Raw genomic sequence first — 54,445 nt, 5'->3', positions numbered from 1 at the left:
TGACTTTTGGCACGCTGTTGAGTTCTCAAGGAACGGACACTTCCTTCGGACCGCCTTCCAGCGGGCCCTCCGGGCGCTTCGTTCTTTCGTGTTTCAAGCTTATCAGATGTTTTCCGCTCCGTTTTCCGGAGTTTCATTCATCGGAATTCGCTTTCCGCTTGCCCCCGCTCTCTCGCGGCGACTCCGGAACTGTACGGGGACAGGCCCGCCACATGCAAATCGCCCCCGCCCGGGGTCCCGGGCAGGGGCGATCCGATGTTCAGGCACCGTCAGGCGCGGCCCATCTCCTCGACGATGGCCGCCACGAAGCCGTCGATGTCGGCCTCCGTGGTGTCGTACGAACACATCCAGCGCACCTCACCGGTGTGCTCGTTCCAGAAGTAGAAGCGGTAGTGCTTCTGCAGCCGCTCGCTCACCTCGCGCGGGAGGATCGCGAACACCGCGTTCGCCTGGACCGGGCGCACGATCTCGACGCCGTCGATCCCGCGGACGGCCGCCTCCAGCCGGCTGGCCATCGCATTGGCGTGCCCGGCATTGCGCAGATAGAGGTCGCCGGAGAGCAGCGCCTCGAACTGGACGGAGAGGAAGCGCATCTTCGAGGCGAGCTGCATCGAGGTCTTGCGCAGGAACTTGATGTTCCGCACCCGCTCGGGGTTGAGCACCACCACGACCTCGCCGAACAGCAGGCCGTTCTTGGTGCCGCCGAAGGACAGCACGTCGACGCCCACGTCCGTGGTGAAGGCGCGCAGCGGCAGGCCGAGCGCCGCGGCGGCGTTGGCCAGGCGGGAGCCGTCGACGTGGACGAGCATGCCGAGCTGGTGGGCGTGCTCGGTGATCGCGCGGATCTCGTCGGCGGTGTAGAGGGTGCCGAGCTCGGTGCTCTGGGTGATGGAGACCGCGAGCGGCTGCGCGCGGTGCTCGTCACCGAAGCCCCAGGCCTGCTTGTCGAGCAGCTCGGGGGTGAGCTTGCCGTCCGGGGTGGGGACGGTGAGCAGCTTGATGCCGCCCATCTTCTCCGGGGCGCCGCCCTCGTCCACGTTGATGTGGGCGGATTCGGCGGCGACCACGGCGCCCCAGCGCGGGAGCAGCGCCTGGAGGGCGACCACGTTGGCGCCGGTGCCGTTGAAGACGGGGTAGGCCTCGGCCTTGTCGCCGAAGTGTCGGCGGAAGACGTCCTGGAGGTGGGCCGTGTAGTCGTCCTCGCCGTAGGCGATCTGGTGGCCGCCGTTGGCGAGGGCTATCGCGGCGAGGATCTCCGGGTGCACGCCGGCGTAGTTGTCGCTGGCGAAGCCGCGGACGGCGGGGTCGTGCCGCCGAACCGCGTCCGTACGGGTGAGGTCGGTCATCGGGCTGTCAGCCACAGGTGCTGTCCGTTCAGTTCTGCTGCGGGGCGGTCCCACAGGCCCGCCAGGTGTCCGGCGAGGTCGGCGGTGTCGGTGAAGCCGGCGAACTTCGCCTCCGGCTTCTCGGCCCGCATTTCGGGGCTGACCAGCGCCTTGATGACCAGGATGGCAGCCGCCGCGGTGGGCTCGCCGTCGGGGGCGGTGGTCTCCTTCTTGAAGGAGTCGGCCATGGCGAGGGTCCAGGCCTCCGTGGCGGCCTTGGCGGCCGCGTAGGCGGCGCCGCCGGCGGTGGGCTTGTGGGCCGCGGCGGCGGAGATCATCGCGTAGCGGCCGGCGGAGCTGCGGACCAGGGCGGGCTGGAAGGCCAGCGAGGTGTGCTGGAGGGTGCGCACGACGGTGTCGTGCAGGAAGTCCCAGTCGTCCAGGCGGGTGTCGAAGAAGGTCTTGCTGCCGCGCCAGCCGCCGACCAGGTGGAACAGACCGTCGACGTGGCCGTGCTCGGCCTCCAGGTGGTCGGCCCAGTCGTGGACCTCCTGCGGGTCGAGCAGGTCGATCACCTGTCCGCTGACCTTGGCCCCGCGCACGGCGATGCGGGTGGCGTCCAGCGCGGATTCGAGGCGCTGGGCGTCGATGTCGGCACCGATCACGGTGGCGCCGTCGGCGGTGAGGCGGCGCAGCACCGCCTGGCCGGCCGGGCCGCTGGCTCCGGCGACGGCGATGACCTTGCCGGCCAGCGGGGACTTGGTGGTCGTGGTCACGCGGCGGCTCCCTGGATACCGGTGCCGGTGATACCGGCGGTGGCGGCGATGACGCCGCCGAGCTTCTTGGACAGGGCCTCGTAGAACATGCTCAGCGGGAACTCGTCCGGGAGCACCGCGTCGCACAGCGCCTTGTTGAGGGCCTTGCCGTCGGTGATGTCGAGCGGCAGCGCGTCGGAGCCCTTCGCCCAGGTGGAGGCGGGGTGCGGGGTGAGGTAGCGGGAGACCAGCTCGTAGGCGGCGATCCAGTGGGCCGGCTTGGGTCGGTCGATGCCGTCGCGGTAGAGGGTCTCGATCTCGGCGCAGAGCGCGTTGGTGACCTGCGGGGCCCGGTCCCAGTCGATGCTGAGGCGGTTGTCGCGCCAGCGCAGCGCGTCGTGCTTGTGCAGGTAGGCGAAGAGCAGCTGGCCGCCCATGCCGTCGTAGTTGCGGACGCGGTCGCCGCTGACCGGGAAGCGGAACAGGCGGTCGAAGAGGACCGCGTACTGGACGTCGCGGGCGTGCGCGTTGCCCTCGGCCTCCAGTTTCACCGCCTCCTTGAAGGTGGTGAGGTCGCAGCGGAGCTCCTCCAGGCCGTACATCCAGAACGGGCTGCGCTGCTTGATCATGAAGGGGTCGAACGGCAGGTCGCCGTGGCTGTGGGTGCGGTCGTGGACGAGGTCCCACAGGACGAAGGTCTCCTGCGCGCGGTCCTGGTCCTTGAGCAGGCCCTCGGCGTCGGCCGGGATCTCCAGGCCGAGCTGCTGGACGGCGCTGGTGGTGACGGCGCGGAAGCGGGCGGCCTCGCGGTCGCAGAAGATGCCGCCCCAGGTGAAACGTTCCGGCGCCTTGCGCACGGCGACCGTCTCGGGGAAGAGGACGGCGGAGTTGGTGTCGTAGCCGGCCGTGAAGTCGGTGAAGGTGATCGGCACGAACATCGGGTTGTCGAAGCGGGTCCGCTCCAGCTCGGCCAGCCAGTCGGGCCACACGACGCTCAGCAGGACGGCTTCCAGGTTGCGGTCCGGGTTGCCGTTCTGCGTGTACATCGGGAAGACGACGAGGTGCTCCAGGCCGTCCTGGCGCTGGTCGGCGGGGTGGAAGGCGAGCAGCGAGTCCAGGAAGTCGGGCTCCCGGTAGCCGGTGTCGGCCCACTTGGCCAGGTCCGCGTCGACGGCGGCCAGGTAGGCGGCGTCGTGCGGGAACAGCGGGGCGAGCTCCTCGACGGCGCCGCGGACGGTGGCCACCAGCGGGTCGACGGTGTGCCGCTGGACGGCGGACAGGTCGATCGAGCCGTCCTTGGACTGCAGCGGGCGCAGCGTCTCGACGGCCTCCTTCAGGCGCAGCCAGGCCGAGTGGCCGGCGAGGGTCGAGACCGGGGCCTCGGCCGCCGCAGCGAGCCTTGGCGAAAGATTCTGCATCGGGGACTCACTTCGACAGGAGTTATTTCAACGGAGACACCATAAGTACGAAAGGTTCTCCTGTTCAAGGGGGTCGCGACCGACAAAGCTCCGGCGTGGCTCCGCCGAGGCCCGGGCGGGGCCCCGGGGCGCGGGCCCGCCGGCCGGGCGTCCGCCATGTGGACAGGGATCTGGATGTTCTGGACAGATGCACCGTCGGAATGCGAACCTCCCGCCATGCTCCCGGCGGTGATCACGGTGACCGAGTGCCACATCGGCCTGTTCCGGGTGCCCTCTCGTTGTCACGCCTGCTGTCGCGTGCGCGGCCTCTGCCGCCGCTGTCGCTGATCCGGCTCGGAGGGCACCGCGGACGCGGGCCCGTACGCCGACCATGCCGTGTGTGTTCCGGCGCCGCCACCGGGGGGAAGTGACCCGCCGGGCCCGCGGCCGGCCCCGGCCCGCCCCGTCGCCTCCCCTGTCCCGCCCTGCCCTTCCTCACTGGAGCCCTGCCATGACCATCCGCAAGCCGTCCGCCGCTCTGCCCCTCGCCGCGCTGCTCGCCGCGGCCGCCGCGCTGACCGCGTGCGCGCCGCAGGACGCCAAGTCCGACGGGGCCGCCGCCTCGGGCTCCTCGGGTGCGGCCGGTAGCGCCGCGGGCTGCGCGCCGGGAGCGCTGGCGACCCGGACGGCGGGGACGCTGACCGTCGGCACCGACAAGCCCGCCTACGACCCGTGGTTCACCGAGGACGAGCCGGAGAACGGCAAGGGGTTCGAGTCCGCCGTGGCCTTCGCGGTGGCGGAGAAGCTGGGCTACCCCAAGGAGAAGGTCAGCTGGGTGGTCGCGCCGTTCGGCAAGGCCACCTCGCCGGGGGCCAAGGACTTCGACTTCGACATCAACCAGGTGTCCATCAGTGACGAGCGCAAGCAGGCCGTCGACTTCTCCTCCGGCTACTACGACGTGCGCCAGGCCGTCATCGCGTTGAAGAACTCCAAGGCGGCGGGCGCGAAGAGCATCGCCGACCTGAAGGGCGCCAAGCTGGGCGCGCAGGTCGGCACCACCAGCCTGGACACCATCACCAACACCATCAAGCCGAGCGTCCAGCCGGCCGTGTTCGACTCCAACGACCTCGCGAAGGCCGCGCTGAAGAACGGCCAGGTCGAGGCGCTCGTGGTGGACCTGCCGACGGCCTTCTACATCACCGGCGCCGAGGTGCCCGAGGCGCAGGTTGTCGGCCAGTTCGAGGGGGCGTCGAAGAGCGAGCAGTTCGGCCTGGTGCTGGACAAGGGCTCGAAGCTGACCGGCTGCGTGTCGCAGGCGGTGGACGCGCTGCGCTCCGACGGCACGCTCGCGAAGCTGGAGAAGCAGTGGCTCTCCGACGCCGTCTCGGCACCGGTGCTCAAGTGAGCGGCGACGCGGTGGCGGCCGGTCCGGCGTCGGTCGCCACGGGCCGGGACAGGAAGATCCGCGCCGGGAAGGGCCTCGACGGGGATGACCTCGACGGGAAGGGTCGCGACGGCGGCGGGGGCAAGGGGGACGACGACGGCTACCGCCCGTCCGAACGACGGCTGGCACACGAGGCGTACCGGCGCGGCCGGGCCCGCCGGTCGGCGCTGACTGCCGCAGGGTCGACCCTGGCGATGGCGGTCGCGCTCTACCTGCTGGTCGTCAACTCCCCCGGCTGGGAGGTGACTCGGAAGACCTTCTTCAACGCCGACTACGCCCGCCAGGCGCTGCCCGAGGTGCTGACGGGGCTGCGGCTCAACCTGGAGCTGATGCTCGGCTGCGGCGCGCTGATCCTGGTGTTCGGCCTGCTGCTCGCGGTGCTGCGGACGCTGCGCGGGCCGGTGTTCCTCCCGGTGCGGCTGCTGGCCACCGCGTACGTGGACTTCTTCCTCGGGCTGCCGATGATCATCTGCCTGCTGGTGATGATCACCGGGGTGCCGGCGCTGCGGCTCAGCGGGGTGACCACCGATCCACTGGTGCTGGGCGGGGCGGCGCTGGTGCTGACGTACTCCGCCTACGTGTCGGAGGTCTTCCGCTCCGGCATCGAGTCGGTGCACCCCAGCCAGCGGGCCGCGGCCCGGTCGCTCGGGCTCACCAACGCGCAGGCGATGCGGTACGTGGTGCTCCCGCAGGCCGTGCGGCGGGTGGTGCCGCCGCTGCTGAACAACCTGGTCAGCCTGCAGAAGGACACCGGACTGGTCTCGATCGGCGGGGCGATCGACGCGGTGTACGCGGCCAAGATCATCGCGGCCCGGTCGTTCAACTTCACGCCGTACCTGGTGGCGGGGCTGGTGTTCATCGTGCTGACCATTCCGCTGACGCGGTTCGCCGACTGGCTGACCGCCCGGACGAACCGTCGGCAGTTCCAGGGAGGTGCGGTGTGAGCGGGGACGTGCTCCGGCTGGAGTCCGTGCGCAAGACCTTCAACGGCCAGGTGGTGCTGCGCGACGTGGGGTTCGCCGTGCCCGAACACTCGGTGACGGCGCTGATCGGGGCGTCCGGCTCCGGCAAGTCCACGCTGATGCGGTGCGTCAACCTGCTGGAGGGGATCGACGACGGGGCGGTCTTCCTGGACGGGGAGGAGATCACCGACCCGCGCGCGGACCAGGACGCCGTCCGCCGCCGGATCGGCGTGGTGTTCCAGTCCTACAACCTGTTCCCGCACCTGACCGTGCTGGAGAACATCACGCTCGCCCCGCGCCGGGTGCACGGACGGGGGCGGGCCGAGGCGGAGGCGGAGGCGCTGGGGCTGCTCGACCGGCTCGGGCTGGCGGCCAAGGCGAAGGAGTACCCGGACCGGCTCTCCGGCGGACAGCAGCAGCGCGTCGCCATCGTGCGGGCGCTGGCCACCGGGCCCCGGCTGCTGCTGCTCGACGAGATCACCGCGGCGCTCGACCCGGTCCTGGTCGGGGAGGTGCTCTCGGTGGTGCGCGACCTCAAGGAGCAGGGGATGACGATGGTCCTGTCCACCCACGAGATGGGGTTCGCGCGCGAGGTGGCCGACCAGGTCTGCTTCCTGGACGACGGGGTGGTGCTCGAACAGGGGCCGCCGGAGCAGGTGTTCGGCGATCCGCGGGAGGAGCGGACGCGACGGTTCCTCAGCCGGGTCGTCGCCTCGGGGCGGCTCGCGGGCTGAGCGCCGGCCGGGGCGGCGGAGCGTGTGCCCGGTGGCCGCACACCGGGGAGCACCACTGTGCGCCCCGGTGAGCGCCCTGCCCGCGCCCCGGCAACAGCGGTGATCGTGGACAGGACGACCGTCCAGACCGCGGTCGGCGGGCGATGGTGTGGCGGGCCGCGGGCGAGGAGCAGGGGCGGGAGACAGATTCCGGCGAACAGATAACAGATGACGTTATCTGTTATCCGTTATCTGTTCGCTGACATCTGTCATCTGTCATCTGTTCGCCGCCCCCGCCACACCGCCGCCGGCCGCCCGCCCCCGCCGCCCCGGGAGGCCGCCGTTGCACGGACCCTCGCTGATCAGCTGGCTGCTCGCGCTCCTCACCGCCACCGCCGGGGCCTACTGCCTCACCCGGCTGCGCCACTCCCCCTGCGCCGCCGGCACCACTCACCACTTCGGCGCCCGGCGCCTGCTCGCCCGGGAGTCCGACGCCGCCGAGGCCCTGATGGGGCTCGGCATGGCCGCCATGGCCGTGACCGGCGGCGCCGTCCCGGCCACCGTCTGGGCCTGGGTGTTCGGCCTCCCCGCCGCCGCCTTCCTGCTCGCCGCCGTACGCGCCCCGGCCCGCCGGGCACACCGGCTGCACCACGCGATCGGCGCGATCGCCATGACGTACATGGCGCTCGCGATGACCGCCACCCCCGGCCATCACCACCACGCCGCCGACGCGGGCACGCCGCTGCTGACCGGCTCCCTCCTGCTCTACTTCGGCGCCTACTCCCTGTGGGCCGGCACCCGGCTCCTGCACACCCCCTCCGGGACCCTGGCACTCGGCACCGCCGGGCTGCCCCGGGCCTGCCGGCTCACCATGGGCATCGGCATGTTCGCCATGCTCCTGACCATGTGAGCCCCGATCGATCCAAGACCCCACCCCTGACGTGGCGTTGGTCACTGGCCGGTCGAAAGCCGTTCCTCCGGAGGTCATCAGCGCATAGGTTGGCAGGGAGCGCGTTGTCGCGTTCCGTGCGTACTCGGGGAGCCCATGCGATGACTGCCCTGATCGGCCTGCTGCTGCTCGGACTGCTGCTCTCGACCGTCGCGCCCCGGCTGCTGGCCCGGGCCCGCTGGGCGGAGCGCGAACCGGTGCTGGCGCTGCTGGCATGGCAGTGCCTGGTGGTGGCCGTGCTGCTGTGCTGCGTCCTGGGCCTGCTGCTGGCCGCCTCCGCCGCGCTGCCCGAACTGCGCGCCCTGGTGTTCTCGGGCGCCCCGCACGGCGTCGAGGCCGCGTACGGCCTTCAGGACGCCGAGGGCTGGGGCCGGCTGTGCGCCGCGGTGCTGGCGGCGGGCGGCCTGCAGACGGTGCTGGCGCTCACCCGCGAGGTCCGTTCCGCGAAGGCACTCCGCGACCACCGGCATGCTCAACTGACGGTCCGGGCCCCGGAGTTGCCGGAGGCCATCGCGGCCGCCCGCAGCCGCCGGGAGCGGCTGGTGGTGTTGGAGAACATCCGCCCGGAGGCGTGGTCGCTGCCCGGCCCGGACTCCCGCCTGGTGGTCACCACCGGCGCCCTCCAGCAGCTGACCGACCGGGAGTTGGCCGCCGTCCTGAGCCACGAGCGCGGGCACGTCCGGGCCCGGCACCACTGGCTCCAGCAGTGCGCCCAGGCGCTCGCCTCCGGCTTCCCCGGGGTCGGCGTGTTCAGCGCCTTCCGGGCCCAGGTGGAGGAGCTGGTGGAGCTGGCGGCCGACGACCGGGCCGCGCGCCGGCACGGCCGGCACACCACTGCCCTCGCACTGGCCGAACTCAACCTGGACCGCGGGGTGTTCGGCTCCTGCCCGCCCGGTCTGGCGCAGTCCCCGCGGCGAGTGGACCGGCTGCTCGCGGGCCGCCCGCGACTGTCCGTCCCGCACCGGCTGCGGCTCACCGTCGTCGCCCTCGCCGCACCCGCCGCAGCCGTCCTGCTGGCCGTCGCGCCGGGGCTGACCTCGCTGCTCTGAAAAGGGCCTCACCCCTCCGGAAAGGTGCAATCCGGCTGCAGGCCCACCAAATTGACGCCGAGTCAGGTTGCCGAAGGGGCAGTTTGCCGGCGGGACGGCTTGCCGGCAGGTCAGCTTGTCGGCGACTCGCCCAACGGCCCGAGCGGGGCACCGAGGGTCAGTTCGAGCACCTCACGATGGAGCGGCCTGGCCTGCTCGTACCGCTCCCGACCGGTCCCGGTCAGGGTGATCACGATGGCCCGCCGGTCGCTCTCGCACATCGCCCGGGTGACCAGCCCGCCCTTCTCCAGGCGGGCGATCACCCGGGACAGCGCACTCTGGCTGAGGTGGACGGTGTGGGCCAGCTCCTGCGCCCGCAGCGCATGGCCGCCGCCCTGGCACCCCTCCACCAGGCGCTCCAGCACCTCGAACTCGCTCACGCCCAGCCCGCACTTGTCACCCAGCTCGCGATCGAGCATGCAGGCCGTGGCGGCATGCCGGGCCAGCAGGTCGCGCCATTGCGCAACGAGACCGGCCTCCGCCGGGGAGTCGAGATCAGCCACGGTGCCACCCTAGCATGTGCGCCGTAAAATTATGTGTTCACATCTTATTCATTTGCATTGAATGCACACGCATGTACTGTCCTCCCCATGACCACCGCGACCGCCACGTCACCCGACGCCCCGTCAACCAGCGGGCTGAGCTGGACACCCCGCCTCTGGGGCACCCTGATCGTGCTCTGCGCCGCCATGTTCCTGGACGCCCTGGACGTCTCCATGGTCGGCGTCGCCCTCCCGTCCATCGGCTCCGAGCTGCACCTCTCCACCTCCGCCCTGCAATGGGTGGTCTCCGGCTACGTGCTCGGCTACGGCGGCCTGCTGCTGCTCGGCGGCCGCGCCGCCGACCTGCTCGGCCGCCGCCGGGTCTTCCTGGTCGCCCTGGGCGTCTTCGCCGCCGCCTCGCTGCTCGGCGGCCTGGTCGACGACGGCGGGCTGCTGATCGCCGCCCGCTTCCTCAAGGGCGTCAGCGCCGCCTTCACCGCCCCGGCCGGCCTGTCGATCATCACCACGACCTTCGCCGAGGGCCCCGCCCGCAACCGGGCGCTGTCGATCTACACCACCTGCGGCGCCAGCGGCTTCTCGCTCGGCCTGGTGCTCAGCGGGCTACTCACCTCGGTCGGCTGGCGCTGGACGTTCCTGATGCCCGTCCCGGTCGCGCTGCTCGCCCTGTTCTTCGCGGTCCGGCTGCTCCCCCGCCCCGCCGAGGAGCGCGCCAAGGGCGGCTACGACGTGCTGGGCGCGATCACCGGCACCGCGACCGTGCTGCTGCTGGTGTTCACCGCCACCGAGGCGCAGGGCGCCGGCTGGCTGAGCCTGCGCACCGTCGGCTCGCTGGTCGTGGTCGCCGCACTGGCCGCCGCCTTCCTGCTGGTGGAGAGCCGCACCGCCCACCCACTGGTCCGGCTCGGCATCTTCCGCAACGGCTCGGTCGCCCGGGCCAACGTGATCGCCTTCGCCATGGCCGGCGCGTACGGCGGGTTCCAGTTCGTCGTCACCCTCTACCTGCAGCACCTGCTGGGCTGGTCGGCGCTGCAGATGGCCCTCGGGCTGCTGCCGGCCGGCGCCTTCATCGCGCTCTCGGCACCGTTCATGGGCCCGATCGTGGACCGCTTCGGCACCGGCCGGCTGCTGCCGATCGGCCTGCTGGCCCTGGTCGGCGCGTTCGCGCTGTTCCTGCGGCTGGACGAGCACAGCTCGTACGTGGGTCTGGTCCTGCCCTCGATGCTGCTGCTCGGCGTGGGCTTCGCGCTGGCCTTCCCCTCGGTGAACATCGCCGCCACCGACGGCGTGGGCGACGACGAGCAGGGCCTGGCCTCCGGCCTGGTCAACACCGCGATCCAGGTCGGCACCGCGGTGGTCCTGGCCGGCGCGACCGCGATGATCACCGCCGGCAGTGCCGGCGGCGACAGCCCGCAGGCGCAGTTGGACGGCTACCGGCCGGCCCTGGTGTTCGTCGCGGCGGTCGCGCTGTTCGGCCTGCTGATCGCCGCGGTGGGCGCCCTGGTCGACCGGCGGCGGAAGTCGGCTCCCGCGCCGGTGCCGGACTACGATTACCCCTCGGTCGGGTCGAGCGCGGCGCGGACCGAAGTCCTGACCAACCGCTGACCGTCGACCGCCGCCCGGGCCGGCCCCGGCCCCCGCCGTCGGACAATGGCGCCGGCTCCACCAAACCCCCGTTTTGGTGGAGCCGGCCGTCTTCGTACCGGGCGCCCGAGCGGCGCCCACCGGCGCGCGGTTTCACGGTGCGACTACCGGCTCCGCCAGTATATTGGCCCGGAGCCAACGAACGTTCGGAGCAGACACGATGGCACCTCGCGGGGATTCGGTCAATGAGGAGATGCGGCAACGCTCCCGTCGGCGCATCATGCGAGCCACCGTCGAACTGGTCGACCGGCACGGATACGCGGGCACCACGCTGACCGACATCGCCGAGCGGGCCGGGCTCGCGCGCGGCCTGCTCTCGTACTACTTCGACGGGAAACGGCTGCTGATGCAGTCCGCGACGCACCGGATGATGCACCAGTCGCTCTCCGGCGCGCTCGCCGAGCTGACCCCGGACGCCACACCGGCGGCCCGGCTGGCCCGCGCGATCGACGCGGTCCTCACCCTCGCCCTGGAGCACCCGCGGGTGATGCGCTCGCACCTCGCGCTGATCCTGGACCCGGACTCCGGCGCCTTCGTCCAGGACCCGGAGCAGCAGCAGCTCGGCGCCATCCTCCAGGGTCTGCTGCTCGACTGGGGCGCGCCGGACCCGGCCGCCGAGCACGCGGTGCTGCGCAGCGCGCTGATGGGCGGCTGCATCGGGGTGCTGCTGCCGGGCGCCGAACTCCCGCTGGCACTGATCCGAGCCGACCTGTTCCGCCGCTACGACCTGCCCTGGGAGTTGGGCACCCCGCCGCAGGCACTGCCGCCGGAACGCGAACGGCCGCCGGCCCGCGGCTGACGGCGGGTGGACGGCGGCTCGGTGCCCGGGCGACCGATCGCGGGCCGCCGGACCCGTACGCTCTGCTGAGAGCTCCCCTCAGCACTCCTCTCAGCGCTCTTTTCAGCGCTCCTTGAGGATCGAGGCCAGCAGGTCCACGGTCCGCTCGGGCGTGAGGCTGTCCACGCAGAGCCGCTCCATGACCTGGATGTACGCGTCGACGTCGTCCCGCTTGTCGAGGTACAGCGCGCTGGTGAGCTGCTCCAGGTAGACGACGTCCGCGAGGTCCTGTTCAGGGAAGCGCAGGATCGTGAACGCCCCGGACTCCCCCGCGTGCGCGCCGAATCGGAACGGCATCACCTGGATCACGACGTTGGCCTGCTCGGCGACGTCGATCAGGTACTGCACCTGGCCGCGCATCACCTTGGGCCCGCCGACGGGGCGGCGCAGCGCGGCCTCGTCGATCACGGCCCACAGCCGCGGGCTGGCGCCCTCGGTCAGCAGCTTCTGGCGACGCAGGCGGAGGCTGACCCGCCGTTCGATCTCCTCCTCGCTGACGACCGGCCGACTCTGTCCGAAAACCGCCCGTGCGTACTCCTCGGACTGCAGCAGTCCGGGGATGAACTGCACCTCGTAGGTGCGGATCAGCTGGGCGGCCTCCTCCAGGCCGACGTAGGTCTGGAACCAGCCCGGCAGCACGTCGTTGAAGCTGTGCCACCAGCCGGACTTGTTGGCCTCGCGGACCAGCCCGAGCAGTGCCTCCCGCTCCAGGCCGTCGTCCACGCCGTAGAGGCTGAGCAGGTCGGCGACGTCGCGTTCCTTGAAGCTGACGCGGCCGAGTTCCATGCGGCTGATCTTGGACTCGGAGGCCCTGATCGCGTAGCCGGCGTCCTCGCGCGTGATGCCGCGCGTCTCACGCAGGCGACGCAGCTGAGACCCGAGGAGGATCCGGCGGACCATCGAGCCGCCGCCCGGCTGAACTGTGGTCATGCGGTCGAAACCTCCACCTAGGGCAAACAGCGCACAGTCTGCCATCAGTTGAGCGCTCACGGTGCCGATACTGACGGATGTTCCTATCAGTTCCACACTCCACACACCAGGATGCACGTGCATCCGGCGCTTGCATATGCCAATAGTGCGACTGCACGTGAATCGACTCTTGCATCTGCAGTGAGCGCACACCACCATGGTGCACGTGCACCTGCACATCCCTGGCAATCCCGCGGGCTCCGCGTCGACCCCACGCGCGACTCCGTGCACCGACCCGGCAGCGTTCCCCCGCGCCACCGGGGGATCGTGTGCGCGCGCGCTGGTCGAGGGGGCGGCCGAGCGGCCGAGCGAGTCGGAGGTGACCGGCATGACCCCGGCGGGTCCAGCCGTGTCCGCCCCCTTATGGGAGGAGCTCTTCATGAGCACCGGTACGGCTTTGGCGGTTGACCCCCATGTGGTCACCTGTACGCTCGCTCCTCGCTTCGAAGCCGTCAGAACCGCGCGCGACTTCGCCAGAACCTCTCTTCAGCGCTGGGGCCTGATGGAGCTGTTCGACGACGTCGCGCTGGTGGCCTCGGAGCTGGTGACCAACGCACTGCGGCATGCGATCGGCGCACGACCCGACCCTGCGGGTGGCGCCCAGGGCGAGTACGACTTTCCCATACAGCCGACCCCCGAGGGCCGACTGCCGATCCGAATAAGCCTGGTCCACCGCTCTCCCCAGGTGGTCTGCGCGGTGAGCGACCCGAGCTGCATCGGCCCGGTCGCCCGGGAGGCGGACTTCGTCGCCGAGTCCGGCCGCGGACTGCACCTGGTGGAGTCCTTCAGCCGCTCCTGGGGTTGGCACCCGCTGGGCAGCGGCAAGGTGGTCTGGGCCCTGTTCGAGGCGGAGCCGGCCACCGGTTCCGAACTCGGTGGACGGCACCGGCGCTCGGCCTAGCGCCAGGCGGCGCGCGGCCGGCCGAGGGAGGCCCCGGGAGGACCGCACCCCGGGCTCCGCGGGGCGGCTCGACGGGCCTGGCGCAGGTGCGCCACGGGCTCCGGCTCAGTCCTCAGGACGATTCCCACGACGATTGCCGGGCCGGCCCCCCGGACGAGCCGGCCGGACTGACGGCCGGACACCCCGGCGGCCCGACCCCCGTCCGGGCCCCCAACCGTGCGCGGGACCACCCGCCGCGCCTGCGCGCGGTCGGCCGCGAGAGCGCCCGTCGGGAGAACGCCCGTCGCGTGGCCCCGGACCGGCCCCGGACAAGACAAAGGCCGTCGCGGTGTCAGCACCCACGACGGCCCCCCGATGGCAGGACGGCGGCCGGTCAGACCGCCAGGTGGTCGAACTCCCCGTCCTTGGCCCCCAGCAGCAGGGCGGCGATCTCGGCCCGGGTGTAGATGAGCGCCGGCCCTTCCGGGAAGCGCGAGTTGCGCATCGCCACATCGCCCCCCGGCAGGGCCGCGAACTCGACGCAGTTCCCCTGGGAGTTGCTGTGCAGGCTCTTCTGCCAGAGAACCCCCTTGAGGTCGGCGGCCGCCATCCCGTTGTAGGTGTCGTACGAGCCGTGCGTGTCCTGCGAGTCGTGCATAGAAATCTCCCGAAGAGCTCCGGAGTGGTCGTCCAGCGCGGCGCTCCCGGCACCCGCCGAACGAACGGACCGGCCCCGTACCGGCCCGGCACAACGCCTCACTTGACGCGATGATAGCTGCTGTGCACGTGCATCAGCACGGGACATTGCAGGTGCACGAGGCCTTTCACCGGCAGTTCCGAACTCTTCACGGGCCCTTCTCCTGACGGTACGTAAACGGACATAGCCGAGTGAATCGCCAGATTCTCGATAACCGGCCGTGAGCGGTTCCCCGCTGAATGTTGATCTTCAGACGCCCGGAGTCGCGCTGCCGTGACGCTCCGTCAGGCGACCTCCTGGCTGTGAGACATCTCACGCGCCACACAGGCAACTCGACGCCCCGTCGGACACGTCAGGGCTACGAGCGGTGATCGCTCGAAGGCTGGGTGAGATATGTCCGGATTGCGGGCAAACCGCCCGGACGGACACGGCGGGAACGCGGCACACCCGCCATGACCACGTGAAACTCGAACGGCAGCCGAATGCAGGCCTGACGGGCCGATGTCCTACGATCTCCGGCATGAGCACCGCAGCCATCCCGGGCGCGCCACTGCCCGTCCGCACTCCAGGCTCCCGTGCGCGGGGGCGCCACCGCCGCCCCGAGCGCCCCGAGATCCCGGCCGGCTCCCCGGCCCTGGTGCTCGCCGTGCCCGCGACCGCCGGGCCCGAGTCCCGCTCGGTCGTCGAGGAGCTGCTGTCGATCGTCCGCAGCGAGCAGAGCGGCATCCAGACCGCCGTCGGCTACCTCCCGGGCGAAGCCGCCCAGGGGGTCGACAGTGACGACCGCACCGTCGCCGAACTGCTGGCCATGGCCGCCGAGGCCGGCCTGCCCGCGCCGGTCCTGGTGCCGCTGGTACCCGGCCCGCACGGATTCCTGACCGAACTTCACGCCCTCGCCGCGGAGTACGGAGCCCCCGTCACCGACGTGCTCGGCCCGCACCCGCTGCTCGCCGAGGCCGTGCACGTGCGCCTGTCCGAGGCCGGCCTGGCACGCGCCGACCGGGCCCGGCTGTTCGCCATCGCGACCGCCGCGGACGGCGTCGTGCTGACCACCGTCGGCGGCGAGGAGGCCGCTGCCGCGGCCGGCATCACCGGTGTCCTGCTGGCGGCCCGGCTGGCCGTCCCGGTCGTGCCCGCCGCGCTCGACGTGCCGGGCTCGGTCGCCGCGGCCGTCAACCACCTCAAGGAGACCGGCTCCCAGCGCCCGGCGCTGGCACCGCTGGTGATCGGGCCGGAGGCCGACTCCGAACTGCTCGCCACGGCCGCCGAGGAGACCGGCTGCCCGTCCGCGGCGCCGCTGGGCGCCTACCCGACGGTCGGCCAGCTGATCGCCGCCACCTACCTGGCCGCGCTGCCGGCACCCTCCCCCGAGGCCCTGGCGCAGGCCGAGGCCGAGGCGGCGGAGGCCGCCGAGGGCGCGCACGCCGACCACTCCGGCCGGGGCGGTCACGCCGCCCACGCCGCTCGCACCGCCACCGAGGAGTCGGTCGGCCAGTAGCGGTCACCGCACGCGTGAAGGGCCCGGAACGGCTACGTTCCGGGCCCTTCCTGCTTGCCCCGTAAGGGAGTTAAGGGGCGAATAGGTGTGATGTCCGTTCTATCCGCATTTGTTCGCCGCCGCTCGATCCATCCCCCGACGGCCACAGTGTGGACGCACCTCCTTCTCGGCGGGCGGGCCCCGGGGGACCCGACCCGCCGCCACCCGCCTCCTGAAGCACAGACAGTTGCGCACGCCCTTCGCGGCATTGCCGGAAATCGGCCATTTTCGATCATGGCGAGCGAGGGGAACGACCGTTCTCGCCAAACCGTGATGCGCGTCACAGGTGTTTGCAGTTTGAACTTAAGTCTGCTTAACGTGCTCCCCGTTCGTGGCCACACGAACCCAGTTCATCCGCGACGCCGAGTCCTGCCGTCGGATGTCCTGGCAGCGCGAAAACGCACCACGGCAGGAGCGGGGGACCCACAGGTAAGTCGCCCCGGACCGTTCCCCGGAACGATCCAGGGCTAGGGGTGAAGCCGCGCCCACAGCGCGGCCGGGCAACTCCAGCCCGAATCCGACAGCTCACCTCGCAGGCGTGGGAGAGGACTGCGTCTTCATGCTGCCCACCAACGGCACCCGTCTGTCCAGTCGTACCCGACGCGTGATCGCCGCCATCGGCGTCGCGGGCGTCGGCCTCACCATCCCCTGCCTCACCTCCGGCACCGCCTCCGCCGCCTCCGTCGCCACCTGGGACAAGGTCGCCCAGTGCGAGAGCACCGGCAACTGGAGCATCAACACCGGCAACGGCTTCTACGGCGGCCTGCAGTTCACCTCCAGCACCTGGGCCGCCTTCGGCGGCACCGCGTACGCCCCCCAGGCCAACCAGGCCACCAAGGACCAGCAGATCGCCGTCGCCGAGAAGGTCCTCGCCTCGCAGGGCCCCGGCGCCTGGCCGGTGTGCTCGGTCCAGGCCGGCCTGACCAAGGGCGGCACCCCGGCCACCGTCGACACCTCGGCCGGCTCGACCACCGGCTCGGCTGCCAGCTCGACCGCCACCAAGCCCGCCGCGAAGCCGGCCACCCCGGCCACCCCGGCCGCCAAGCCCGCACAGAGCCAGGCCCCGGCCACCCCGGCCGCGAAGCCCGCACAGAGCCAGGCCCCGGCCACCCCGGCCACCCCGGCCGCGAAGCCCGCCAAGCCGGCCGCACCGGCCCAGGACCAGGCACAGGCCCCCGCCGACTCCGCCAACGGCACCTCGGCGCAGAAGGGCCAGAACCAGGCCCAGAACAGCGCCCAGCCCCAGGGCGACGACTACACCGTCACCTCCGGCGACTGGCTGTCCTCGATCGCCGACAAGCACAACCTCCAGGGCGGCTGGCAGCGGCTGTACGAGCTCAACCGCGGCACCCTGACCGAGGGTCCGGACACCATCTACCCGGGCCAGCGCCTCTCGTTCAAGGACGGCGGCCAGGCCCAGCAGTCGGCTCAGACCGACCAGTCCGGCTCGGACTTCACCTGGTTCGACCGCTCGCAGAAGTCCGGCCAGACCTCCAACGGCGCCGCCGTGAACGCCAAGCCGACCGCCCAGCCGCAGGCCCCGGCCCCGGCCCCGGCCCCGGCCCCGGCCCCGGCCGCCAAGCCGGCTTCCAAGCCGGCCGCCCAGGCGCAGACCCCCGCTCAGACCCCGGCCGCCACCGGCAGCATGGCCGCCGCGGTCTCCTTCGCCCAGTCGAAGGTCGGCCAGGCGTACGTCTACGGCGGTACCGGCAACGGCGGTTGGGACTGCTCCGGCCTGACCCAGGCCGCGCTGCGCGCCGCGGGCGTCTCCGTCCCGCGCGTCGCCGCCGACCAGGCCGCCGCCAGCACCCGCGTCTCGCTGGACAGCCTGCAGGCGGGCGACCTGCTGTTCTGGTCCAACAACGGCCAGAACTCCGGCGTCTACCACGTCGCGATCTACATCGGCGGCGGCCAGTACGTCGAGGCCGCCAACCCGAGCTCGGGCGTGCGCCTGCAGACCGTCGCCAACTGGGCGCCGGACTTCGCCGGCCGGGTCTGAGCACGACCCGCGGGTGACAGCTGACAACTGACGGCTGACAGATAACAGATTTCAGATAACAGATTTCATCATCTGTTATCTGTCAGTCGCCGCCCGCCCCGGCGGTCGCCCGGCGCCGTAGGAAGGCCGCCGGCAGACCGCCGGGCAGGACCGCCCGAGGCCATGGTCAAAGCCCGCCCCCAGCGGGCATGCTGCTGCTCCGGCACCCGAGGAGGAGTCACCATGGCCCAGGTCACCGTCACACTCGACGCCAACCTCGCGATCGACGCGATGATGCTCTCCGGCACCAAGAACCCGCAGGACGCCGTCGAACTCGTCCTGCGCGACTACCTGGCCCGCGGCCGCCGCACCGAGACCCGCACCGGCGACGCCACCGACGGCCAACGGCTCACCGAGAGCCGCCCCACGGACCACGAGGGCTGACCCGGCACCCGGGCGGCACGCAACGGGCCCCGGAGAGCAACAGCTCTCCGGGGCCCGTCCGTTGACCGTCCTCAGCGCGCGCAGGCCCCCGTGGAGCCGCGCATGACCAGCTCCGGCTGGAACATGAACTCCCCGCGCTGGACCGCGTTCCCGCCGACCTCCTCCAGCAGCGCGTCCACCGCCGCGGTCGCCATCGCCTCGACCGGCTGGCGGATCGTGGTCAGCGGCGGCTCGGTGAAGGCGATCAGCGGCGAGTCGTCGAAGCCGACCACCGAGACGTCGTGCGGCACCGACAGTCCACGCTGCCGCACCGCCCGGATCGCCCCGAGCGCCATCATGTCGCTGCCGCAGACGATCGCCGTGCAGCCCTTGTCCAGCAGTGCGCCGGCCGCCGCGTGCCCGCCCTCCACGCTGAACAGCGTGTGGTGGACGAGTTCCTCGGCCTCCTCCTGGCTCCGTCCCAGCACCTCGCGCATCGCCGCCGTGAAGCCCTCGATCTTGCGCAGCACCGGCACGTACCGCCGCTGCCCGACGGCCAGCCCGATCCGCTCGTGCCCGAGTTCGGCCAGGTGCTGGACGGCCATCCACATCGCGGCCCGGTCGTCCGGCGAGATGAACGGCGCGTCGATCCGCTCGCTGTAGCCGTTGATCAGCACGAACGGCACCCCGCGCCCGGTCAGCCGGGCGTAGCGGTCGTGGTCGGCGGTGGAGTCGGCGTGCAGCCCGGAGGCGAAGACGATGCCCGCCACACCCCGGTCGACCAGCATCTCGACCAGTTCGTCCTCGGTGGACCCGCCCGGCGTCTGGGTGCACAGCACCGGGGTGTACCCGTGCCGGCTGAGCACCTGCTCGATCACCTGGGCCAGTGCGGGGAAGATCGGGTTGCTCAGCTCCGGCGTGATCAGCCCGATCAGGCCGGCGCTGCGCTGGCGCAGTCGGGTCGGCCGCTCGTAGCCGAGCACGTCGAGCGCCGCCAGCACGGTCTGCCGGGTGGCGGCGGAGACGTTCGCCTTGCCGTTGAGTACGCGGGAGACGGTGGCTTCGCTGACCCCCGCCTGCGCCGCGATGTCTGAGAGTCGCGCCGTAGTCACGGTCCCAGAGCCTATTGCAACCACGTCAGACCGCCCACCAGCCGGTGCTGTCCGGCGCGAGCACCGTCTCGCCGCCGTCGACCACCAGCTCCACCGAGGAGAGCAGCAGCTTTCCGGGCGCCGCTATCCGGACCGGCTCGTCCGTGGCGTTGACGGTGCAGACGAAGGAGCCGCGGCGGAACGCCAGGGTCCCCTCGGGGCCCTCCAGCCACTCCACGGCCGTCCCGGCGCCGAGGTCGTCCTGGGAGCGGCGGACGGCGAGCGCGCTGCGGTACAGCTCCAGGGTGGACGCCGGGTCGCCGGTCTGCGCCTCGACGCTCAGCGCGGCCCACTCGGCCGGCTGCGGCAGCCAGGACGGCCCGCCGGCGACCGGGCCGAAGCCGTACGGGGCCTCGGTGCCGGACCACGGGATCGGGACGCGGCAGCCGTCGCGGTAGCCGTCCTGCCCGGCCTTGCGGAAGAACGACGGGTCCTGGCGGACCTCGTCCGGCAGGTCGGTGACGTCCGGGAGGCCGAGTTCCTCACCCTGGTAGATGTACGCGGAGCCGGGCAGCGCGAGCATCAGCAGGGTGGCGGCGCGGGCGCGGCGCAGGCCGAGCTCGCGGTCGCCGGGGGTGCGGATCTGGGTGCCGAGGCCGGGCGGGTTGGCGAAGCGGGTGGCGTGCCGGGTGACGTCGTGGTTGGACAGCACCCAGGTGGTGGGGGCGTCGACCGGGCGCATCGAGTCGAGCGAGACGTCGATCACCTCGCGCAGCGCGGCGGCGTCCCAACCAGCGCCCAGGTACTGGAAGTTGAAGGCCTGGTGCAGCTCGTCGGGGCGCACGTAGTTGGCGGTGCGCTGGACGGTCGGGGTCCAGGCCTCGGCGACGCCGATCCGCTGGCCCGGGTACTCGTCGAGGATCTTGCGCCAGCTGCGGTAGATCTCGTGCACGCCGTCCTGGTCGAAGAACGGCATGACGTCGTTGCCGAGCAGCTTGAGCTGGTCCGCGCCGCCGAGGTCGGGCAGGCCGGGGGCCTTCACCAGGCCGTGGGCGACGTCGATGCGGAAGCCGTCGACACCCATGTCGAGCCAGAACCGCAGGATCGAGCGGAACTCGTCGGCGACTGCCCGGTTCTCCCAGTTGAAGTCGGGCTGCTCGGGGGCGAACAGGTGCAGGTACCAGTCGCCGGGGGTGCCGTCCGGGTTCTCGCTGCGGGTCCAGGCCGGGCCGCCGAAGATGGACTCCCAGTCGTTGGGCGGCAGTTCGCCGTTCTCGCCCTTGCCGGGGCGGAAGTGGTACCGCTCGCGCAGCGGGGACTCGGGGCCCTCGCGCAGGGCGCGCTGGAACCACTCGTGCTGGTCCGAGGAGTGGTTGGGGACGAGGTCGACGATGATCCGCAGCCCCAGCTGGTGGGCGTCCCGGATGAGCGCGTCGGCGTCCAGCAGGCTGCCGAACATCGGGTCCACGGCGCGGTAGTCGGCGACGTCGTAGCCCGCGTCCGCCTGCGGCGAGGCGTAGAACGGCGAGAGCCAGACCGCGTCCACGCCGAGGTCGCGCAGGTACGGCAGGCGGCTGCGGATGCCGGGCAGGTCGCCCATGCCGTCGCCGTTGGAGTCGGCGAAGCTGCGCGGGTACACCTGGTAGATGACCGCGTCCCGCCACCAGCCTCTGGAGGCGCCGCCAGTCACAGGAGCCGGGGTGACCGCCTCGTGGGCGGCGGCGTCGGCGGCAGGCCGGGAGGTGTCGGCCAGGTTCTGGGTCATGGACGGTATCCCTTGGGGACTAGAGGAGCGAGGAGCGTTACGACTTGGAGGCACCGGCGGTCAGACCGGTGACCAGGTGGCGCTGCACCAGGTAGAAGAAGGCTGCCGACGGGATCGCGATCAGCACGGCGGTCGCGGCCATCAGGTTCCACTGGGCGTCGTGCTCGCTGACGAAGGTCTGCAGGCCCACGGCCAGCGTGTACTTGTCGGAGCTGAGCATGAAGGTGGAGGCGAACGGCACCTCGGCCCAGTAGGTGAGGAAGGAGTAGAAGGCGGCCACCGCCAGGCCCGGGCGGGCGAGCGGCAGCACCAGCCGCCAGAAGGTGCCGAACGGGCTGAGCCCGTCGACCCGGCCGGCCTCGTCGATCTCCACCGGGATGGTGTCGAAGTAGCCCTTCAGCAGCCAGGCGCAGTACGGCACGGTGGTGGTCGAGTAGACCAGGATCAGGCCCAGGTAGCTGTCCAGCAGGCCGAGGTCGGAGAGCATCGTGTACATCGGCACGATCAGCACCGCGATCGGGAACATCTGGGTGACCAGCAGCGACCACATCAGCGGCCGGTGGCCGGGGAAGCGCATCCGGGAGACGGCGTAGCCGGTGGTGGCGGCGACCAGGACGCCGAACACGGTGGTGACGCCGGAGACCAGGAGGGCGTTGCCGAACCAGGTGAAGAAGTCCGTGTCGAACAGCACGTGGTGGTAGTTCGACAGCGTGAGCTTGTCGAGGATCGCGCCGGGGTGGAGGTAGTCGGTCTTGTCCGGGCCGAGCGAGACGAAGAGGATCCACGCCACCGGGAACAGCGCGATCAGGCCGGCCACGATCAGGGTGCCGTGGGACAGCGCCCTGGCCAGCGGGCTGCTCTCGCCGCGCCGGCGGGCCTTGGCCGGCCGGGCGGCCGGGGCCACGGCCGTCGCGGGGGTGGGGAGTTCGGTGGTGGTGCTCATCGGGGGTACCTGCCTTCGTGGGTCAACTGGGTCCGGGGCCTCAGCCGTTGGCCTGCTCGTTGCGGGCGAGCCAGCGCCGGTAGAAGGCGGTGAAGACGATCAGGATGGACAGCAGGATCACGCCGTAGGCGGCGGACTGGGCGTAGTCCCGGGGGATCTGGCCGAAGCCGAGGCGGTAGGCCCAGGTGACCAGCAGCTGGGCGTCGGGCGCACCGGTGCCGAAGAGCAGGAAGATGACGTTGAACTGGTTGAACGTCCAGATCACGCCGAGCAGGACGACGGTGGAGGAGACGGCCCGCAGCCCGGGCAGGGTGACGTACCGGAAGCGCTGCCACGGCGTGGCGCCGTCCATCTCGGCGGCCTCGTACAGCTCGGCCGGGATCGACTGCAGGCCGCCGAGCAGCGAGATCATCATGAACGGCACGCCGGCCCAGGTGTTGACCAGGATCGCGGCGGACTTCTGCGCCCACGGGTCGGTGAGCCAACCGGGTTCGGGCAGGTGGAGGAAGCCGAGCATGCTGTTGACGACACCGCCGTCGGACAGCATCAGTCGCCAGGAGAAGACGGTGACGAAGGTCGGCACGGCCCAGGGCAGGATGAGCAGCATCCGGTAGACGGCGCGGCCGCGCAGCTTCTTGTTGAGCAGCAGGGCGAGGCCCAGGCCGAGGGTGTAGTGCAGGAAGACGCAGATGGCCGTCCAGGCGATGGTCCAGACGAAGTGGGACCAGAAGCGGTCGTACGAGCCGGGGCCCCACAGGATGTCGGCGTAGTTGTGGAAGCCGACGAAGTTGTAGCTGGCCGGGATCTCGTTGACGCCGATCTTGCGGGCGACGTTGAGGCTGTTGGCGTCGGTCAGGGTGAGCCAGAGGCCCTGGACCAGCGGGTAGAGCACCAGGGCACCGAGGACCAGCACCACGGGGGCGATCATCGCGTAGGCGTACCAGTGCTTGGCGTAGGAGCGCTTGACGCGTTCCAGCAGGCCCGGACGCTGCTCGCGCTCCGGGCTGCCCTTGCCGGTGGCGCCCTGCACGGCGACTGACATCGATTGACACCTTCTCGGGGGGAAGTCTCGGGGAGAGCGGGTCCGGCCGCCGGGCCCGCCGGGTGGCCGCCGCCGCTCCAGGCCGGACAGGGCCTGGAGCGACGGCGGCCCGGACGGCCGACGGCGACTACTTGGCGAAGCCCGGCAGCAGCTTGGCGTAGTCGGTGGCGACGGTGTTCAGCGCGTCCTGGGTGCCGGTGCCCTGGACGGCCTTGCCCAGGTTGGTGCCGAGCGAGGAGAACAGCGAGCTGTACTCGGGCAGTTCGGGGCGCGGCTTGGCGCTGCCGAGGACGGCCTGGAAGCCGGCGATGCCGGGGTCGGCCTTGACGTCGGCGGTGAAGGCGTCGGAGCGGGTCGGCAGGGTGGAGTTCTTCTGCGCGATGAAGGCCTGGCTCTCCGCCGAGGTCATGAAGGCGGCGAACTTCTCGGCGGCGGCCTTGTGGGCCTGGTCGGCACCGGCGTAGACGGAGATGTTGTGCCCGCCGGTGGGCGCACCGGACTTGCCGCTGGAGCCCGCCGGGACGGGCGCGATGCCGAGGTTGTTCTTGTCGGCGAACGCGGCGCCCTTGTAGATGTTGGTGATCTCCCACGGGCCCTGGACGATGGCCGCGACCTTGCCGTTGTTGAAGGCGTCCATCATGTGCGCGTAGGCGTCGGTGGTGACGTCGGCCTTGGCCATGCCGGGCGCGGTGAACATCGTCTTGTAGGTCTCGATGGCCTTGACGGCCTCCGGCGAGGTGACAGTGATCTTCTTGCCGGCGGCGTCGACGGTGTCGGTGCCCTCGCCGAACAGGAACGGCATCGCGTAGTAGCCGTCCGCGGCCTTCAGCCAGAAGCCGTCGACACCGGCCTTGTCCTTGAGCGCGGCGGCGTCGGTCTTCAGCTCGTCCCAGGTCTTGGGGGCGGCGGTGATGCCGGCCTTGGCGAACAGCTCCTTGTTGTAGAGCAGGCCCAGGGTGTCGGTGACCAGCGGCACGCCGTACAGCTTGCCGTCGAACTTGGCCTGCTGGATCAGGCTGGGCTGGAAGGCGGAGGTGTCGGCGACGGCCGGGGTGCCGTCGAGCGGCTCCAGGTAGCCGGCCTTGGCGAAGGCGGCGGTCCAGCCGACCTCGGAGCGGAACACGTCCGGAGCGCCCTTGGCCCCCATGGCGGTCTGGAGCTTGTTCTGCGCCTGGTCGAACGGGACGTTGACGAAGTCGACCTTGACGTTCGGGTTGGCGGCCTCGAACTTCTTGACCAGCTCCTGGTAGTTCGGCGCCTCGTTGGTGGCGTTCGAGGTGTCCCAGTAGGTGAGGGTGACCGGCCCGTCGGCCTTGCCGTTTGAGCTGGAGCCGCTGCTGCCACAGGCAGCCATCGAGACCGCGAGGGCCACAACGAGGGCAGAGGCCGCGATGCCACGCCGCATGAGAACTCCTTGGGAGGGTGGGGGTGCCCGAGATCTTCGGAGACAGGCGCATAATGGCTGCCTCGTGCCGACTGCACCGTTGCTGCCGTCGGGCTCGGAAGGAAGTTAACAGCGGTGCAATAGCGACGGAAAGTCCTTGCAGCAAGTTTCTGCAAGAAACAGCGATCGTTACGCCCACGTGTCCTGGACGTAGCCGCACGGTAGTTGACAGTGCGACCAAATGTCCGGGTTCGCCCGCTTCAAGCCGGTACCGGATGGCCGAGAGCACCACCATCCCTGGCCGAAAACCGCTTGCAGCAGACTGAACGCATGCGTATCAGAGCCGCCATGAGGGACGAACTGCCGCTGCTGTGCGAACTGGAGCGGGCCGCCGGGGCCCCCTTCGCCGCGATCGGCATGCCGGAGATCGCCGACGACGAACCACCGGCGCCGCACGAGCTGACCCACTACCTGGACGCGGGCATCGCCCTGGTCGCCGTCCCCGACGCGACCGACCTGCCCCACGGAACCGACCTGCCCCAGCAACCCGGTCCCGGTCCCGGTCCGATCGCCGGCTACCTGCTCGCCGAGCCGGTGGACGGCGCCCTGCACATCGAGCAGGTGTCGGTCCACCCCGACCACGCCCGCCGGGGCATCGGCCGGGCGCTGATCGAACACCTCGCGGCCGGCACCGACGCCCCCGCGCTCACCCTCACCACCTTCGCCGACGTCCCCTGGAACGCCCCCTACTACGCCCGCTGCGGCTTCCGCCCGCTCGCCGACCACGAGCTCACCCCGGGCCTGCGGGAGATCCGCCGCAAGGAGGCCGAGCACGGTCTCGACCGCTGGCCCCGGCTCTGCATGCGCCGGGACCTCGCACGGGACCTCCAGCAGGACCTCACGCAGAACCTCACGCAGAACCTCACGCAGAACCTCACCCCGGACGTGCCCGGAGCGCTCAGCTGACGCCCAGCCGCAGCACGGTGGTCGAGCGGAACTCCTCCCCCGGCCGCAGCACGGTGCTCGGGAACGCCGGGTGGTTCGGGGAGTCCGGGAAGTGCTGGGTCTCCAGCGCGATCCCGGCGAACGGCCCGTACGGGACACCGCTCGCGCCGGTGACCGCCCCCTGGAACTTGTTGGCCGTGTAGACCTGGACGCCCGGCTCGGTGGTCAGCACCTCCAGGGTGCGCCCGCTGACCGGGTCCTCCAGCAGCGCCGCCCGGGCCGGGCTGCCGTCGGCCGGCCGGGCCCGGAGCACCCAGTTGTGGTCGTAGCCGCCGGGCCCGGCCAGCTGCGGGTGGTCGTCGTGCACCGACTTGCCGATCGGCGTGGCCACCGTGAAGTCGAACGGCGTGCCGGCCACCGGTTCGGTCCGCCCGTAAGGGATCTGCCGCTCGTCGGCCGGGGTGTAGGCGTCGGCGTCGAGGGTGAGCAGGTGGCCGCGGACGTCGCCGTTCCCTTCACCCGCAAGGTTGAAGTACGCGTGGTTGGTCAGGTTGACCACGGTCGGCTTGCTGGTGACGGCGCGGTAGGCGATCACCAACTCGCCGGCCGGGTCCAGGGTGTAGGAGACGGTGATGTCCAGCGCGCCGGGGAAGCCCTGGTCGCCGTCCGGGCTGTGCAACCGCAGCCGCACCCCGCCCTCGATCCGCTCGGCCTCCCAGATCCGCTGCGCGAAGCCGTCCGGCCCGCCGTGGATGGTGATGCCGCCGCCGGTCGGGGCGAGCGGGTGCTCCTCGCCGTCGATGGTGATCCTGGAACCGTCGATCCGGTTGGCGTACCGGCCGACCACGGTGCCGTAGTGCCGGGCCGGGCCGAGGATCTGCGTCAGCTGGTCGGTGGAGAGCAGCAGTTGGGCGGGGCGCCCGGCGCGGTCCGGGCCGGTGAGGGTGTGCAGGGTGGCGCCGAGGGTGAGCACGCTCGCCTCGTACGGGCCGGCGGAGAGCGTCCAGCGCTCGATCGCGGCGCCCGCGCCCGAGGGGTCGAGGGGTTCGTGCCGCACGCTGGTGGCCTCGCTCGCCATGGCCTGCTCCTCACTGGCGGTCGCGGGGTGCCGTGACCGCCCCGGTTCCGGGTCCGTCCAGGGGGTCGCCGCGGCGCCCCCACGTCTGCGTCAGCCTAGGGCGTGTCTGACAATTCGCGGCGGATCAGCGCGCGGCTCCCCCAGCCTTCGGCCGGGAGGTACCCCCATTACGCGCCCGGCTGGGCGTGCCGGCGAAGCGTCCTCGTACTGGGTGTACTTGGACGTTTCGCCGGTGCGTTCAGGCGGGATGCCTGGGGGCACCTCCCGGCCGCCAGGCTGGGGGAGCGTCGTGCGCCCGGCGGGAATTGTCAGACACGCCCTAACGACGGCGACCGCTCCGGGAGCGCTCCCGTGCCTCCGCGCGCCGCCCCGCCGCCCACGCCCCCCTGCCACCGCGGGCTACGCCTCCTCGGGCTCCGCCCCCGGCCGGGTGGCCCCGCGCGGCTGCGTCGGCAGCCCGAGGGCGGAGGCCAGGCCGTCCGGCCCGCTGCCCGCCTTGCGGTAGACCGCGGCCAGTCGGCGGTTGACCAGGCTGAGGTGCACGCCGAGCTCGTCGGCGATGCGCTGCGGCGGCACGCCCTGCACCGCGAGGTTGGCGACCTCCCACTCGGGCTGACTGAGCGTCTCCCGGAAGTCGCGCAGCCCCAGCCGGTTGGGCCGCAGGCCGTAGTTGGCCAGCTCCCGCCGCGCCTGGTCGACCAGCCCCTCGGCCGAGCAGTGCTGGGCCAGTTCGATGCCCTGGTACAGGTACTCCTGCGCGTCCTCCAGCCGCCCGACCCGGCGCAGCGCGGCGCCGAGGTCGACCAGCGCGACGGCGTGCTCGTACCCGGCCGGCGACTGGCCGAGGTACATCACGGCCTGCTCCAGCAGCTCGACCGCCTGCTGGCCGTCCTCGATCTGGGCGTTCAGCCGCAGCGCGGTGCCGATCGCCGAGGCGGTGCCGAAGGTGCGGGCGTCCTGGACGGCCTTCTGGGCGTACTCGCGGGCGCGGTCGGGCTCGTCGGCCGCGATCGCGATGGCGAGGTGGCCGGCCCAGGGCGCCCAGACGGTGTTGTGCCAGCCGCGGGCCTCCAGTTGGGCTCCGGCCTCGGTGAGCGCGGCGGCCGCCCCGGCGTAGCGCTTCTTGGCGATCAGCAGCTTGCCGTACAGCGAGGGCGCGTCGGGCAGCACCATCGCGGTCGTGTGGTACGGCGGGTGGAAGCCGAACTCGACGGCGAGTTCCCAGGCCTCCTCGGTCCGGCCGCGGGCGAGCAGGGTGTCCACCAGGACGCCGACGGCGTCCCAGGCGAGCGGCAGCTTGGGGCCGATCCGCTCGGACAGTCGCAGTGCGCGGCGCAGGAAGTCCTCGGCCTCGGCGAGCAGGCCGCGGCGGAAGCGGGCGAGGCCCATCAGGAAGTACGCGAAGCCCCGGTGGGCACCGCTCCACCCGGCGACCTCGAACTGGATGATGGCGTCCGCGAACAGCCGCTCGGCCTGGGCGATGCGGTCGTTGTAGGTGTAGGTGAGGCCGAGCATGGAGGGCAGTTCGAAGCCCCAGGTGCTGTCGGTCCAGCCGAGTCCCTTGGGCAGGCGGCCGGCGTCGAGGACTGCGTCGGCGTAGGTCAGCGCCTCGGCGGAGGGGGCGCCGCGCAGGGTGAGGTCCCAGGCGCGCATCGCGAGGACGGCCCGGTCGGCGGCGTCGCGGGTGCTGAGGCCGTCGCACATGAGGCCGAGCCGGGTGGATCGGCCAGGCCCGTCGTCCTCGGACTTGCGGAAGGCGTGCCACATGAACGAGGCGGCCTGGAGCCGGAGTCGGCCGGCCGGGTCGGCGGTCTGCTCGGCCTCGTCCTGGCAGACCACCGCGGCCTGGCGCAGTTCGCCGCTGTGTGCGAGCACCTCGGAGAGCCGGAAGGTGGCGTCTACCCGCAGTTCGGGGCGCAGCGGCCCCTCGTCGGGGTCGAGGGCGAGCTTGAGCTGGTTGACGGTGGCGACGGGGTCGGTGAGCAGGGCGGAGCAGCCCAGTTCGTACAGCACCTCGGCGCGGATGTCGTCGGCCGGGGGTTCGTTGAGGGCGCGGTGCAGGCAGCGCTGGGCGGCTTCGGGGGCGCCGATCAGCAGGTGTTCGACGGCGGCCCGGCGCAGTTTGCGGACGGTCTTGTCGTCGCCCTCGCCGGAGAAGGTCTCGACGAGGTGGCGGGAGGCGGCGAGCAGGCCGAGTCCGGCGTTCTCGATCTCGGCGGCGGCGACGCCGTGCATGCCGGTGCGGGTGGCCTCCGGCATGGTGTTGTAGATCGAGCTGCCGATCAGCGGGTGGACGAACTCCAGGTTGCCGTTGGGGGTCTGGGTGAGCACGCGCTGCTTGCGCAGCTGCTTGATGGCGTCGCGGGCGCCCTCGGTGGTCTGGGCGCAGATCCGGGTGGCGAGGTCGACCCGGATGTCGGTGCCGAGCATCGCGCAGGCCCAGGCGAAGCGCAGGGTGCCGGAGCCGAGCCGGTCGATCCAGCTCTTGAGGGTCATTCCGGTGGCGTCGACGGCGAGTTCGCGCAGTTGCTGGGAGTTCTCCTCGACCGGTTCGAGGTCCTGGTCGCGGACCTGGTCGAGCAGGGCGACGGCTTCGAAGGGGTTGCCGTTGACGACGTTCCAGAACTCGTAGCAGAAGGCGTCCTCGGCCTTGTCGCCGAGTTCGGCGCGGATCATGTCGGTGACGGAGACCAGCGAGAGCCGGTTGAGCTCGTGCTTGCTGGTGGCAAGGCCGAGGACGGCCTTGCGGTGCTGCTGGATCTCGGTCGGCCAGTCGTTCTCGTCCTCGCGGAAGGCGAAGACGAGCAGGACGGGCAGTTCGCGGGAGCGGACGGCGAACTGGGTGAGCCAGGAGAGCGACTCGTGGTCGCCCCAGTGCAGGTCGTCGACGATCATGACCAGCGGGGCCCGGCGCGGCGCGAGTTGGGTGAGGACGTAGTCGAGGCCGTCGCGCACGCCCTGGGGGTCGAGGCGGCGGGCGCCGGCCTTGGGCCGCTTGAGGCCCATGGCCGGTCCGACGACCTCCTCCCAGGTGCCCATGACCTGGCGGAACTCGTCGGGCTGCAGGCTGGTGAGGAGGGGTTGGAGGAGCTGGCGCAGCACGTGGTAGGGCTCGTTGAACTGGCGCTCGCCGCCGCGGGCGAACAACACCGTGGCGCGGTCGCGGAGTTTGGCGACCCGTCGGACCTCGTGCAGCAGGCTGGTCTTTCCGATGCCGGGGCGACCGGAGAAGGCGAGCAGTTCGCCGATCTCGGTGCCGCCGGCCGCGAATTCGCAGCAGAGCTTGTCGACGGCCGTCTCGACGGAGCGGAGTTCGGCGTCGCGGTCGCGCAGCCTGACCCTCGGCGAGGTGCTGTCGCCGTCCCGGCCGGAACCTGATCCCGTCCGAAGTTCGTTGTCCTGCTCGGTCACCGTCGTGCCTCCGCCTCGCCACTCGCGTCACAGCCCGTGTCGCTGCTCGCATCACTGCCCGTGGAGCCGAGGTTAGCGCTGCGTGGCACTCGCTGTGGGGCATTCGCGCAGGCTGGGGCGGACGGTGAGGGTTCGGACGCCTTGCCAAGGGCAATTGCCCTATACCCCTAACGTCCGATCATTACATCAGATACCCTACGGCCCGCGAGGCGAAGATGATCTTTCGCTATCACCCTCTCCCCGGAAGCCTCGCCGCGTCAACTCCCCCCACACCCAACGTTCGAACCACTAGTACCCCCACCCTTCGCCGCACCGGGAGTCCGATGTCTGACGACACCTCACTTCAGATTCCGTTCCCGCACCGTCGCAGCCCGCACGGACCGCAGGCCACCGCGCTGCACCGTGACTGGCTGGTCCGCCACCCGCTGCTCCCCGACGTCGACCACCCCGGGTACGCCCACTGGGACGTGGTCGACCTCGCCGCCCTCGGCTACCCCGACACCGGCCCGGACGAACTCTCCCTCGCCGCCGACCTGATGGGCTTCTACTTCCTCTTCGACGACCAGTTCGACGGCCCGCTCGGCCGCCGCCCGACGGAGGTCGCCCCCATCTGCGAGCGGCTGATCGCCGTCCTGCACGGAGCCCGCCCCGACCAGGACTCGCCGGTCGAGACCGCCTTCGCCGACCTCTGGGACCGCAGCGTGCGCGGCATGCCCGCCCGCTGGCAGGCCCGCGCCGCGTACAACTGGGAGTGGTACCTGGCCAGTCACCCCGCCGAGGCCGCCGGCCGCATCTCCACCCGGCCACCCGACCGCGACGGCTACCTGGTGCTCAGACGAGGCACCGCGGCGATGGAGACCATCTTCGACATGGTCGAACGCCTCGGCCAGTTCGAGGTGCCCGCAGCCGTCCTGCACCACCCGGTGCTGCGTCAACTGCGCCAGCTGGCAGCCGACATCCCCTCGCTCAGCAACGACGTCCGGTCGTTCCCGCTGGAGGCCCCGCGCGGCGACGTCAACAACCTGGTGATGATCGTCCAGCGCGAGCGCCGCTGCTCGGCCGAGGAGGCCTGCGCGGTGGTGCTGGAGGAGGCGCAGCTGATGGTCGAGCGGTGCCGGGACCTGCACAACCGACTGCCGGACGTCTACCGGGAGTTGGGGCTCTCCCGGGTCGAACGGACGATCGCCCAGCGGTACGCGGACGGGCTGGTCACCTGGCTCGCCGGCTACCTGTACTGGGAGTCCCGCACCGGCCGGTACCACGCGGTCTGACACCGTCCCGGACGGAGCGCGGAGACACGGTGCGCGCCCCGCGCGACGGCCGGAACGCGCAACCCTCCGTACGGGCCGGGCGCACGGACCGTAGCCGCGCCCGCGCCGGGCGGCTATCGTGCTCGACGGCGGACGCCCCGGCGGGCGTCCGCCCGGAATTGCGTGTCCACACCCTCCCGCCGGGCCGCCCCGCGCCGGGCGCGGCCCGGCGCGCCGCCCCGCCACCCGGTCCGGGCGGCGCCCGACGTCGCGAGGAGACACCAGAGCATGACGGTCTACCAGCCCCCCGGCACGCCCGGCAGCATCGTCGCCTACCGCTCCCGGTACGAGCACTGGATCGGCGGCGGCTGGACCCCGCCGGTGCGCGGCGAGTACTTCGGCGACCCGACCCCGGTCACCGGCGAGGTGTTCACCGAAGTCGCCCGCGGCACCGCCGAGGACATCGAGGCCGCGCTGGACGCGGCCCACGCCGCCGCCCCCGGCTGGGGCCGCACCCCGCCCGCCGAGCGGGCCCAGGCGCTGCTGCGGATCGCCGACCGGATGGAGGCGAACCTGGAGCGGCTGGCCGTCGCGGAGAGCTGGGAGAACGGCAAGCCGGTGCGCGAGACGCTGGCCGCCGACCTCCCGCTCGCGGTCGACCACCTGCGCTACTTCGCGGGCGCGCTGCGCGCCCAGGAGGGCGGCCTGTCCCAGCTGGACGAGGACACCGTGGCGTACCACTTCCACGAGCCGCTGGGCGTGGTCGGCCAGATCATTCCGTGGAACTTCCCGATCCTGATGGCGATCTGGAAGCTCGCCCCGGCGCTCGCGGCCGGCAACGCGGTGGTGCTCAAGCCCGCCGAGCAGACCCCGGCCTCGGTGCTGCTGTGGGCCGAGCTGACCGCCGACCTGCTGCCGCCCGGCGTGGTCAACATCGTCACCGGCTTCGGCGAGGAGGCCGGCGCCCCGCTGGCCTCCAGCAACCGCATCCGCAAGATCGCCTTCACCGGCGAGACCACCACCGGCCGGCTGATCGCCCGCTACGCCAGCGACAACCTGATCCCGGTCTCGCTGGAACTCGGCGGCAAGAGCCCCAACCTGTTCTTCGCGGACGTCGCCGACGCCTCGGACGCCTTCTACGACAAGGCGGTCGAGGGCTTCGCGATGTTCGCCCTCAACCAGGGCGAGGTGTGCACCTGCCCCAGCCGGGCGCTGATCCAGTCCTCGGTCTACGAGCAGCTGCTCGCCGACGGCCTGGAGCGGGTGCGCGCGATGCGCCAGGGCGACCCGCTGGACACCGAGACCCAGGTCGGCGCCCAGGCCAGCGCCGAACAGCTGAAGAAGATCCTCTCCTACTTCGAGATCGGCCAGGCCGAGGGCGCCAAGCTGCTGGCCGGCGGCGAGCGGGCCGACCTCGGCGGCGCCCTGGCCGGCGGGTACTACGTGACGCCGACGGTGTTCGAGGGCGTCAACAGCATGCGGGTCTTCCAGGAGGAGATCTTCGGCCCGGTCGTCTCGGTCACCCGCTTCGAGGACTTCGCCGAGGCGATCACCCTCGCCAACGACACCCAGTACGGGCTCGGCGCGGGCGTCTGGACCCGCAACCTCAACACCGCCCACCGCGCCGGGCGCGCCATCCAGGCCGGCCGGGTGTGGACCAACTGCTTCCACGCCTACCCCGCCCACGCGGCCTTCGGCGGCTACAAGAACTCCGGCATCGGCCGGGAGAACCACAAGGCGCTGCTGGAGCACTACCAGCAGACCAAGAACCTGCTGGTCAGCTACTCCCCGGACGCGGTGGGCCTCTTCTAGCCGGGCCGCGGCCTGCGCAAAACACGGAGCGGGAGACCGGTCCCGGCCTCCCGCTCCGCCGCCACTCCCCGTGGCCGCACCGCGAACGCCCTTCCGGGCGTCCACGCTGCGCAACCCTCCGTAGGGCAAAACGCCCATTTCTGGATCTAAGCACATGAATGCGCGATTTTCTCGACGCGCCGCCGACATGCCCGAACACACCCGGCGAACGCCGTAGACAGGACTCCCCGCCCCTCACCCCCGGGAGTCCCGATGACCATCTCCCCCGCCAAGCTCTCCGACCCCACCGTGCGCGCCTTCGTCGCCGCGGTCAACGCGGGCGACCGCGACGCCTTCCTGGCCACCCTCACCCCGGACGCGACCATGTCCGACGACGGCTCCGACCGCGACCTGCCCCAGTGGATCGACAAGGAGATCTTCACCGTCCGCGGCCGGATGGACGTCCAGACCGAATCGGACGGCGGCCACGCGCTGATCGCCAACTTCACCAACGACACCTGGGGCGAGATGCGCACCGCCTGGCGCTTCACCCTCACCGGCCCGAAGATCACCCGCTTCGAGACCGGCCAGGCCTGACAGCTCGGGACCGCGCCCGCCGCTACCCGGACAGCCCCAGGCACCCCCGCACCGCACGGATCAGGTTGCGCGAGCGGATGTCGCCGGTGACGCCCGGCTGCATGCCGTTGGTGACGTAGCCGAAGCCCAGCCCGAGCTCCGGGTCGGCGAAGCCCAGCGAGCCGCCCCGGCCGGGGTGGCCGAAGCTCGCCGGGGAGGCCATCGGCGCGGTCGGGCCGTGCCGCCAAAAGCCCAGGCCGAAAGTGGAGTTGACGATCAGCACCCGGTCCGGTCCGCTCACCTCGGGCCCGACCGCGCGGGTCAGCACCCCGGGCCCGAGCAGCGGCGGCAGCAGCGCGCCGGAGCCGTCCGGGCGGTCGGCGGCGCCGATCAGCGCCGCGTAGAACCGGGCCAGCGAGCGGGCGGTGCCGATGCCTCCCGCGCCGGGGATCTCGGCGGCCTGCACCGCCGGGTCGTTGAGGTCCACCCCGGGGCGCACCGAGGCGAAGGACCGCGCGGTCAGCGAGGCCGGGTCCTGGTAGGCGTCCCGGACGGACTGCTTGGGCCGCAGCCGCAGCCCGCTCGGCCCGGTCCGGGCCGCCTCCGGGGCGGGCAGGTCGACCAGCCGGCCGACCCTCGGCGCGGCCCCGGCCGGCAGCCCGATCCACAGGTCCAGCCCGAGCGGCCGGGCGATCTCCTCGGCGAAGTACTGGCCGATCGTGCGCCCGCTCACCCGCCGCACCACCTCGCCGACCAGCCAGCCGAAGGTGTACGGGTGGTAGCCGTGCGCGGTGCCCGGCTCCCAGGCGGGCGCCTGCGCGGCCACCGCGGCCACCGCGCGCTCCCAGGTGAGCACGTCCTCCAGCCGCAGCGGCACGTCCAGCGCGGGCACCCCGGCCTGGTGCGACAGCAGCCAGCGCACCGGCACCCCGCCCTTGCCGGCCTGCGCGAACTCGGGCCAGTAGGAGGCCACCGGGGCGTCCAGGTCGAGCAGGCCGCGCTCGGCCAGCAGCAGCGCGGTGGTCGCGGTCAGGCCCTTGGTGACCGAGCGCAGCACCTGGGCGGTGTCCGCCGTCCAGGGCACCGCCGGCGCGGGGCGCCCGCCGACCTCGGGCCGGGCGTCACCGCCCCACAGGTCGACCACCTTGCGACCGCGCACGTACAGCGCGAAGGCCGCGCCCAGTTCGCCGTACTCGTGGAAGTTCCGCGCGAAGGCCTCCCGTACGGGCTCGAACCCCTCGGCCGTCTCGCCCCAGATCTCCACCACCGCGCGCCATCCTCAGCCTGTCCGGTTCCTGCGTTCCCGCCCGCATCCGATCGCACACGAATCACATGCGGATCACATGCGGATCACATGCGAATCGAGCTCGGATCGCACTCGAAAAGCGTTCGAAGCGGGCCCCGAAACCCTAACCTGTCCGTCATGACCAACCCTGCCGAAGAACTGCTGGACGTCGTCGACGAGCACGACCGGGTGATCGGGACGGCGCTGCGCGGGGAGGTGTACCGGCAGGGGCTCACCCACCGGTGCGTCTTCATCCTGGTCCGCGACCCGGCCGGGCGGATCTTCGTCCACCGCCGCACCGACACCAAGCTGTTCGCCCCCGGCGCGTACGACATGTTCGTCGGCGGCGTGGTCGGCTCCGGCGAGACGTACGCCGAGGCCGCCGTCCGCGAGGCCGAGGAGGAGCTCGGCGTGCACGGGATCACCCCGCGCCCGCTCTTCAAGTTCCTCTTCCGGCAGGACCGGCTCTCCTGGTGGAGCGACATGTACGAGGCCGAGTGGGACGGCCCGGTCCAGCCGCAGGAGTCCGAGGTCGCCTGGCACGCCTGGCTCACCCCCGCCGAGCTCGCCGACCGCCTCGCCCGCGACCACTTCGTCCCCGACGGCCGCGAGGCCTACCGCCGCTACCTGGACCTCCACGCCGCATAGGCCCCGCCCCGGACGGCGGATAGGGTGGCGCGCATGGCCTCCCGTACGCCGTCGCCGACGGCCGCCCGCGCTGCACGGACCCCCGCCCCGGAGCAGGCCCCGGACCGGGCTGCGGGCCGGACGCCAGGCCGGGCGGCTGCCGGTGAGCGGCCGCGCCGCAGGCTCAGCGTGGACGAGCGGCGCGAGCAGCTGATCGCCGTCGCGCTGGAGCTGTTCAGCCGGCGCCCGCCCGAAGAGGTGTCGATCGACGACATCGCCGCCGCCGCGGGGGCCTCCCGGCCGCTGGTGTACCACTACTTCCCCGGCAAGCAGGCGCTGTACGAGGAGTCGCTGCGGCGGGCCGGGCGGGAGCTCTCGGCGCGCTTCGAGGAGCCCGCCGACGGGCCGCTGTCCGAGCGGCTGTACCGGGTGATGGGCCGCTACCTGGACTTCGTGCAGAGCCACGGGCCCGGCTTCGCGGCGCTGCTGCGCGGCGGCTCGGTGGCGGCCAGCGCGGGCACCTCGGCGGTGATCGACGAGGTGCGGCGGGCCGCCCACGACCAGATCCTCTCCCACCTGGCGATCCCCGCGCCGAGCCCCGGGCTGCGGCTGACCGTCCGGGCCTGGATCGCCAACGCCGAGATCACCTCGCTGGAGTGGCTGGCCGAACGCTCGGTGCCGTTGGAGGACCTGCAGCTGCACCTGGTGCAGGAGTTCGTCGCCACCCTCACCCTCACCGCCGCCCGGGAGCCGGCGCTCGCCGCCGAACTCGCCTCGTTCTTCGCGGACGAGCGTCCTGACGGCCCGACCGGGCGCCTGGTGCGGGAGCTCGCCGGGCTGTTCGCCGTCCCCGGGATCGCCGAGGCGGTCACCGCGCTCGCCACCGCACCGTCCGGCGAAACGTCCCCGCAGGCCACGGGCGGAACGACCGCGGCTCCCATCGGGTGATCCGCCGGTTCGGTCCCGACAGCGGGCTCTGATAGGAATGAGCACGGATCCGACGGCACGCCGCCACGGCGCGCGCGGACCCACCCGAACCAGCGGACCGCAGACGCAGCAGAGCGGGGGGCTCAACAGTTGACCCAGGACGTCCAGTTCAGCGCGGAGGCCAATCCCTTCGCAGCGGCGGAGCAGGTCTGCGCGACCCTCGGCACGCTCACCGACGCCCTCTTCGACGAGCGCACCTCCCGCCATCCGGCGGCCTCGCTCAGCGCCCTGCGCCCGGCCGAACACCCCGCCGCCGAGGCGCTGTTCGGCCTCCCGCTGGCCCCGAACGGCCCGGTGCACGCGGCCGTGGACCGGCTCGGCACGGTGCTCACCGCCGGCACGGCCCGCCCCGGTAGCGGCGCCCGGGTCGCCGACCGGGTGACCGCCGCCCTCCACACCCGCTACGGCGGCGGGGCGGTGCGCGGCGCGATCGCCGACCGGGGCACCACCTCGGCCGCGCTGTTCCACCTGCCGGTCACCGGCGAGTTCGCCGACCCCAAGCTGCGCCCGCCGTTCGCCCCGGCACTGGCCGCGCTGGCCGCCGGGCAGCAGACCCGCCAGCCGGTCGAACTGGCCACCGGCGCGGGTGCCGAGGTCCGGCTGGTGGTCCCGCCCGGCTTCCACCCGCTGACCTCCCCCGGTGGTCCGGCCGGGGTCTGCTCCCGTACGGTGCCCGCGCCGGCGGGCGGGGCGGACGGCGTCGACCCGGCCACCGCCGCGGCCGCCGAGGAACTGACCGGGCATCTGGCCGAGGTCGCCGAGGAGCTGTTCAACGGCGACGGTCCGGAGCGGCGCCGCGACTTCGCGGTCATCGCCGCCACCCTCGCCGACCTGGTCCACGACGCCGGCACGGTCTACGCGGGCGTCTGCGCGCTGGACGTGGACGGCCGGGCCTCCGACGCCGCCCTCGTCGTCTCGCTCGCCCGGCACCCGCTGCCGATCACCGCGCTCGCCACCGAACTCGCCACCGTCCGGCGGCACGCCGAGGTGTGGACGGTCCTGCTGCCGGCCGGGCCGGCCGCCGTCCTGGTCGAGGGACGGACCGTCCCGGTGCCGGGGCCGCTGTCCGCCGACGGGCAGCGGCGCTGGGTGGTCACCTCGGCGGTCGAGGCCTTCGTCCCGCTGCCGGACGGCGGCACCGTGCTCTGCGTCCAGCTGTCCACGGCGCAGCCGGAGGACTGGGACCTGTACACGCGGGCGTTCGCGGAGCTGCTGAAGAGCGTTCAGTTCGGCTGGGACGGGGCGGTGGCCGGCGCCGTGCCCGCGCCCGCGCCCGCCACACCTGCTGCCGCTCCCGCTCCCGTCGAGAAGGAGCCGGAAGAGGCGGAGGAGGTGCCGGCGGACCTGCGCGGCACGCCGGTGCAGCTCCCGCCCGAGGACTTCAACCCGTTCGCGCCCGTCGCGGAGGCCTCCCCGGCCGACGCCGAGCCGCAGGCGGCGCCAGCCAGGCGGAAGGGCACGCCGGTCATGGTGCCCCCGCCGGACTTCAACCCCTTCGCCCCGGAAAGCCTCCCGCCCACCCCGGACACGTCCCCGGCAGCGGCCGCCCCGACCACCGACCCGTTCGGCACGGTGACGGCCGACCAGTCCGACCCGTTCGGCACCACGCTCGCGGCGCAGGGCCCGGCCGTCCCGCCGCCGCCCTCCGCGCCGCCGGCCGTTCCCGCGCAGGCCGTTCCCGCGCAGGACGCCCCGCGCAAGGGCACGCCCGTCATGGTGCCCCCGCCGGACTTCAACCCCTTCGCCCCGGAAAGCCTCCCGTCCACCCCGGACGAAGCGACGGAGACCGACGCGGCGGAGGCTTCGGGCCCGGAGACCAGGCCGTTCGGCTGAGCCCCGGCAACGGCCCCCTCCGACCGGATCCAACCCCAGGGGGCCGCGACAACGCGACGCCGAGAGCCGGCAGTTGGCCGCTGCCACGGACAACGCCCGGACGCGGCAGGAGGGTTGGCGAGGCCCTGCGCCGTCAGCCTGCGCGCCGGGCCAGGTGGACCACGTCCGGCACGCCGCGGCTGACCGGGATCTCGTGCGTGACGACGTCGGAGAAGCCCACCGCCCGCAGCGCCTCCTCGAAGTCAGCGGAGGGCTGGGCGCTCCACACCGCCAGCACCCCGCCCGGCTGCAGCCGGTGCCAGAGCACCGCGAGCCCGTCGGCGCCGTACAGCCCGGCGTTGGAGTCGGTGACGGTCCAGTCCGGGCCGTTGTCGATGTCGAGGCACAGCGCGTCGTAGCGCTCGCCGTCGGCCGCCGCCAGGTACTCCAGCAGGTCGGTGTGGAGGACCTGGACCCGCTGGTCCTCCAGCGCGCCGCCGGAGAAGGCGCCGAGCGGCCCGTTCCGGTGCCAGTCGATGATGGCGGTCTCGCGCTCGACGATGGCGATCCGCCCCCAGCGCGGCTCGGCCGCCGCGTACGCCAGCGAGAAGCCGACGCCGAGGCCTCCGATCAGCACCGAGGGCTCTGCGGGGGCGCCGGTGCGGTCCAGTTCGTCCAACGCCGCCTGGATCAGCAGGCGTTCGGAGCGGCCGTCGGCGGTGTCCATCAGGAAGCAGCCGTTGGCGATGATCTCGAAGTGCCGACCCCGCTGGCGCAGTACCACCTCGCCGAACGGGCCGTCCCGCCGGTCGAGCGTGACGACGGCCTCGTGAGCGTCCCGTTCGGGCAGTGCGGTGGACATGCGGCTTCCTCAGCGGACTCGGGTGCAGGAGCGTCCCGGCGGACGAGTACCCGCCCGACAATAGCCGAGTCCGCCCCTGCGCCCGTCACGTCGTGACCAGCACCCCGGCGTAGGAGACGCCCGCGACGACCACCCAGGAGCCGAGCCCGAGCAGGGCGAGCCGCCCGCCGGTGCGGACCATGGTCGGCAGGTGCACGGCGCTGCCGAGGCCGAACAGCGCGGCGGCCAGCAGCAGTTCCTGGGTGTCCCCGGCGAGGGTGAGCGCCCGCTCCGGAAGCACCCCGGTGGTCCGCAGCACGATCATCGCGAGGAACCCCGCCACGAACAGCGGGACGATCGGCGGGCGGCTGCAGGTCTTGACCGGGTTCTTCGCAGGGTCTTCCCCCGACTCCTGGTCCGCCCCGACGACGGCCTCCCCGCCCCGTCGCGCCCGGCGCCGCACCGCGACGGCCATCCCGGCGACCAGCGGCGCCAGCAGCACCACCCGCATCAGCTTGACCAGGACGGCCTCCCGCAGCGCGCCCGCCCCGCCGGTCTGCGCGGTGGCGACCACCTGCCCGACGTCGTGCACGCTCGCGCCGACCCACCGCCCGAACTCCACGTCGCCCAGCCCGAACGGCTGCTGGAGCAGCGGCAGCACGGCGATGGCCAGCGTCCCGCACAGGGTGACCAGGGCCACCGAGGCGGCGACGTCCTCCTCCTCGCTGCCGGCCGCCTGGCTGACCGCGCCGATCGCCGAGGCTCCGCAGATGGAGTACCCGGTGGCGACCAGCAGCGGCTGGTCGCCCGGCAGGCCGAGCCGTCGGCCGAGCCAGAGCGTGCCGGTGAAGGTGGCCGCGACCACCGCGAGCACCATGGCGACGGTGGCCCAGCCGAGGCCGAGCACGTCGTCCAGGCTGAGCTTGAGCCCGAGCAGGACGATCCCGAGCCGCATCAGCCGCTTGCCGGCCATGGACAGCCCCGGCCGGGCCACCCCGCGCACCACCGGGCGCAGCCCGGGCAGGTGGGCCGCCGCCATGCCGAGCACGACGGCGGCGGTGAGCTTGGGCACGGCGGGCACGGCCGCGTGGACGGCGATCGCGGCGGCCACCCCGGCCGCCGCGAGCAGCAGGCCGGGGGCGTCCCCGCCGAGCGGGGGCAGTGAGCGGGTGCGCGTGGCGCGCTCCCGGAGGGTCAGTGCCACGCCGCCCTCACTGCTGCTGGTCGGCGGGCAGCCGGTAGACGCGCCGGATGCTGGTGCCGAGCCGCGAGACGTCCGCGCCGTACACGTGGATGGAGATGGCGGTGCTGTTGCAGGCGTTGCGCACCAGGTGGATGTCACCGGGCGGGGCGAAGGCCGCGACGGTGCCGGCCGGGCCGGCGACGTGCTCGGTCTCGACGAGGTGGGCGGTGCGGCCGTCGGAGACCAGCCGGTAGCGGGTCTCGCTCTCCTGGCCCTGGTGGACGCCGGCCACGCACCAGGAGACGTGGTCGTGGATCGGGGTCTGCTGGCCGGGCAGCCAGACCAGGGCGACGACGGAGAAGCCGCCGTCCTCCTCGGCGTGCAGGACGTGCTGGCGGTAGCGCTTCGGGTCGCCCTCGCGCTGGGCGGGGGTGAGCAGCGCGTCGGGCCCGTCGGGGTCGGCGTGCAGGTGCGGGGCGAGGCGTTCGCCGACCAGGTAGGCGGTGAGTTCCGGGGGCAGTCCGCGGTCCACGACGGCACGGATCTCGCCGATCAGGGCGGTCATCCGCTCGGTGAGCCGGTCGCTGCCGACCGTGGCTGGGGGTGTCATGCCAGCAGGTTCGGCTGCACCGACCCATCACGTCCAACGATGGTTCTTAAGCTTCCCCTCAACTTCAGCTTATGAATCGCCCCGGCGAGCACCCACCGGAGCCACGACTCAGCACCCGATCCGGCTGGCCGCCGCCCGCCGCAGATGGTCCAGCACCAGCCCGGTGGCCGGTATCCGCCGGTGCTCGCGCAGCACGTACGCGCTCACCTGCCGGCGCAGGTGCGGTTCGACGGCCCGCCCGGTGACCTTGCGGTGGCACATGAAGGAGAGCACCAGCGCGGGCATCAGCGCGATCCCGACCCCGGCGGCGACCAGGCTCTGGACCGCGAGGTTGTCGTCCGTGGAGAACACGATGTCCGGCGCGAAGCCCTCCTCCGCGCAGACGTTCAGCAGGTTGGCCCGGCAGCGCGGGCACCCGGCGATCCAGCGCTCGCCGTCGAGGTCGACGAGCCGAACGGCGTGCCGACGGCCGAGCGGGTGTCCGACCGGCAGCAGCACGGTGAGCAGGTCCTCCATCAGCGGGATCTCGTCCAGCCCGTCGGGCACCTCGGTCGCGCCGCCGGGGTAGCGGAAGGCCAGCGCGATGTCGCACTCCCCGCGCAGCAGTCGCTGGACGGAGTCGGGCGGTTCGGCCTCCAGCAGCTCGACCCGCACACCGGGGTGTTCGGCGAGCAGCCGGGCCATCGCCTCGGGTATCAGGGTGGCGTTGGCACTGGGGAAGGCGCAGACCCGCACCCGCCCGGCCCGCAGCCGGGCGAGCGCGGCGAGCTGCTGCTGGGCGGCGGAGAGGCTGCCGAGGATCAGTTCGGCGTGCCGGGAGAGTGCCTCGCCCGCCTCGGTGAGCCGCAGTCCGCGCCCGGCCCGGGTGAACAGCGCGACGCCGACGGTGCGTTCGAGCGCCTTCATCTGCTGGGTGATGGCGGGCTGGGTGTAGCCGAGCTCGCGGGCGGCGGCCGAGTAGGAGCCTGCTCTGACGACCTCGTGGAACGTCCTGATGTGCCGTGAGTCGAATACCGGCTCCATGGCCCCTCCCCCGGTCGTCGTCGTCGAGCCTCCGCAATCATAAGAGGAAATTGGAGGTGCCCGCTCTATCCCCACCCGCACCTATGGTTCAGGATCGAACCAGCCTTCTCACTGCTGCGCGGACGGCGGCAGTCCCATCGCCACCCCGGCCTTGACCACCGGCGCCCCGCCCCGCATGCTCGGGCTGCGCCGACTGCGGCGCTCGACCCAGCGGGCGAGCCAGGAGAGCAGCAGGCACATGCCGATGTAGATCGGCGCGATCACGATCACCACGGGGATGAACGGCAGGTCGTAGTCGAGGTTGGTGGCGATCAGCTTGCCCGCGTGCAGGAACTCCTCGTAGGTGATCAGGAAGCCCAGCGAGGTGTCCTTGAGCGCGACCACCAGCTGGCTGATGATGGCCGGCAGCATGGCCCGGTTGGCCTGCGGCACCAGCACGTACGTCATCACCTGGGTCTTGCGCAGGCCGAGCGCGTAGGCCGCCTCGCGCTGCCCCTTGGGCACCGCGAGCACGCCGGCCCGGAAGACCTCGGCCAGCACCGAGCCGTTGTACAGCACCAGCCCGGCCACCAGCGCCCACAGCGGCTGCACCTTGAGCGCGACGAAGACGAAGAAGATCATCACCAGCAGCGGCATGGCCCGGAAGAACTCCACCACCACCGTGGAGAGCACCCGCACCACCTTGTGGTCGGACAGTCGCCCCGCCGCGAACAGCGCGCCGAAGGGCAGCGCGAACAGCACCGTCCAGCCGAAGGCCTTGAGGGTGTTGCCGAGCCCTCTCAGCAGCAGGTCCTGGACGCCCCGGTACTCGAAGGGCATCCACTTCTGGTACGTGAACTGGTGGGTGTGAAAGAGCATGTAGACGATCCAGCCGATCAGCGCCGCGATCAGCAGCAGCGCGATCCCGCCGTACAGCCGGTGGCGGGCGAGCGCCTTCGGACCGGGGATGTCGTACAGCGCCGAGGATCCAACGGTCATCGCGACACCGCCACTCGTCGTTCCAGCAGGTTGAAGACGGCGCTGACGGCCAGGGTGATGATCAGGTAGCCGACGGCGATCCAGACGAAGGTCCAGATGATGCTGTAGCCCAGCTCGTTGATCGTCCGGTAGGTGCCGAGCAGTTCGGTGACGCTGAACGAGCCGGCGATCGCCGTGTTCTTCGCCAGCGCGATCATCACACTGCCGATCGGCGCGACCACCGACCGGTACGCCTGCGGCATGACCACCACACTCATCGTCTGCCCGAAGCTCATGCCCAGGCTGCGCGCCGCCTCCCCCTGCCCCACCGGCACGGTGTTGATGCCCGAGCGCATCGCCTCGCAGACGAAGGCCGAGGTGTAGCAGCCGAGCGCGGCCACCGCGAAGACGAAGAACGGCAGCGTGATGTTGAAGCGCGGCAGGCCCAGCACCACGATGAAGAACAGCAGGGTCAGCGGCGTGTTGCGCAGCAGCGTCACCCACGCCGTCCCGAACACCCGCAGCGGCCGGACCGGCGAGACCCGGAAACCCGCGATCATCACTCCCAGCACCAGCGACAGCACGGCGCTCACCGCGAACAGCGAGAGCGTGCCGAGGAAGCCGTCCCAGTAGGTCGACCAGTTGTCGGTCAGCGTTTTCACGGCGCGGCCCTCTCAGTACCGGTCGATCGGCGGCGGTGTGGGCGCCGGCTCCCCGGACAGGCCCAGGGTCGCGTCGTAGGCCTTCTTCCAGTCGCCGTTCTGCTCGTTCTGCGCCAGCGCGTCGTCCAGGGCCAGGCGCAGCACGGTGTCGTTCTTCGGGGTGCCGATCCCGTACGGCTCCTGGGAGAACAGCGGGCCGACCACCTTGAGCTCGTCCGGCGCCTTGGCCGCGTAGCCCAGCAGGATCGCGTTGTCCGTGGTGACGGCGTCGACCTGGCCGGTGATCAGGTTGTCCACGCAGGCCGAGTAGGTGTCGTAGCCGATCAGCTTCGCCTTCGGGAACTGCGACTGGATGCGCTGGTACGGGGTCGAGCCGGCCGCCGAGCAGACCTTCTTGCCGTCCAGGTCCTGCGGGCCGTGGATGGTGTTGTCGTTCCTGCGCACCAGCAGCGACTGCCCGGCGATGAAGTACGGTCCGGCGAAGCCGACCAGCTTCTTCCGGTTGTCGTTGATGGTGTAGGTGCCGACGTAGAAGTCCACCTGGCCGTTCTGCAGCGCGGTCTCGCGGTTGGCCGAGGCGATGGTCTTGAACTCGATCCGGTCCGGCGGAAAGCCGAGGTAGGCGCCGACCATCTTGGCGATCTCGATGTCGAAGCCGGAGTACACGCCGGTGGCCGGGTTCTTCTCGCCCAGGTACGGCTGGTCCTCCTTGGCGCCGACCACCAGGTGGCCCCGGCTCCGGGCGGCGTCCAGGGTCGGCGAGCCGGTGATGGAGGCGGCGTCGCGCACCTGGTAGCTGGGCAGCGCGCTCGCCTGCGGGCCCTTGGGCGGCGGGGTGCCGGGCTTACCGCAGCCGGCGGCCAGCCCGGCGAGCAGCAGGACGGCGGCGAGCGCCGTCCGGCCCCGGGCGGCGGTGGTCTTCCTCGTCACGGCGCCGCCTCAGTGCTTCAGGATCTTGGACAGGAAGTCCCGGGCGCGCTCGCTCTCCGGAGCGTTGAAGAAGTCCTCCGGGGCGCGGTCCTCGACGATCCGGCCGTCGGCCATGAAGACCACCCGGTTGGCGGAGGCCCGGGCGAAGCCCATCTCGTGGGTGACCACGACCATCGTCATGCCCTCGTGGGCGAGCTGGCGCATGACGTCCAGCACCTCGTTGATCATCTCGGGGTCGAGCGCCGAGGTCGGCTCGTCGAACAGCAGCGCCTTCGGGTCCATCGCCAGCGCCCGGGCGATCGCCACCCGCTGCTGCTGGCCGCCGGAGAGCTGGGCCGGGTACTTGTCGGCGTGCGCCTCCAGCCCGACCCGCTCCAGCAGGGCGCGGGACTTGGCGTCCGCCTCCGCCCGGGGCCGGCCGCGGACCTTGATCTGCGCGAGCGAGACGTTCTGCAGCACGGTCTTGTGCGCGAACAGGTTGAAGGACTGGAACACCATGCCGACCTCGGCGCGCAGCCGGGCCAGCCCCTTGCCCTCCTCGGGCAGCGGCTCGCCGTCGATCAGGATGGTGCCGTCCTCGATCGGCTCCAGGCGGTTGATCGCCCGGCAGAGCGTCGACTTGCCGGAGCCGGACGGTCCGATGACCACGACGACCTCGCCGCGGCCCACGGTCAGCTCGATGTCCTGGAGGACGTGCAGGTCCCCGAAGTGCTTGTTGACGCCGCGCACCTCGATCAGCGGCGTGAAGGCCGAGGGCCCCGCCTGGGCCGGCCCGGGAGCGCTGGTCACCGGCCGCGACGCCCCTTCAGCAGCCAGCCCAGAGCGCCACCGGCGAGCAGCGTGGCGAGCAGTGCGATCCAGAGCGGCGCGGTGACGGTGAACACCCAGAACTGGATCTTCACCTTGTCGAGGTTCGCGAACAGGAACCACACGGCGAGGACGACGAGGACGCCGATCCCGATGTACCGGGTGGGGATCCCGGCGATCTCGCTGCGTTTGGAGCCGGACGAGCCGTCCGAAATCTTGGTCACCGGAGCAGTCTGCGGGCCGGGGATCCGATTTGCCCGGTTACACGCCCTGATGGGCGAGGGAGTAACCCGCACGGGGCAATCCGGCCCCGTGCGGGTTTGAAATGCCGTACGGGTCAACGGCGCCGTACGGGTTCGACGGCGCCGGCCCGCTACCGCTCGTCCCGCCAGGAGCGCCAGAGCGCCGCGTACGGGCCGCCGGCCGCGACCAGCTCCGGGTGGCTGCCGTACTCGCTGATCCGGCCGCCCTCGACCACCGCGATCACGTCCGCGTCGTGCGCGGTGTGCAGCCGGTGGGCGATGGCGATCACCGTGCGGCCCTCCAGCACCCGGGCGAGCGAGCGCTCCAGGTGCCGGGCGGCGCGCGGGTCCAGCAGCGAGGTGGCCTCGTCCAGCACCAGGGTGTGCGGATCGGCCAGCACCAGCCGGGCCAGCGCCAGCTGCTGGGCCTGCGGCGGGGTCAGCGCGGTGCCGCCGGAGCCGACCTCGGTGTCGAGGCCGTGCGGCAGCGCGTCCACCCAGCCGTCGGCGTCCACCGCGTCCAGCGCGGAGCGCAGTTCGGTGTCCTCGGCCCCGGGCGCGGCCAGCCGCAGGTTGTCCCGCAGGGTGCCGACGAAGACGTGGTGCTCCTGGTTCACCAGGGCGACCTCCGCCCGCACCCGCTCGGCCGGCATCCGCGCCAGCGCCGCCCCGCCGAGCGTCACGCTGCCGCGCCCGGGGGCGTAGATCCCGGCCAGCAGCCGCCCCAGCGTGGACTTGCCCGCCCCGGACGGCCCGACCAGCGCGACCCGGCTGCCCGGCGCGACGTCCAGGCTGATGCCGTGCAGGACGTCGGCGCCCTCGCGGTAGCCGAACCGGACGTCCCGGGCCTCGACCCGGCGGCCGTCCGGGTGGCTGGACTCGTCGCCCTCGTGCTCCGGCACCTCGCGGACGCCGACCAGCCGGGCCAGTGAGGCCTGGCCGATCTGCAGTTCGTCGTACCAGCGCAGGATCAGGTCGACCGGGCCGGTCAGCATCTGCGCGTACAGCACTCCTGTGGTCAACTGGCCGACGGTGATCCACCCCTTGAGGGTGAACAGCCCGCCGAGCAGCAGGGTGGCCAGCACCGCCGAGGAGTAGACCGCGTCGATGGTCGGGAACCAGACCGAGCGCAGCCACAGGGTGTAGCGCTCCCAGGCGAGCCACTCGCCCAGCTTGCGGTCCGTCAGGGCGATCCGCTGGTCGCCCAGGCGCAGCGCCTCCACCGTCCGCCCGGCGTCCACCGTCTCGGCCAGCACGGTGTTCACCGCGGCGTACCCGGCCGACTCGTTGCGGTAGGACTGCGGCGCGCGCTTGAAGTACCAGCGGGAGCTGACCAGCAGCAGCGGCAGGCCGATCAGCGAGGTGAGCGCGAGCAGCGGCGAGGTGACCAGCAGGGCGCCGATCACCAGCAGCAACGACACGATGGCGACGGCGAGTTCGGGCACGGCCTCGCGCACCGACTTGTCCAGCCGGTCGACGTCCGTGGTGCCCCGGGAGACCAGGTCCCCGGTGCCGGCCCGCTCCAGCACGCCGGTGGGCAGCGCGACCGAGCGGACCAGGAAGTCCTCGCGCAGGTCGGCCAGCACCCGCTCGCCGAGGACGGCACCGCGCATCCGGGACCAGCCGGTGAAGGCGGACTGCACCACCAGCGCCAGCAGGTACCAGCCGACCGCGACCGCGATGGTGGCCTCGGCGGTGCCGGTGGCAAGCGACTCGACCAGGCTGCCGAGCACCCAGGGGCCGACCAGCCCGGCCACGGTGGCCACCGAGTGCAGTGACACCACCGCGGAGAACCCTCGGCGGTGGCGCCGGGCGAGCAGGCGCAGGTAGGCGCGCACGGCGGCCGGTGAGCCGACCGGCAGGGTGGTGGCCGGCCCCTGCTCCTCATGGACGGGGGGCTTCATGACGTGCTCCTCAGGTATGCGGCGGGTCGGGCGGGGCGGACGGCGCGGGTGCCCACGCGGCCGCTCATACCGGCTCCCCCACCGGTGCCGGCTCCTCTTCGCGGGTGACCACGGCCCGGTAGGCCGGCTCGGTCCGCATCAGGTCGCGGTGCCGCCCGGCCACGGCCACCCGGCCGTCGCGCAGCAGCACCACCCGGTCGGCCTGGTCGAGCAGCAGCGGGCTGGTCGCGAAGACCACGGTGGTGTGCCCCGCCCGGGTGTCCCGCAGTCCGGTGGCGATCCTGGACTCGGTGTGGGCGTCCACCGCGCTGGTCGGCTCGTCCAGGACGAGGACCGGCGGGTCGGCCAGCAGCGCGCGGGCCAGGGCGAGCCGCTGGCGTTGCCCGCCGGACAACGAGCGCCCGCGCTCGGTGATCCGGGCGAGCATCGCGTCGCCCGCACACTCCGGCGAGCCGTCCACCAGGGCCTCCAGCACGTCGTCGGACCGGGCGGCGGCCAGCGCCTCGGCCACCGAGACCCGCCCCGAGGACGGGATGTCGAACAGCCCGGCCAGGGTGCCGGAGAGCAGCACCGGCTCCTTGTCGTGGACCAGCACCGCCGCCCTGGCCTCGGCCAGTGGCACCGCGTCCAGCTCCGTCCCGCCGAGCCGGACGGAGGGCTGCTCCGGCTCGTCCTCGGCAGTCGGGACGTGCCCGCCGAGCCGCCCGGCGAGCGCCCCGGCGAAGTCCGGGTCCCCGCAGACGACCGCGGTCAGCTCCCCGGCCCGCGCGGTCAGCCCGGTCGCCGGGTCGAACAGATCGGCGTTCCCCGGCTTGTTCAGCGAGGCCTCGGCCACGCCGCCGGTGCGGCTGAGCGAGAGCACCCGGACGGCGCGCCCGGCGGAGACCCGGGCGACGCTCCAGGCGTGCGCGGCCTCGCCGAGGATCCGCAGCGGCGCCGCGAGGAAGGCGGTGGCGCCGTACACGGCGATCAGGGTGCCGACGGCGAGCTCGCCCGCGGCCGCCTGCCGGGCGCCGTACCACGTCACCCCGATCACGAACAGGCCTGGCAGCAGGACCTGTTGGGCCTGCATCAGCGACCAGATCCGGGCCGATCGGACGGCCGCGGCCCGGACCTTCTGGGAGGCGGCCCGGTACCGGTCGAGGAACAGTTCCTCGCCGCCGATGCCGCGCAGCACCCGCAGCCCCGCCACGGTGTCGGCGGCCAGCTCGGTGGCCTTGCCGCCGAGCGTGCGCTGCTGCTCGTACCGCCGCTCGAACGGCCCGATCAGCGGCCAGACGGCGGCCGCCAGCACCGGGACGCCGAGCAGCACCCCGACCCCGAGCACCGGTTCGACGACCAGCACGGCCGAGCTGACGGCCAGCCAGACGATCACCGCGGCCCGGACCCGGGCGACGAGTTCGACGTACCAGCCGATCCGCTCGACGTCCCCGCTGCCGACCGCGACGACCTCGCCGGTGGCGATCCGGCAGGACAGCCCGGCGCCCAGGTGCGAGGCCTGCCGGGCCACCAGCTGCCGCACGTGGCACGCCGCGTGGATCCAGTTCCAGACCGCCTGCCGGTGCAGCAGCACGGCACCGAGCGCGGACAGCACGGCGAGCGCCACCGCGAGGGCACCGGCCCGCCACATCCCGGCGGCCTCGCCGTCGACGGCGGCCTGCACGCCCCACCCGAGCGCTATCGGCAGCGCCGCCTGGCCGCCCATCTCCAGCAGCGCCCAGCAGGTGGCCAGCACCTGCCCGCGCCGCTGGCCGCGCTGGAGCCAGCGCAGGAAGGCCGGGGGCGAGGAGAGATCGGGACTACCGGGGTCGGCCAACGGCAGGGGGGTGAGCAGCATGACACTCCGATACAGGAGGGTGCGGGACGGTGCTGGAGGTGCTGGAGGGTGCGAGCAGGCGTGAGCGGGCACGCCGGGAGAAGGTCACGAGCCGGAGGCACGGGTCTCGCGGCACGGCGGGCCCGACTCGCGCGAACAGCGGAAGACGGGCGGCGGCGGGCGACAGCGCGGCACCTCGCCCCGGCGGCATCGGCGCGTCCGGGGCGGCGCCGAACGGGACCGCCGGACGGGACGGCCGGACGGGACGGCCGGACGGGGGCGGGAAGGGCACGAAGGGCCCGGATCTCAGGAGGTCATGGCCACGAGCCTGCCAACCCCGATGTGATCTGCGCAACAGGTTTTTCGCCGCCCGGCCCCCGGATTCCCGCCGGAGCGGGCCCCCGGCCCCGCAAGATTCCCCCGAACGGCGGGAACAATCCCGCCCGGGCCCCAGTTGCCCCCTTCTGGAATCAGACGGACAACCAGGAGGGCACCCCTTCCCGTGAGCAACATCCCCAACGTCACGCTGAACGACGGCGCGCAGATCCCGCAGCTCGGATTCGGCGTGTGGCAGGTCCCGGACGACGAGGCCACGGCCGCCGTCCGCACCGCGATCGAGGCGGGCTACCGCTCCATCGACACCGCGGCCATCTACGAGAACGAGGCCGGCACCGGCCAGGCGATCACCGAGGCCCTGGCCGGCGGCGTCGCCCGCGAGGACCTCTACATCACCACCAAGCTGTGGAACTCGGGCACCCGTGACTGGTCGGGCGAGCAGGGCCGCGACGCCGTCCTGCGCGAGTTCGACGCGTCGCTGGCCAAGCTCGGCCTCGACTACGTCGACCTCTACCTGATCCACTGGCCGCGCCCGAAGCACGGCAGCTACCTGAACGTCTGGAAGGCCTTCGAGCAGCTGAAGGCGGACGGCCGGGTCAAGTCGGTCGGCGTCTCCAACTTCGGGCCCGAGCAGCTCACCCGACTGCTCGACGAGACCTCGGTCGTCCCGGTACTGAACCAGGTCGAGCTGCACCCGTACTTCCCGCAGACCGAGCTTCGCGCCTTCCACGCCCAGCACGGCATCGCCACCGAGGCCTGGAGCCCGCTGGGCCAGGGCAAGGAGCTGCTCGCCGAGCCGGTGCTGGCGAAGATCGCCGAGAAGCACGGCCGCACGGTCGCCCAGGTGGTGCTCCGCTGGCACCTGCAGAGCGGCGTGATCGCGATCCCGAAGTCGGTCACCCCGGCCCGCATCCGGGAGAACCTGGACGTCGCCGGCTTCGAGCTGGACGCCGAGGACCTCGCCGCGATCGCCGGTGTCGCCACCGGCACGCGGATCGGTCCGGACCCGCAGGAGTTCGACTGGAACTGACGGCACCCGCCGTCCGACTTCTCTGACGAGCGGTCATGTCGAACGACCGCCCACCCCTACAGGGGTGGGCGGTCTTCGGTGTGCCACGATCCGCCGACACCGACGAGCAGCGGCCTCCGGCACGTCAGGCCACCAGCACCTTGAGCCGTCAACGGCTTGAGTCATCAACGCCTTGAGCCGTCAACGCCTCAAGCCTTCGGCACACCAGGCCTTCCGTACGTTGGCGAATCGTTTTGGCTGGCGCTCAAAGGATCCTTCTAGAGCCGCGCCGCCTTGCCGAGGAGCGCCAGCGCGGGCCCGTGCTCACTCTCGTCCAGCGGGGCGAGCAGCAGCCGCTGGACCTCGGCCACGCCGGCCGTCGAACGGTGCAGCAGGTCCTGGCCCGCCGGCGAGAGCGACAGCAGGTTGCGGCGCCCGTCCGAGGGGTCGCGCCGGCGCTGCACCAGACCACGGCGCACCAGCCGGCTCACCATCTCGGCCATCGTCGCCTTGTCCAGCGAGGCCAGCTCACCGACCGTGCGCTGGTCGGCGCCCGGTTCCAGTTCGAGCGCGTCCAGCACCGCGTACTGCGGAGCCGTGAGCTCCGCACCGACGTGCTCCGACCAGAGTTTGGTGTGCACCTGCTGGCCCACCCTGATCAGGTAGCCGATCGCCCGCTGCGCGTCCAGTGTCGGCCGCGCATCGGAGAACACGGCGACCGCGGCGGGCTCCAGCCTGGCTATCTTGGCCATCACCCGCACGATCTCCACCTGCTCCTCCGCCGTCAGCGGCTCGAACAGGGTGCGCTGCACGCGGACCACACCGCCGGTGGCCTCACGCACCGCCTGGGCACCGCTCTGCGAGAGAGCGAGCAGTTTTCGCCGGCCGTCGGCCGGGTCACGCCTTCGCAGCACCAAGCCGCGGCGGACCAGCCGCGCGACCATCTCCGCCATCGTCGCCTTGTCCAGCGAGGCTCGCTCGCCGACCGTCCGCTGGTCGGCACCCGGTTCGAGGGCCAGGACCAGCAGGACGGCGAACTGCGGAGCCGTGAGATCGGCTCCGACATGCTCGGACCACAGCCTGGTGTGAACCTGCTGTGCAACGCGAATCAGGTGTCCGGGCGACTGTTGCAGTCGCGCGGACACGCGGGTCGTCGGGATCTCCCCCAGCACCATGTATCCGTCCCGATGTCACACCCGGTGTGTGTGGGACACCCGGGTGGGGCAGTAACGGCGAGTGGGCGTCCAGCTATGAGGGAGGGCGCTCCAGCCGTGCAGCCGGTGGCTGCTGGCGGACACTATACAAACGGCGGGCCCTTGCTGGCAGGCAGGGGCGGATAGTAGACGCAGGTTCGGCAACATTGGCATATTTACGCGGCCGCCACGCCCTCTCGGTAACCCGTTCTCAGCAGAAAGCCGACCGGTCGGTCCTTACCGACCGTCACCCACGACTCTCCAGCCCTGTTCGCCCTCCCTACTCGCGGGTAGGGTGTGGCCACCCTCCCCGGGGCGCTCCCCGCGGAGACCACCCCGAGAGAGACGAGAGCGAGCATGACCGAGCAGAGCACCGCCCCCCGGGTCGCCGTCGTCACCGGCGCCGCCCGCGGCCTGGGCGCCGCCACCGCCGTGCAACTGGCCGCCGACGGCTACGCCGTGGCCGTCCTCGACCTGGACGAGACCGCCGGGAAGGACACCGTCGACCGGATCACCGCGGCCGGCGGCCGGGCCCTGGCCGTGGGCGCCGACGTCTCGGACGCCGACCAGGTGCAGGCCGCCGTCGACCGCGTGGCCGCCGAGCTCGGCGCCCCCGTCGTGCTGGTCAACAACGCGGGCGTGCTCCGCGACAACCTGCTCTTCAAGATGTCCGAGTCCGACTGGGACACGGTCATGAACGTCCACCTGCGCGGGGCCTTCCTGATGACCCGCGCGGTGCAGAAGCACATGGTGGACGCCGGTTTCGGCCGCATCGTCAACTTGTCCTCCTCGTCCGCCCAGGGCAACCGCGGCCAGGCCAACTACTCGGCCGCCAAGGCCGGTCTGCAGGGCTTCACCAAGACTTTGGCCATTGAGCTGGGCAAGTTCGGCATCACCGCCAACGCCGTGGCCCCCGGCTTCATCGCCACCGACATGACCGCGGCCACCGCCGCCCGGGTCGGCATGGACTTCGAAGACTTCAAGCGGGCTGCGGCCTCCCAGATCCCGGTCCAGCGGGTCGGTCTGCCTGAGGACGTCGCCCACACCATCTCCTTCCTCGCGAGCGAGGGCGCCGGCTTCGTTTCCGGGCAGGTGATCTACGTCGCGGGCGGCCCCCTCGACTGAGCACGGAACCTACACAGGGTTACCACGGAGTGGGAAGCCGGCCGCGCCGGCCTCCCACTCCGTTTTCTTTACCGGGGCTTTTGCAGAATCATTCGAACACCACACTGGCATTCGATCCGAGAATCGCGGAAATCACTCCCCGGGCGGACCTCTCCCCGCCAATTGTCGATTTCACGGGAAAATGACAAATCCCTCCGGAATAGCCCCGGCCGGATGGGTAAGGTCACCCCCGTGCAAGCCCCGAGTACCCCCGCGCCCTATCCGAACCAGGGGCCGGAGCAGCTCACCACCACCCACCGCGAGCGCCCGAGCCCCGAACGAGCCCACCGCCGCGAGCCCGGCTGGCCGCCGATGGGCCGCCGGCAGGCCGCCCTGCTCGCCGTGACCTGCGTCGCCTACCTGCTGGTCCTGGCCGGTGTCCTGCTCAACACCGCCCTGGTCGACCTCGACTGGTCGGTCCGGCTGTTCCGCCCCTACGAACGCTGGCCCAGCCTGGAACCGCTGCTCGACACCTGGGTGGTCGCCGGGCAACGCGGCCCCTCCGCCATCGCCGCCTTCGTCTGGCTCGGCTGGCGCGCGCACCGGCTGGGCCGGCTGCGCCCGCTGCTGGTGATGGCCGTCGCGCTGCTGCTGCTCAACGTCACGGTCGGCGCGGTCAAGATCGTCACCGGCCGGCTCGGCCCGCACTACGCCCAGTACGTCGGCTCGCCCGAACTGTTCTCCGGCGGCACCATCTTCCCGTCCGGTCACACCGCCAACGCGGTCGTCACCTGGGGCGTGCTCGCCTACCTCGCGGTCCGCTGGCGGCGCACCGGCGCGGTGATCGCCGCCGCCACCGCCTGCTCGATCGGCCTGACCACGCTCTACCTGGGCACCCACTGGGTCACCGACGTGCTGGCCGGCTGGGCCGCCGGACTGCTGGTCCTGCTCTCGCTGCCGCTGCTGGAGCCGCTGGTCGTCGCCGCCGAACAGCGGTTGGCCCGGCGGCCGGGCCACTGAGCCCGCACGCCACGACCACCGGCCACCCCGGCCACCCCGGCCACCCCGGCCACCGGAAAGGTCGACCACCGGGAGGGCGGCCCTACCCCTCCCAGCTGCGCTCGACCACGCCGTCGCGCACCGCGAGGTTGAGCCGGCCCTCACGGTGGTCCATGGTCATCATCGCCCCCGGCTCCAGCACCCGGACCGAGGCCCAGCCGTGCCGCCGGGCCAGCTCCCGGGCCCGTTCGATCCGCAGCCCCGCGTAGCCCTCGGCGTCCGCCGCCGCGTCCGACCCCGTCATCGCGTCTCCCCCGCTCTCCCCCACGGACGTACGCTGGAATCGTAGCCCCCACCCGCGCGGCCCGGAGGTGAACGGCCATGCGCACCACCACTCCGCGACGGCCCTGGCGCAGCGGCACCGAGCCGGCCACCGCCCGCAGCGACCTCAAGCTCCGCTACCTGCTGTCGCTCACCTTCACGCCGCTGTTCGCGCTCGCGACGGCGGGCTTCGCGATCTGGGCGGCGGCCTCCCCCGCCGACGGCGCCCCCAGCCGGGGGACCCTCACCGGCTTCGCCATCGCCTGCGGCCTGCTCACCCTGTTCGCCACCGTCGATCTCGTCGTGGTCATCCGGCGCCGCCGGACCGAGCTCTGACACGGTGTCTCCCACGGAGTGGGGGGGGGGGGCGGGAGAGCGCCCACCCCCCCCCCACCCCCCCCACCCCCCCCCCCCCCCCCCCC

49 protein-coding genes and 1 riboswitch are annotated in these 54,445 nt (G+C 72.3%); of the genes, 22 read left to right on the top strand and 27 right to left on the bottom strand.

All coding sequences use genetic code 11. The annotated features are described in order from the left end of the window. Positions 1–269: 269 nt before the first annotated feature. Genes ACFVX9_RS11065 through ACFVX9_RS11055 form a run of 3 tightly spaced genes read right to left on the bottom strand, consistent with a single transcriptional unit; the run spans position 270 to position 3,498 of the window. A complete protein-coding gene (locus ACFVX9_RS11065; RefSeq protein ID WP_363377264.1) occupies positions 270–1,346 on the bottom strand; it encodes a low specificity L-threonine aldolase in 1,077 nt (358 codons plus the stop codon). Next, positions 1,343–2,101, bottom strand: a complete 759-nt coding sequence (locus tag ACFVX9_RS11060; protein ID WP_380345354.1) for an SDR family NAD(P)-dependent oxidoreductase — start codon at positions 2,099–2,101, stop codon at positions 1,343–1,345. Before ACFVX9_RS11060 ends, ACFVX9_RS11065 begins: the two co-directional genes overlap by 4 nt. Continuing rightward, positions 2,098–3,498: a DUF6421 family protein gene (locus ACFVX9_RS11055; protein ID WP_387981369.1), complete on the bottom strand. Its 1,401-nt coding sequence runs from the start codon at positions 3,496–3,498 to the stop codon at positions 2,098–2,100. Before ACFVX9_RS11055 ends, ACFVX9_RS11060 begins: the two co-directional genes overlap by 4 nt. A gap of 490 nt (positions 3,499–3,988) precedes the next feature. Between ACFVX9_RS11055 and ACFVX9_RS11050 the strand changes: the two genes are divergently transcribed. From ACFVX9_RS11050 to ACFVX9_RS11030, 5 genes are all read left to right on the top strand, one after another. Further along, positions 3,989–4,882, top strand: a complete 894-nt coding sequence (locus ACFVX9_RS11050; RefSeq protein WP_380487538.1) for an ABC transporter substrate-binding protein — start codon at positions 3,989–3,991, stop codon at positions 4,880–4,882. 161 nt (positions 4,883–5,043) lie between these two features. After that, a complete protein-coding gene (locus ACFVX9_RS11045; RefSeq protein ID WP_244293715.1) occupies positions 5,044–5,865 on the top strand; it encodes an amino acid ABC transporter permease in 822 nt (273 codons plus the stop codon). Continuing rightward, entirely contained in the window at positions 5,862–6,617 is a 756-nt protein-coding gene (locus ACFVX9_RS11040) for an amino acid ABC transporter ATP-binding protein (RefSeq protein ID WP_363377259.1), read from the top strand. The genes ACFVX9_RS11045 and ACFVX9_RS11040 overlap by 4 nt, the downstream gene beginning before the upstream one ends. A gap of 322 nt (positions 6,618–6,939) precedes the next feature. Then, positions 6,940–7,506, top strand: a complete 567-nt coding sequence (locus tag ACFVX9_RS11035) for a DUF5134 domain-containing protein (RefSeq protein WP_380345358.1) — start codon at positions 6,940–6,942, stop codon at positions 7,504–7,506. A gap of 140 nt (positions 7,507–7,646) precedes the next feature. Then, entirely contained in the window at positions 7,647–8,594 is a 948-nt protein-coding gene (locus tag ACFVX9_RS11030) for a M56 family metallopeptidase (protein ID WP_063350135.1), read from the top strand. Positions 8,595–8,704: 110 nt separating this feature from the next. Here the strand turns inward: ACFVX9_RS11030 and ACFVX9_RS11025 are convergent, their stop codons facing one another. Continuing rightward, entirely contained in the window at positions 8,705–9,136 is a 432-nt protein-coding gene (locus ACFVX9_RS11025; RefSeq protein ID WP_387981366.1) for a MarR family winged helix-turn-helix transcriptional regulator, read from the bottom strand. Positions 9,137–9,223: 87 nt separating this feature from the next. On the opposite strand from ACFVX9_RS11025, the gene ACFVX9_RS11020 reads away from it, so the two are divergent. Beyond that, positions 9,224–10,738: an MFS transporter gene (locus ACFVX9_RS11020; RefSeq protein WP_363377255.1), complete on the top strand. Its 1,515-nt coding sequence runs from the start codon at positions 9,224–9,226 to the stop codon at positions 10,736–10,738. Positions 10,739–10,997: 259 nt separating this feature from the next. Next, positions 10,998–11,576: a TetR/AcrR family transcriptional regulator gene (locus ACFVX9_RS11015; RefSeq protein ID WP_244293512.1), complete on the top strand. Its 579-nt coding sequence runs from the start codon at positions 10,998–11,000 to the stop codon at positions 11,574–11,576. A 102-nt stretch (positions 11,577–11,678) separates the two neighbouring features. On the opposite strand, the gene ACFVX9_RS11010 is transcribed toward ACFVX9_RS11015, so the two are convergent. After that, positions 11,679–12,545 (bottom strand): helix-turn-helix transcriptional regulator, encoded by an 867-nt coding sequence (locus tag ACFVX9_RS11010; RefSeq protein ID WP_063350131.1) that lies wholly within the window; start codon positions 12,543–12,545, stop codon positions 11,679–11,681. A 418-nt stretch (positions 12,546–12,963) separates the two neighbouring features. Here ACFVX9_RS11010 and ACFVX9_RS11005 point away from each other — a divergent pair, with 418 nt between their 5' ends. Then, positions 12,964–13,485: an ATP-binding protein gene (locus ACFVX9_RS11005; RefSeq protein WP_244293511.1), complete on the top strand. Its 522-nt coding sequence runs from the start codon at positions 12,964–12,966 to the stop codon at positions 13,483–13,485. 373 nt (positions 13,486–13,858) lie between these two features. Here the strand turns inward: ACFVX9_RS11005 and ACFVX9_RS11000 are convergent, their stop codons facing one another. Continuing rightward, the gene (locus ACFVX9_RS11000) at positions 13,859–14,122 is read right to left on the bottom strand and encodes a DUF397 domain-containing protein (protein WP_063350130.1); all 264 of its coding nucleotides are present in this window, start codon (positions 14,120–14,122) and stop codon (positions 13,859–13,861) included. Between the two features lie 559 nt (positions 14,123–14,681). Between ACFVX9_RS11000 and ACFVX9_RS10995 the strand changes: the two genes are divergently transcribed. From ACFVX9_RS10995 to ACFVX9_RS10985, 3 genes are all read left to right on the top strand, one after another. Next, the gene (locus ACFVX9_RS10995) at positions 14,682–15,659 is read left to right on the top strand and encodes a hypothetical protein (RefSeq protein ID WP_387981365.1); all 978 of its coding nucleotides are present in this window, start codon (positions 14,682–14,684) and stop codon (positions 15,657–15,659) included. Positions 15,660–16,089: 430 nt separating this feature from the next. After that, a riboswitch (cyclic di-AMP (ydaO/yuaA leader) is annotated at positions 16,090–16,250 on the top strand. Further along, positions 16,237–17,697, top strand: a complete 1,461-nt coding sequence (locus ACFVX9_RS10990) for a transglycosylase family protein (protein WP_387981363.1) — start codon at positions 16,237–16,239, stop codon at positions 17,695–17,697. Its footprint overlaps the riboswitch before it by 14 nt. A gap of 222 nt (positions 17,698–17,919) precedes the next feature. Further along, positions 17,920–18,120, top strand: coding sequence for a hypothetical protein (locus tag ACFVX9_RS10985; protein ID WP_063350127.1), 201 nt, complete (start codon positions 17,920–17,922; stop codon positions 18,118–18,120). Positions 18,121–18,191: 71 nt separating this feature from the next. On the opposite strand, the gene ACFVX9_RS10980 is transcribed toward ACFVX9_RS10985, so the two are convergent. The 5 genes from ACFVX9_RS10980 to ACFVX9_RS10960 all read right to left on the bottom strand — a co-directional run bounded on the left by ACFVX9_RS10980 (position 18,192) and on the right by ACFVX9_RS10960 (position 24,345). Beyond that, complete coding sequence (locus tag ACFVX9_RS10980; RefSeq protein ID WP_387981361.1) at positions 18,192–19,211, bottom strand: LacI family DNA-binding transcriptional regulator; 1,020 nt, start codon at positions 19,209–19,211, stop codon at positions 18,192–18,194. Positions 19,212–19,236: 25 nt separating this feature from the next. After that, a complete protein-coding gene (locus ACFVX9_RS10975) occupies positions 19,237–20,955 on the bottom strand; it encodes a glycoside hydrolase family 13 protein (protein WP_380379150.1) in 1,719 nt (572 codons plus the stop codon). Positions 20,956–20,992: 37 nt separating this feature from the next. Beyond that, positions 20,993–21,898 carry a carbohydrate ABC transporter permease gene (locus ACFVX9_RS10970; RefSeq protein WP_363377249.1) on the bottom strand — a complete coding sequence of 302 codons (906 nt, stop codon included), beginning with the start codon at positions 21,896–21,898 and terminating at the stop codon, positions 20,993–20,995. A gap of 40 nt (positions 21,899–21,938) precedes the next feature. Beyond that, on the bottom strand, positions 21,939–22,940 hold the full coding sequence (locus ACFVX9_RS10965) for a carbohydrate ABC transporter permease (RefSeq protein WP_063350124.1): 1,002 nt from the start codon (positions 22,938–22,940) through the stop codon (positions 21,939–21,941). A 127-nt stretch (positions 22,941–23,067) separates the two neighbouring features. Then, on the bottom strand, positions 23,068–24,345 hold the full coding sequence (locus tag ACFVX9_RS10960) for an extracellular solute-binding protein (RefSeq protein WP_380373758.1): 1,278 nt from the start codon (positions 24,343–24,345) through the stop codon (positions 23,068–23,070). Positions 24,346–24,654: 309 nt separating this feature from the next. Between ACFVX9_RS10960 and ACFVX9_RS10955 the strand changes: the two genes are divergently transcribed. After that, positions 24,655–25,290: a GNAT family N-acetyltransferase gene (locus ACFVX9_RS10955; protein WP_380373761.1), complete on the top strand. Its 636-nt coding sequence runs from the start codon at positions 24,655–24,657 to the stop codon at positions 25,288–25,290. Here ACFVX9_RS10955 and ACFVX9_RS10950 read toward each other — a convergent pair. Together ACFVX9_RS10950 and ACFVX9_RS10945 are read right to left on the bottom strand one after the other, a co-directional pair. Then, the gene (locus ACFVX9_RS10950) at positions 25,283–26,347 is read right to left on the bottom strand and encodes an aldose epimerase family protein (RefSeq protein WP_380373763.1); all 1,065 of its coding nucleotides are present in this window, start codon (positions 26,345–26,347) and stop codon (positions 25,283–25,285) included. The two genes, ACFVX9_RS10955 and ACFVX9_RS10950, sit on opposite strands and share 8 nt — an antisense overlap. 399 nt (positions 26,348–26,746) lie before the next feature. After that, complete coding sequence (locus ACFVX9_RS10945; protein WP_380373766.1) at positions 26,747–29,758, bottom strand: ATP-binding protein; 3,012 nt, start codon at positions 29,756–29,758, stop codon at positions 26,747–26,749. A gap of 323 nt (positions 29,759–30,081) precedes the next feature. Between ACFVX9_RS10945 and ACFVX9_RS10940 the strand changes: the two genes are divergently transcribed. From ACFVX9_RS10940 to ACFVX9_RS10930, 3 genes are all read left to right on the top strand, one after another. Next, the gene (locus ACFVX9_RS10940; RefSeq protein WP_387981358.1) at positions 30,082–31,029 is read left to right on the top strand and encodes a terpene cyclase; all 948 of its coding nucleotides are present in this window, start codon (positions 30,082–30,084) and stop codon (positions 31,027–31,029) included. Between the two features lie 267 nt (positions 31,030–31,296). Beyond that, a complete protein-coding gene (locus ACFVX9_RS10935; RefSeq protein ID WP_380373769.1) occupies positions 31,297–32,820 on the top strand; it encodes an aldehyde dehydrogenase family protein in 1,524 nt (507 codons plus the stop codon). 252 nt (positions 32,821–33,072) lie between these two features. Then, positions 33,073–33,396, top strand: coding sequence for a nuclear transport factor 2 family protein (locus ACFVX9_RS10930; protein ID WP_363377241.1), 324 nt, complete (start codon positions 33,073–33,075; stop codon positions 33,394–33,396). A gap of 22 nt (positions 33,397–33,418) precedes the next feature. Here the strand turns inward: ACFVX9_RS10930 and ACFVX9_RS10925 are convergent, their stop codons facing one another. Beyond that, entirely contained in the window at positions 33,419–34,642 is a 1,224-nt protein-coding gene (locus ACFVX9_RS10925) for a serine hydrolase domain-containing protein (RefSeq protein WP_063350118.1), read from the bottom strand. Between the two features lie 156 nt (positions 34,643–34,798). Between ACFVX9_RS10925 and ACFVX9_RS10920 the strand changes: the two genes are divergently transcribed. The 3 genes from ACFVX9_RS10920 to ACFVX9_RS10910 all read left to right on the top strand — a co-directional run bounded on the left by ACFVX9_RS10920 (position 34,799) and on the right by ACFVX9_RS10910 (position 38,107). Then, the gene (locus ACFVX9_RS10920; protein WP_063350117.1) at positions 34,799–35,308 is read left to right on the top strand and encodes an NUDIX hydrolase; all 510 of its coding nucleotides are present in this window, start codon (positions 34,799–34,801) and stop codon (positions 35,306–35,308) included. Between the two features lie 33 nt (positions 35,309–35,341). Further along, positions 35,342–36,235: a TetR/AcrR family transcriptional regulator gene (locus ACFVX9_RS10915; RefSeq protein ID WP_380373774.1), complete on the top strand. Its 894-nt coding sequence runs from the start codon at positions 35,342–35,344 to the stop codon at positions 36,233–36,235. 129 nt (positions 36,236–36,364) lie between these two features. Next, complete coding sequence (locus ACFVX9_RS10910) at positions 36,365–38,107, top strand: hypothetical protein (RefSeq protein ID WP_387981356.1); 1,743 nt, start codon at positions 36,365–36,367, stop codon at positions 38,105–38,107. Positions 38,108–38,240: 133 nt separating this feature from the next. Here the strand turns inward: ACFVX9_RS10910 and ACFVX9_RS10905 are convergent, their stop codons facing one another. From ACFVX9_RS10905 to ACFVX9_RS10855, 11 genes are all read right to left on the bottom strand, one after another. Next, on the bottom strand, positions 38,241–38,948 hold the full coding sequence (locus ACFVX9_RS10905; RefSeq protein WP_380373779.1) for a spermidine synthase: 708 nt from the start codon (positions 38,946–38,948) through the stop codon (positions 38,241–38,243). Between the two features lie 85 nt (positions 38,949–39,033). Further along, positions 39,034–40,125, bottom strand: a complete 1,092-nt coding sequence (locus tag ACFVX9_RS10900; protein ID WP_387981379.1) for a YeiH family protein — start codon at positions 40,123–40,125, stop codon at positions 39,034–39,036. A 13-nt stretch (positions 40,126–40,138) separates the two neighbouring features. After that, positions 40,139–40,720 (bottom strand): cysteine dioxygenase, encoded by a 582-nt coding sequence (locus ACFVX9_RS10895; protein WP_380342271.1) that lies wholly within the window; start codon positions 40,718–40,720, stop codon positions 40,139–40,141. A 108-nt stretch (positions 40,721–40,828) separates the two neighbouring features. Beyond that, the gene (locus ACFVX9_RS10890; RefSeq protein WP_063350112.1) at positions 40,829–41,743 is read right to left on the bottom strand and encodes a LysR family transcriptional regulator; all 915 of its coding nucleotides are present in this window, start codon (positions 41,741–41,743) and stop codon (positions 40,829–40,831) included. A 108-nt stretch (positions 41,744–41,851) separates the two neighbouring features. Then, positions 41,852–42,721 (bottom strand): amino acid ABC transporter permease, encoded by an 870-nt coding sequence (locus ACFVX9_RS10885; RefSeq protein WP_387981353.1) that lies wholly within the window; start codon positions 42,719–42,721, stop codon positions 41,852–41,854. Next, complete coding sequence (locus ACFVX9_RS10880) at positions 42,718–43,362, bottom strand: amino acid ABC transporter permease (protein WP_380373783.1); 645 nt, start codon at positions 43,360–43,362, stop codon at positions 42,718–42,720. The genes ACFVX9_RS10885 and ACFVX9_RS10880 overlap by 4 nt, the downstream gene beginning before the upstream one ends. A 12-nt stretch (positions 43,363–43,374) precedes the next feature. After that, on the bottom strand, positions 43,375–44,292 hold the full coding sequence (locus tag ACFVX9_RS10875; protein WP_380373785.1) for a glutamate ABC transporter substrate-binding protein: 918 nt from the start codon (positions 44,290–44,292) through the stop codon (positions 43,375–43,377). Positions 44,293–44,301: 9 nt separating this feature from the next. After that, complete coding sequence (locus ACFVX9_RS10870) at positions 44,302–45,030, bottom strand: amino acid ABC transporter ATP-binding protein (RefSeq protein WP_063351563.1); 729 nt, start codon at positions 45,028–45,030, stop codon at positions 44,302–44,304. 47 nt (positions 45,031–45,077) lie between these two features. Beyond that, positions 45,078–45,323 (bottom strand): LapA family protein, encoded by a 246-nt coding sequence (locus ACFVX9_RS10865; RefSeq protein ID WP_363585876.1) that lies wholly within the window; start codon positions 45,321–45,323, stop codon positions 45,078–45,080. Between the two features lie 149 nt (positions 45,324–45,472). After that, positions 45,473–47,245 (bottom strand): ABC transporter ATP-binding protein, encoded by a 1,773-nt coding sequence (locus tag ACFVX9_RS10860; RefSeq protein WP_387981350.1) that lies wholly within the window; start codon positions 47,243–47,245, stop codon positions 45,473–45,475. Between the two features lie 64 nt (positions 47,246–47,309). After that, a complete protein-coding gene (locus tag ACFVX9_RS10855) occupies positions 47,310–49,082 on the bottom strand; it encodes an ABC transporter transmembrane domain-containing protein (protein WP_387981348.1) in 1,773 nt (590 codons plus the stop codon). Between the two features lie 481 nt (positions 49,083–49,563). Here ACFVX9_RS10855 and ACFVX9_RS10850 point away from each other — a divergent pair, with 481 nt between their 5' ends. Next, complete coding sequence (locus ACFVX9_RS10850) at positions 49,564–50,427, top strand: aldo/keto reductase (protein ID WP_363377228.1); 864 nt, start codon at positions 49,564–49,566, stop codon at positions 50,425–50,427. 257 nt (positions 50,428–50,684) lie between these two features. On the opposite strand, the gene ACFVX9_RS10845 is transcribed toward ACFVX9_RS10850, so the two are convergent. Further along, positions 50,685–51,581 carry a MarR family transcriptional regulator gene (locus tag ACFVX9_RS10845; protein WP_363377227.1) on the bottom strand — a complete coding sequence of 299 codons (897 nt, stop codon included), beginning with the start codon at positions 51,579–51,581 and terminating at the stop codon, positions 50,685–50,687. 375 nt (positions 51,582–51,956) lie between these two features. On the opposite strand from ACFVX9_RS10845, the gene fabG reads away from it, so the two are divergent. Both fabG and ACFVX9_RS10835 read left to right on the top strand, forming a co-directional pair. Next, positions 51,957–52,724, top strand: coding sequence for a 3-oxoacyl-ACP reductase FabG (fabG, locus tag ACFVX9_RS10840; RefSeq protein ID WP_350875567.1), 768 nt, complete (start codon positions 51,957–51,959; stop codon positions 52,722–52,724). A 231-nt stretch (positions 52,725–52,955) separates the two neighbouring features. Beyond that, positions 52,956–53,723 carry a phosphatase PAP2 family protein gene (locus tag ACFVX9_RS10835; protein WP_363377226.1) on the top strand — a complete coding sequence of 256 codons (768 nt, stop codon included), beginning with the start codon at positions 52,956–52,958 and terminating at the stop codon, positions 53,721–53,723. An 82-nt stretch (positions 53,724–53,805) separates the two neighbouring features. Here the strand turns inward: ACFVX9_RS10835 and ACFVX9_RS10830 are convergent, their stop codons facing one another. Next, positions 53,806–54,006 (bottom strand): I78 family peptidase inhibitor, encoded by a 201-nt coding sequence (locus ACFVX9_RS10830; RefSeq protein ID WP_063350104.1) that lies wholly within the window; start codon positions 54,004–54,006, stop codon positions 53,806–53,808. Positions 54,007–54,083: 77 nt separating this feature from the next. Between ACFVX9_RS10830 and ACFVX9_RS10825 the strand changes: the two genes are divergently transcribed. After that, complete coding sequence (locus ACFVX9_RS10825; RefSeq protein ID WP_363377224.1) at positions 54,084–54,359, top strand: DUF6343 family protein; 276 nt, start codon at positions 54,084–54,086, stop codon at positions 54,357–54,359. The last annotated feature ends 86 nt before the right edge of the window (positions 54,360–54,445 follow it).

This window comes from Kitasatospora sp. NPDC058243 (assembly GCF_042882025.1).
Lineage (GTDB): Bacteria > Actinomycetota > Actinomycetes > Streptomycetales > Streptomycetaceae > Kitasatospora.
The sequence above is the reverse complement of the archived record's forward strand: the minus strand, read 5'-3'. Positions and strand labels throughout refer to the sequence as shown.

Coding starts and splice junctions, on each gene's coding strand:
- ACFVX9_RS11065 (WP_363377264.1), bottom strand. CDS start 1,346: ATGACCGACCTCACCCGTACGGACGCGGTTCGGCGGCACGACCCCGCC.
- ACFVX9_RS11055 (WP_387981369.1), bottom strand. CDS start 3,498: ATGCAGAATCTTTCGCCAAGGCTCGCTGCGGCGGCCGAGGCCCCGGTC.
- ACFVX9_RS11050 (WP_380487538.1), top strand. CDS start 3,989: ATGACCATCCGCAAGCCGTCCGCCGCTCTGCCCCTCGCCGCGCTGCTC.
- ACFVX9_RS11030 (WP_063350135.1), top strand. CDS start 7,647: ATGACTGCCCTGATCGGCCTGCTGCTGCTCGGACTGCTGCTCTCGACC.
- ACFVX9_RS11020 (WP_363377255.1), top strand. CDS start 9,224: ATGACCACCGCGACCGCCACGTCACCCGACGCCCCGTCAACCAGCGGG.
- ACFVX9_RS11015 (WP_244293512.1), top strand. CDS start 10,998: ATGCGAGCCACCGTCGAACTGGTCGACCGGCACGGATACGCGGGCACC.
- ACFVX9_RS11010 (WP_063350131.1), bottom strand. CDS start 12,545: ATGACCACAGTTCAGCCGGGCGGCGGCTCGATGGTCCGCCGGATCCTC.
- ACFVX9_RS11005 (WP_244293511.1), top strand. CDS start 12,964: ATGAGCACCGGTACGGCTTTGGCGGTTGACCCCCATGTGGTCACCTGT.
- ACFVX9_RS11000 (WP_063350130.1), bottom strand. CDS start 14,122: ATGCACGACTCGCAGGACACGCACGGCTCGTACGACACCTACAACGGG.
- ACFVX9_RS10995 (WP_387981365.1), top strand. CDS start 14,682: ATGAGCACCGCAGCCATCCCGGGCGCGCCACTGCCCGTCCGCACTCCA.
- ACFVX9_RS10985 (WP_063350127.1), top strand. CDS start 17,920: ATGGCCCAGGTCACCGTCACACTCGACGCCAACCTCGCGATCGACGCG.
- ACFVX9_RS10975 (WP_380379150.1), bottom strand. CDS start 20,955: ATGACCCAGAACCTGGCCGACACCTCCCGGCCTGCCGCCGACGCCGCC.
- ACFVX9_RS10970 (WP_363377249.1), bottom strand. CDS start 21,898: ATGAGCACCACCACCGAACTCCCCACCCCCGCGACGGCCGTGGCCCCG.
- ACFVX9_RS10965 (WP_063350124.1), bottom strand. CDS start 22,940: ATGTCAGTCGCCGTGCAGGGCGCCACCGGCAAGGGCAGCCCGGAGCGC.
- ACFVX9_RS10960 (WP_380373758.1), bottom strand. CDS start 24,345: ATGCGGCGTGGCATCGCGGCCTCTGCCCTCGTTGTGGCCCTCGCGGTC.
- ACFVX9_RS10955 (WP_380373761.1), top strand. CDS start 24,655: ATGCGTATCAGAGCCGCCATGAGGGACGAACTGCCGCTGCTGTGCGAA.
- ACFVX9_RS10950 (WP_380373763.1), bottom strand. CDS start 26,347: ATGGCGAGCGAGGCCACCAGCGTGCGGCACGAACCCCTCGACCCCTCG.
- ACFVX9_RS10940 (WP_387981358.1), top strand. CDS start 30,082: ATGTCTGACGACACCTCACTTCAGATTCCGTTCCCGCACCGTCGCAGC.
- ACFVX9_RS10935 (WP_380373769.1), top strand. CDS start 31,297: ATGACGGTCTACCAGCCCCCCGGCACGCCCGGCAGCATCGTCGCCTAC.
- ACFVX9_RS10930 (WP_363377241.1), top strand. CDS start 33,073: ATGACCATCTCCCCCGCCAAGCTCTCCGACCCCACCGTGCGCGCCTTC.
- ACFVX9_RS10920 (WP_063350117.1), top strand. CDS start 34,799: ATGACCAACCCTGCCGAAGAACTGCTGGACGTCGTCGACGAGCACGAC.
- ACFVX9_RS10915 (WP_380373774.1), top strand. CDS start 35,342: ATGGCCTCCCGTACGCCGTCGCCGACGGCCGCCCGCGCTGCACGGACC.
- ACFVX9_RS10905 (WP_380373779.1), bottom strand. CDS start 38,948: ATGTCCACCGCACTGCCCGAACGGGACGCTCACGAGGCCGTCGTCACG.
- ACFVX9_RS10895 (WP_380342271.1), bottom strand. CDS start 40,720: ATGACACCCCCAGCCACGGTCGGCAGCGACCGGCTCACCGAGCGGATG.
- ACFVX9_RS10890 (WP_063350112.1), bottom strand. CDS start 41,743: ATGGAGCCGGTATTCGACTCACGGCACATCAGGACGTTCCACGAGGTC.
- ACFVX9_RS10885 (WP_387981353.1), bottom strand. CDS start 42,721: ATGACCGTTGGATCCTCGGCGCTGTACGACATCCCCGGTCCGAAGGCG.
- ACFVX9_RS10860 (WP_387981350.1), bottom strand. CDS start 47,245: ATGAAGCCCCCCGTCCATGAGGAGCAGGGGCCGGCCACCACCCTGCCG.
- ACFVX9_RS10855 (WP_387981348.1), bottom strand. CDS start 49,082: ATGCTGCTCACCCCCCTGCCGTTGGCCGACCCCGGTAGTCCCGATCTC.
- ACFVX9_RS10845 (WP_363377227.1), bottom strand. CDS start 51,581: ATGGTGCTGGGGGAGATCCCGACGACCCGCGTGTCCGCGCGACTGCAA.
- fabG (WP_350875567.1), top strand. CDS start 51,957: ATGACCGAGCAGAGCACCGCCCCCCGGGTCGCCGTCGTCACCGGCGCC.
- ACFVX9_RS10830 (WP_063350104.1), bottom strand. CDS start 54,006: ATGACGGGGTCGGACGCGGCGGCGGACGCCGAGGGCTACGCGGGGCTG.
- ACFVX9_RS10825 (WP_363377224.1), top strand. CDS start 54,084: ATGCGCACCACCACTCCGCGACGGCCCTGGCGCAGCGGCACCGAGCCG.